Source organism: Nocardia sp. FBN12 (assembly GCF_050320175.1).
Classification (GTDB): Bacteria; Actinomycetota; Actinomycetes; order Mycobacteriales; family Mycobacteriaceae; genus Nocardia.
In genome coordinates this window covers 4,838,347-4,894,242 of the sequence record NZ_CP190048.1, presented here as the reverse complement: position 1 = coordinate 4,894,242, position 55,896 = coordinate 4,838,347, and the positions used below count along the sequence as shown (strand labels likewise).

The following is a 55,896-nucleotide window of genomic DNA, read 5'->3' as shown; positions in this document are numbered from 1 at the left end:
TCGGTGCGAATTTCGTAGAGTGAAGCCGTGATATCGGCGTCTCCCTGGTACCAGGCACAAATCGTCGCGATGTCCTCGGCGTCCTTGTATTCGCCGTTGGCGGATCGATCGCACCATGCCTTCAGCTTCAGCGCGGTGTAGCCCGCTGGCGTCGGAATCCGTACCTGGTAACCGCTCGGAAGTCGCAATTCGATCGAATGTGCGAAGACCTCGCGGAAGCCGAAAACATCAATGGCTTCTTTTCTGCCTGCTAGGGAGGTCGTCCCGACAGGATCTTCGATGTCGCCGAACGGCACCACATCGACCGCCATTCCCGCGATCGAAAACCGGATGTCAGTGGTTCCCGACCTCGGGTGCGCCGCGATGATGCGGCGGTAGGCGGCGTCACCGTCGACGGCGATCGCTACATCGAGGTCGTAGGTGGAGCGAAGTAGGTCGATGCGGCCGAATCCGGTGTGCAGCAAGTCGCGACACTGCGCACCGATGATCATGATCGCCGCGTCGTTGGTCTCGGCGCCCGAGATCAATGCGACCACCACGCTATCGATCAGATCCACTGACCGCTGATCGATCCGGCTGAGGTCAAACAAGATGGTCCTTCCTCAAGCTTTTTGCCACTTCGGATTGCCGCGGCTCCTTCGAAGCCAGGAGATCCGCGTAAACCAACAATGGGGGCGCCGCGGACCTGACGAATTGGCTGTGTTCATCGGACGGAGGAGCCCAGTCAGGTGCTTTCCAGAATTTCTGGCGAACCTCGATGTTCGGATCATCCGACTTCTGCCAGCGGTTGCGGACGGCCTCCGCGAGGTCGAAGTTCTCGGCATAAATTGTGAGTGTCTGTGGCTGCCTGATCATTTCGACAGAAGACTCCCCGCTCACGAGGCATCCTGCGGGCGCACTCCAGCGGTCGATATTTCCGCGAAAGGAGAGGTTCCGGATCTTCGGAAGTAGTGCGCCCCTGAAAGCGGCGGCCCACAGATCGATCAGTTCATCGCGGCGGTGGAGCGATCTGCCGATCAGATAGTCGGCTTCTTTCATGATCTCGAGCGTCGACTGCGTGATCCCTACCGATGTTCCGGCAGCTTCAGCGATTCGCCGGACCGGCATCTCCGCCATGTTCGACCAGGTGAGCAGCACGAAGAGGACCTGCATCCGTCGGCCGCTGAACAGGTTTGCCTCCGCGGCCAGTGGGCTCGATGCCGTGGCGGGACCAGAGCGCCCGCGGATATCGACGAGGACTGGTCCGAAGTTCAGGTGGATATTGCCCGCGTAGTCGATGTAATCGATGTCCGCGGCAACCAGAGCGTCAGCGGTGCGACCGGTGACCCGTGGTCCGGTCACCAGCAGGCGATGCATGTGATCTTGCTGGTCGATTCGTGCCAGCTCGGACAGGGTTGCGCGCGGTAACCAAGCCATCCGATAGGTCGTCTCGAAGCCCTGTCGGCGCACGTCGACAATCGCAGTCTGCTCTGACGTCCAGCGCCGCACGGAGAGGTCGATCGAGTACTCCGCAAGTCTCCGTGCCAGCGATTGTTCGATGTCATCAAGCCGCGTTCGGTCCGACATGTTGTTCATTTTAACTGAACAACATGAAATATTGAACAACGCATCGCTGTAAACCCAAGGAATTCCGAGCCGCTTCCTCTGACCTCTCAGTCCAGCGGTAAGTGACACCTAGGTGGTGTTCTGGGCACCCTCGGGGGTGCGGGCTCAGTACTCGGGGCCCTGATGGTGGGGGGCGGTTCGGCGGAGAGTTGGTGTTGTCACCGCACGCGAACCGGAGGTTCCGATGTCGAACATCAGCACAATCGCCCGCTCGGCCGAGCGTCGTGTTTCGGTGTCGACCGGTGATGGGGTGGAGCTCGCGGTTCGGGAGTACGGCCGGCGAAACGCGGACCTGACGGTTGTTCTCATTCATGGGCATTGCCTGCGGACCGAGTCGTGGACGGATGTGCGGGACGCGCTGTTGCGCGAGCATTCCGGTGCGAAGGTGATCTGCTACGACCATCGCGGGCACGGTGACTCCGCCGCGGCATCGAGGCAGACCTACAACATCGAGCAGCTCGGTCATGATCTGCACGAGGTGCTCGACGTGGTCGCGCCGACCGGGCCGGTCGTGCTGGTCGGGCATTCGATGGGTGGGATGACCGTGCTGACCTACGTCGACCAGTATCGGCACGAGGTCGGGACGCGCATCGTGGGCGTCGGCCTCGTCGCCACCGCCGCGAGCGGGCTCGCCGACGCGGGTTTCGGCCGACTGCTGCACAACCCGATCGTCCCTGTTTTCCAGGCCGCGGTGCGGCGGGCACCGCGCCTGATGCAGCAGGTGAAGGTGCTGGCCTGCAAGGTCTTCGCCCCGGTTGTGCGCGCCGCCGAGTTCGGCGATCGAAAGGTCAGCGCGCGCGTGCTGGCGCTGGCCGAGGCGATGCACAACGCGACCTCGATCGTCACCATGGCCACCTTCCTGAGCGCCTTCAAAACCTTCGACCGCACCGCCGCCCTGGCCACCCTCTCGACCATCCCCACCCTGATCCTGTGCGGCTCCGCCGACCTGATGACACCCCCGTCGCATTCCGTCGCCATGGCCACCGCCGTCGACTACGCCGACCTCGTCCAGATCGACGGCGCGGGCCATTCGGTCATCCTCGAACAGCCCACCCAGGTCGCCGCGGCCATCACCCGCCTGGTCGCCCGCGCAGTTCAGACCGACCGTCCCGTGCGCGCCCAGCTGGCACTCGTCGCCTGAGCAACCAGCGCCTGCTCCAGTACCTCGAGCCCTATGCGGAGGCCGCTCGCACCTGGCTGCACAGCGAGGCCGAGGTTGTCGACACCACCGACCTCACGCCGGCTGAAGCCGCCAAGCGGATCGCGGACGCCGTCATCGGCTGAAGGTCGATCGAACTCACGACTTGGCGACGGCCAGCGCACCGTGCGGGCGGACCTCGCCTGCGGCGGGGTGGTGTAGGCGGGCGAGTTCGATGAAACCGGCCTTGTGGAGGGTTTCGGCGAGGTGGTCGGCGGGCCAGCGGTAGGCGGTGGTCACCTTGTGGGGGAAGGGTTCGACGGTGTCGGCGGACTCGAAGAAGCCGACGACCAGGCGCCCGCCGGGGGTGAGGACGCGGTGGAATTCCGCCAGCACGCTGGGGAGTTCGGTGGGGTCGAGGTGGATCAGGGAGAACCACGCGAGGATGGCGGGGACGGATGCGGTGGGGGCGTCGAGGGTGCGCAGGGAGCCGAGTTCGAAGCCGATGCCGGGGTAGGTGGTTCGGGCGTGGGTGATGAATTCGGGGACGATGTCGATGCCGGTGGCGGGGATGCCGGCGTCGGTTAGGAATTTGGTGAAGTGGCCGGGGCCGCAGCCGAGGTCGAGGACCGGGCCGGGGGCCAGGTGAGTGCGGGCGAAGGCGGTGTCTTCGGGGGGCAGGTCGGTGGGGGAGCCGAAGAGGTCGATGTAGAGGTCGTGGATGGCTGTGTAAGCGGCTTGAACGGTGTTGTCGGGCACCCGGCCGACACTAGCCACTGGACAGGGCATGCCCCGTTTCGTCCATCGTTTGTGTCCGCAAGACCCGGGTAGTCGAATGTAGGGAGCCGTTTTCCCAGTCGTAGACACGAAGGGATCGACGATGCCGATCAAGCCTGTTCGACGCATTGCTCGCGCGCTGCTGGGGACCACATTCGTGGCCGCCGGAGTGAACGGGTTGATGAATCAGAAGCCCCGCGCCGACGCCGCGAACGCGCTGGCCGCGAAGGGCAGGACCGGTCTGCCCGACGCACTGGCCGCGCGGGTGCCCGACGATCCGAGTCAATTCGTGCGAGTCAACTCCGCGGCGCAGGTGGTCGGTGGGTTGTTGCTGGCCAGCGGACGGGCACCGCGGCCCGCGGCACTCGTGCTCGCCGCGACTGTGGTGCCGGGGACCGTCACCGAACAGGACTTCTGGGCCGAGAACGACCCCGACCGCAAAGCAGCGAAGCGGGTGGGTTTCCTGAAGGATCTCGGGTTGCTCGGCGGATTGATGATCGCGGCGGCCGACACCGAGGGCAAGCCGTCGCTGGGCTGGCGGGCACGGCGGGCATTCTCGCGTGAGGAGCCGCGCATCGCGGCCGAGGGCGCTGCCATCGCGGCCGCGGCCAAGGTTCGTGGCGCGCAGCTCGCCGATGTCGCCCACGAGCAGGGCACGCACCTGGCGGAGGTCGCGAACGAGCGCGGTTCGCAGCTGGCCGAGATCGCCCGTGAGCGTGGGCCGCAGCTGGCCGACGCGGTGCGCAATCGCAGTGCACACCTGGTCGAGGTGGCCAAGGACCGTGGCCCCGAGGTGGCCGAAGCCGTACGGACCCGTGGTACCCACCTCGTCGAGGTGGCCAGAGATCGCGGTCCCGAGGTAGCTGAGGCGGCCCGCACCCGCGGTGCCCACATGGCCGAAGTCGCCAAGGAAAAGGGGCCTGAGCTGGCCGAAGCCGCGCGCGAGCGAGGCACCTACCTGGTTGATACGGCCCGCGAACGCGGCTCGGAACTGGCCGCCGCGGCGCGCGAGCGCGAGGAAATCGCAGCGCCTGCCCGTCGGTGGTCGAGGCGATAGGTTCCACCCGGCGAATCCCGTAGGCACTGCGAACTCGGCAGCACCGCCCGCGCGGCCGTCACGGGCGAACCGGCCGGTCAGTACGTGGATGCCCCGACAATCGTGGTCTGGTGCCCCGATGTGGTTGTGGCGCACCATAGATCCGGGGTCGGGCACACCGGCGAACTCACCGCGCAAACCGATAAACCGGGATAATCCGGCGAAACAGGTTTGGCGGTGAGTTCTGGTGTGAATACTGGGCATTCGCAATGCATTTCGACAGAGTGGGATCTATCTGATGTTTTCCGGCCGTGAAACGTCCAAGCCGTACGCCGCTCGGGTCGCAGTGGTGGGAGCGGCGGTGCTGATCGGACTGCTCGGTTCGGCGGGAACCGCTGCGGCACTTCCGGGTTCGGGGTCGGCATCGGGTTCGGCCAGCGGGTCCGCGGACCTGGCATCCGGCTCGGCGTCCGGTTCGGCGGCGGCAGGCCCGGCCGGTGCCTACCTCACCTGGCAGTCGGCGCAGTTCATCCACAACACCTTGCGCATGCTGCTGTCGGTCCCGATGCGCAACGGCTAGTCCCAGGCCTTCTCCCAGCGCTCGGCAGCCCAGTCGCGCACCTCGCCACTGACCAGAATCGCGGGCAGTAGCAGCGCGAAGCCGATCAGCAGGATCGCCAGCCGCACCCAGACGCTGAGTTCGCCGAGGGCGCGGAGCAGCGCGGGCAGGACGCAGAGCGCGGCGAGCGCGACGAGGACGATCGCCGCGAGATTGTATCCGGGGCCGGCGATCAGCGCGGCGCAGGTACCGAAGCAGAGTCCGAGGACAAGACCGCCGACGCCGACGAAGTAGTTGTCCCAGGAAAGCCAGCTCGGGCGGGTAGACCGGTGAGTGACCACGCCGCGCAGCTTAACGCGATCAGCTGTCGCTGTGCGGCGGTCTCGGCCACGGGTTTCGTTCCAGCTGTTCGACCGACTGGTTGAACTTGCGCATCAGTCTGCCGAGTTCGGTGACATCCTCGGCGTCCCAGTCGGCGACGACCTTGCTGAGGTCGCTGCTGCGGTGGCGCCGATCCGCCGCGAGCGCCGCCTTGCCGTCGGCGGTGGCCTCGATCTTGCGCGCGACGCCGCCGTCGGGATCGGGAACTCGTTGTACCAGATCGTGTTTCAGCATCGCGCCGACCTGGCGGTTGATGGTGGAGATGTCGAGCTGGAACGACTCCGACAGCTCGCGCAAGCTCAGTGGTTCGCCGAGATCGAGGCGGGTCAGGATGAGGAACGCCGACCGGTCGAGGAGGAAGCCGGGGCGCCTGCGGGTGGTCGTGGGGAAGTGCCGCGAGATCAGGTTCATCTCGAACACCAGGCGGGTGAACGGGGTGTCGTCGGCGGCGCCGGAATCGGACATGTGCCAACTATGTCGGGTGGGTCACCGCTGAATCAAATTGTGTACTATGCACATGCTGTGTAACGTGCATATTTGTGTCTGTCACCGATGCCGATGTTTCGCCGGCCCCACCCGAAATCCGCCGCCGCCCGGCCCCGGCTGTGCTCATCGCGGTGCTCAGCACGGTCGGCATCGTTGTCTCGCTCATGCAGACGCTGGTCATCCCGATCATCCCGACGCTGCCGACGCTGCTGAACACCTCGGCGTCCAACGCCTCCTGGGTGGTCACCGCCACTTTGCTGGCCGGCGCGGTTTCGACGCCGATCGCCGGACGGCTCGGCGACATGTTCGGCAAGCGGCTGATCCTCGTCAGCAATCTCGGCTTCATGATCGTCGGCTCGGTGATCTGCGCGATGGCGAATTCGCTGCTGCCCGAGGTGGTCGGCCGCTCGCTGCAGGGCATCGCGGTGGGCGCGATCCCGCTGGGTATCAGCATCATGCGCGACGAGCTCCCGCCCGAGAAGGTCGGCGGCGCGATGGCCGTGATGAGCGCGACCCTCGGCGTCGGTGGCGCCGTCGGCCTGCCGTTCGCGGCCCTGATCGCGCAGAACGCGGACTGGCACATGCTGTTCTGGACGGCCGCCGGGATGGGCGTGCTGTGCGCGGTGCTGGTTTTCGTTTTCGTGCCGGAGTCGCCGGTGCGCACGCCGTCGCGCTTCGATTTCGGTGGTGCGATCGGGCTGTCGATCGCCCTGCTCACGCTGCTGATCGGCATCACCAAGGGCGCCGACTGGGGCTGGGGCAGCGGCTCGATCCTCGCGCTGTTCGGTCTGTCGCTGGTGAGTTTCCTCGGCTGGGGCGCCTATGAACTACACCAAGGCGCGCCATTGGTCGACCTGCGCGTGTCGGCCCGTCCGCGCGTGCTGTTCACCAATATGGCGTCGATCGCGGTCGGCTTCGCGCTCTACGGCATGTCGCTGACGTTCCCGCAGCTGCTCATGGCCCCCGAGGCGACCGGCTATGGATTCGGTCTGTCGATGGTGGTCGCGGGCCTGGCGATGGCGCCGACCGGTCTGGTGATGATGCTGCTCTCGCCGGTATCGGCGCGCCTGTCGGCGAAGAAGGGCCCGAAGTTCACGCTGGCGCTCGGCTCGGCCGTGATCGCTGTCGGCTACCTGTGCGCGGTCGTGATGATGGACACCGTGTGGCAGATCGTGCTGTCGGCGGTCATCGTCGCCGGCGGCGTCGGCCTGGCGTACGCGGCCATGCCCGCGCTGATCATGGGTGCGGTGCCGCTGAGCGAGACCGGCGCCGCCAACGGCCTCAATTCGCTGATGCGCTCCATCGGCACCTCGACCTCGGCGGCGGTGATGGGCGTGGTGCTCGCGCACATGACGATGCAACTCGGCCCGCACATGGTGCCGACTCGTTCGGCGTTCCACACCGCGTTCTTCATCTCGATGGCGGGCGCGATCGCCGCGATCGCCTTGACCGTATTCATCCCCATGGGGAAGAAGAAGGTCGGCTGAGTCAGTCCGCGACCGGCGAGTACACCACCAGCGACCAGTCGCGGCGCGGCACCAGGGCGGCGCCGAGGGAGTGCACCGCCATCGCGACCGTCGCACCGGTGTGCGGGTCGCGGAAATGGACTACCGGACCGTCGGGGCCGTGCGCGGTCAGGGGTTCGGTGGTCCAGAACTTCTCCCATTCGGGAGCCCGCGAACACGCTCCGACGATGTCGGCGATCTGCGCCCGCGACGCCAATCCCGGCCCCATGACGCGAAACCCGTAGACGCACATGTGAACCTGGTGTTCCCAATCGACCATGGCGGTCTTGGCGCGAGGGTCGAGCAGCATCCACTCGAGCATCGACACCCCCGCTTCGAGTCCGGGAAAGAGCAGCCGCCACGCGGCATTGGTGGCGAGGACCTCGAAGACCGGATGCAGTTGCAGGCTGGCCGGATGGGTGATCCCGTCGAGCAGCACCTGGTCGGCGGGGCGGACCAGCGACGGTGTCGAGTCGTAGCGCTGAGCGACCGACAGCGCGACGAGGTGGTCGCGAAACATCTCGGGCACCTCGAGCGCGTCGGTGAGCGCGGTGAGCGCCTCCAATGTCGGTGCGCGCGTACCCTGTTCGATCTTCTGGATGAGAGCGGGGGAGATGCCCGCCACCTCGCCGAGTGCCGCCCTGGTCAGGCCCGACGATTCGCGGCGTTCGCGGAGGTATCGCGAGATCGACACGTTCGGGTCTTCCACAATGCGCTCCTGTTTCGGTCACCGGTACAAATTGGGACAGTCGTCTAGCTTGACCGAGGGTAAAGGTTTCGCAAAAATCATGTCAGCCGAGCGGGTGATCGCATGGCTGTCCGGCCGCCGCGCCCAGGCCCATTGTCGGCCTTTGTGCTGGTCGGGCCAGTGTGTTCCGGAGCGGAAAGTGTTCGACACCACCCCCTGCGCGGACGAATGTCGCCGGAGGGGACGGCGTGCGCTCGCTGTGTGCGCGCCGAGAGCGATTGCCGGGTGAAACCCGGGTGGCGCAGGGGTCCATCCGGTGGTCGCCCGTCCGCTTCGGAAAACACGCGTGAGCGGGAACCGAAAGCCCTCGCGATTCGTCCAATAGGGCAGATGGATGAACGAGAGTGGGGGGCGATGACGCAAGTACAGCAACGACCGGGACGCCGCACGTCCTGGATCGCCGGAATCTCCGGCGTGTTGGCGGCGGCGACGGTAGTAGTCGTCGGACTGGTGTGGTGGCAGCACGACTGGGGCGATCAGTTCCCCGCGCTCGACAGTGAGCAGCTCGACGAGCAGCAGATCGTGCTCGTCGACGTCTTGCGTCGTGAGTACGAGCAGCCCGGCGACGGGCCGAAGTACGCCGAGGGTGTCCGCGAGGCCTGGTGCGCCGACTTCGTCAGCTGGACGATGCGCGAGGCGGGCAGGCCGCTGGCGAATCCGAACTCCGGTTCCTGGCGCATTCCCGGCGTGTACACCTTGCAGGAGTACTACCAGCAGGTCGGCCGATTCACCCGCGCCGATGTCGGCTACCGCCCGCGCACCGGTGACGTGGTGCTCTACGGCCCCGGCAGTCCGCTCGGTCAGCACACCAATATCGTGCTGAAGGCCGAGGGCGAGGAGATCACCACCATCGGCGGCAACGAGATGGGCACGGTTCGGGTTCGCACTATCACCCCGTCCGAGACCGCCGATCTGGTCGGTTACGGGCGATTCTGAAATCGATTGGCGCTCAAGACAACTGCGACGATCCTGGACGGCGGTACCACGCTGATACCCGTACCATGGAGCTCGCGGCGCCCGGCAGCGCCGTCGCCAGCTCCTCCGTCCTGCTTCCCCCTCATCGGCAGGACGGGGGAGTTGTGCCACCAGCTGGGGGTTTACCGCCATCCCGTACGGTGTCCGATGTGCGTGTGAAGGTGGACGAAAAGCCACGTCGTGACCCGATGTGGATCGAGTACGCCGATTTCGGCGAACGGTTCGTCACCTACGCGGTGACCGAGGAACGCATCGCCGCCGCGGTATCGGGGATGACCGGGCGCGGCGTGCAGATCGGACCGTTCTCGCTCGGTCCCGCCGGACTTGCCGGTTTCGTGGCCGAGGGCACGCTTGGCACCCCCGTGGTCACCCGCACACCCGGCGACGCGCTGAGCTTCGGCGTGAAAATCCCGCTGACCCTGGCCGTGAAGCTGGTTCTCGGTGGCCGCAAGCTGCGCCTGGCCGCCGTGGTGGAGATCGGGCTCACGCTGCACGCCCGGACTGCCGCTCCGCTGCTGGTCGTGATCGATGTCGCCCCGGTGACCGCCAAGGACGTGAGCTTCACGCTGCGCGCCGAGGCCGTCGACGGCGCCTGGGAGATGCTGCTCGATCCGATCGCGGGCCTGGTGCGCAGCGAGGTCGCCAGCCGGGTCAACGCCATCGTCGGCGACCCGAAGGTCCGCTCGGAACGGGTCTTCGACATCGAGGCGATCCTGGACGGCTACCGCTCACCGCATCGCAACGACACCGTGTTCGACTGGATCGATTACCGCGAATTCGGTCTGCGCTTCTTCACCACCATCGTCACCAGAGACCGCGTGCACGGGGTGGTCGGCCAGATGGCGGGTAGCGAGATCGAGGTGGGGCCGCTGGCCGAGGGCCCGCGCGGCGCGGCCACGGTGACCGTGCGCGGCGCGATCGAGCAGCCGCGGGTGATCGATCGTGGCCTCGGCGAGCCGGGTGACCTGCGAATCTTCGATATGACCCTGCCGGTGGGACTCGACATCACCGTCGACGTCCTCAAAGCCAACCACTACCGCGCCGACCTGGAGATTCCCCTCGTCCTCACGGCACGGGCCGCCGAGCCGCTGCAGATCGTGATCGAGGTGCCGCCGCCCGCGCTCGAGGACATCTCGATGGAATTCAAGGCCAAGGGCCTGCGCGCGGCCACCCTGGCCCGGCTGGCGGGTATCAAGAAGCAGATCGTCGCGCAGGTTGTGGCGGTGGTCAGCACCGAGCTGGCCGATCCGGCCGGCCGCACCATCGACGTGGGCGCGGCGATCGACGGCGCCACCTGAGTCCTGTGACTCGTGGGGCGAATGTTGCCCTTGGTTCTGGCGGTTCCCCTGGGGTTGTGGTGCAATGAGTCGCACGTTTCTAGACTCCCGGCGCGCGATTTTCGGGGAAGGCGCGCCGGGTTCGCTTGCCGGTGAAGGTTGCGCGAAGGAGTCCTGCGATGCGTTCTGTTCCGGTGACCCGGCGGAAGTTCTTCGGCCTCGCCGCCGCCGCTGCCACGATCGGTGCCGGTCTCGCCGCCGCGCCTGCCCGCGCCCAATCCTTCGGCACCATGGTCGATTACGCCGCGGGGGTACCCTCCGCCGCCTCGATCGCGGCCGAGGGTCATATCGGCGTGATCCGATATGTCTCCGAGCGCAGGCCCGGCGCGGAGTGGATGGAAGGTAAACCGCTGCTCGCCGCCGAGGTCGAGGATCTGTGGGCGCACGGCCTGTCGATCGTGTCGAACTACCAGTTCGGCAAGGGCCCGACGGCCGACTGGCGCGGCGGCCTCGAAGCGGGCAAGCAACACGCCGAACGCGGCTGGGCGATCCATACCGCCGCGGGCGGACCGGACACCGCGCCGATCTACGCCTCCATCGACGACAACCCCTCGGAAGAGGAGTTCGACGAGATGATCGCGCCCTACATCGAGGGCTGGCAATCGGTGCTCGGCTCCGAACTCGTCGGCATCTACGCCAACGCCCCGACGATCGACCGCGCGCTCGACGCGGGCCTTGGTTCCTGGTTCTGGCAACACAATTGGGGCACCGAGCGCGGTTTCGTGCACGACGCCGCGCACCTGCACCAATTCGAGATCGACAAGCGCGCGATCGACGGTATCGGCGTCGACCTGAACCGGGTACTGGCCGAGGACTACGGCCAGTGGTGACCTAGGTCTGGCAGTGGCAAGTCGCGCCGCAGCGGATATCGGCCTCGTCGTCGGGCACCACACGCAGCGCTGACCGCATCTCGGGCTCCGCCCACACCCCGCGCCACGACATCAGCGACCACCGCGACAGACCCGACAGCGCCGACCCGATGCTGGCGAACGACAGCGACGAGATCGCGGACCCGAACGACCCGATCGAGCCGATGGACAGCACGGATCCGACACTGCCGATCGAGAGCACCGAATAGGCCGAGCCGATCGACAGGATCGACCCCTCGGATCGGTACGACAGGATCGACCGCTGACTCCGGATCGACCGAACATTCCGGGAAGAACCACGCGTGGTCGCCATCGTCTCGGTCTACCACATCGCGGTGCCCGCGGGAACAGCCCAAAACAACTGAGCCCGATCCGTTCTCGAGGAACGAACCGGGCTCAGTGGCGCTGTCTGCTACACGGTGAAGAAGCCGAGGGTCGGCATGAACGTGCACGTGCGTGGTGCGGCGCCCTCGGCGGCGGTGGTGAGTGACCCCGAGATCACCGCGACGACCCGGCCGTGGCCGGTGTTCGCGACGGCCGACAGGGTGGCCGGACCGCCGGGGTTGATCTTGGCCTCGTCGGTCAGCGTCTGAATCGCGGACTGGCGGGTGTCGAGGTTGAGCCACTGCACCGTCATCGGCGGATTCTGCACGCCGGTCGGCGCCTTGGTGCCGAGCGCGGTGAACACGAAACCGGCCTGACCGGCGGCGGGCCCGGGCGGGGGCAGCTGCGCCGGACCGGCGACCGCGAGCGCGGTGCCGACCGAATCGGCGCCGTCACCGATGCAGCCCTTGCCGATGGTCGGGTACAGGAACTGCGCGATGGCCGGGCCGTCCTGCGGGAGCTCGGGACCGCCGCCGCCACTGCCGTCGAGGAAGGTGATGATCCGCTCGAGGGTGGACTTGATGGCGGGCGGCAGATTCAGCGTGGCCAGCAGTGCGCGCGCCTGATCGAGCAGGGCGGTCTGTGGGCTCGCGACGTCGGCCGGACCGGCGACCAGGCCTGCCACGGCGGGGGCGAAGGCGGCCAGCGCGTCGACCGGCACGCCCTCGGGCACCATCGGGACACTGATCGGCGCCGCCTGGGGGGCGGGCGCTGGTGCGGCAATCGATGCAGGCGCGGCGAGCATGGCGCCTGCCGCGATGGCGAGAGCGGTCGTTGCGATCCGCGATCCTCGGCTACGAAGCACTTGTCTAGCCGTCCTTACCTCGATGGTGCGATGGGCGAGGGTTGTCGAGCCCAACATGTCGGGGGTCACTCTAAGGACAACGCCGCCGTGTTGTACAGCCGCCGGGCCCAAGGTGGCGCACCAGCCGAAACGATGTTCATCGACGCTAGCCCCGCATGGAGTTACACCTGGGGATTTTGATGCAAATGTTACCCATGGTGTCGCCGCGGCTGGTGGACGCGGGGGTCGTTGGGCGCCCGGTTAAAGTAGCTGAGCACCCGCGAAATGGCGCCCGGCGCCACCGATGCCGACCGAAAGCCTGGCCTTGAACAGACACCTCCGATGGGCTCTCGCGCTGCTCGGACTGTCCGTGCTCGCCCGGCTGGCCTGGATGCTCTTCGCCCCGAACGGGCTCAACGTCGTCGATCTGCACGTCTATGTGGACGGCTCGGCCGCGCTGCTCACCGACCGGCTCTACGACTTCACCTACTCGGAGGTGACGCCGGACTTCCCGCTGCCGTTCACCTATCCGCCGTTCGCCGCGCTGGTGTTCTTCCCGCTGCACTATCTGCCGTTCACCCTTGTCGCGGTCGGCTGGATGCTGGCCACGGTCGCCGCCCTCTACGGCGTGATCCGGATCAGTTTCGAACTGCTGCTCGGCGCGGAGCAGGCGAAGCGGACGCCGTGGCTCACCGCGGCCGTCGGCTGGACGGCGCTCGGCGTCTGGCTCGAGCCGGTGCGAACCACGATCGACTACGGCCAGGTCAATGTGTTCCTGGTGTTCGGGGCGATGCTGGCCGTGCGCAGCGCGAGCTGGTGGATCTCGGGCAGCCTCGTCGGCGTGATCGCCGGCATCAAGCTGACCCCGGCCATTACCGGCCTGTACTTCGTGGCGCGGCGGCGCTGGGCGACGGTGCTGTGGTCGGCGGCCGCCTTCGGGCTGACCGTCGCTGTGAGCTTCCTCATCAACGCACACGAGGCGAAGCGCTATTTCGGCACCCTGCTCGGTGACGCCGACCGGATCGGCCCGGTGGGTTCGGTCTGGAACCAGTCGCTGCGCGGCGCGCTGAGCCGCATCCTCGGGCACGACGTGCAGTCGGGGCCGTGGTGGATCGTCGCGGTGCTGATCACCGCCGTGCTGGCGTTGCTCGCCTGGCGCACCCTCGGCGCCGACGATCGGCTCGGCACCCTGGTGCTGGTGCAGTTGTTCGGGCTGATGATCTCGCCGATCTCCTGGTCACACCACTGGGTGTGGCTGATCCCGACCGCGTTGTGGCTGCTCTACGGGCCGTTGCGGAACGAGCGTGTCGCGCGGATCATCGCCGGGTTCTGGGTGCTGACGATGCTGGTCGGCGTGCCGTGGGTGCTCTCGTTCGCGCAGCCGACGATCTGGACGATTCCGCGTCCGTGGGCGCTGGCCTGGCTCGGCGCGGTCGATGTGATCGGCGTGTTCGTCCTGCTCGGCTGGATGATCTGGCACGGCCGCGACACGCTGCGCGGACAACTCCCCGGCCGTCGCACGGCCGAGGTGCCCGCGGGCTGAGGCTCAGCCGACGATGTCGTCGATGGTGTGCGCCATCGCCGTATCGAGCGAGGTGAGACCACCCTCCGAGTGCGTACTCAGCGTGAAACGCAGTGTGCGCCAACGGATATCGATGTCCGGATGGTGGTCGGCCGCCTCGGCCGCGACGGCGACCTTGCGCACCGTCTCGATGCCGGCGAGGAAGCTCGCGGCCTTTACCGTGCGGGTGATCGCGTCACCGTCGCGCGACCATTCCGGCAGGGTGGCCAAGGCGATGGTGAGCTCGGGGTCGGAGAGCAGCGGAGCACCCATACTTCGGTTGTACGCCTCATGGGCGCGCCCGCGCAGCGTTCGGCTACTTGGCGCGCGCCAGCTTCAAGGCCTTTTTGAGATCTTTACCGCACGTTCCGGCAGCCTCGGCCTTCTTCATCCGCATGATGACGACGGGGCATTTGAAGCAGCGCGTCTTCTTCCTGCAGCACTTTTTCTTCGGCTTCAGGCTCGAGACCTTCTTCGCCTTCACCTTGCCCATGGGAGTTAGCCTAGCCTAAGTACAAAGCCTGACACGAGGGTGCCCCCGCGCAACCGGTAAGCTGTAACAGGCCGCGATGCCAGATGAATGCGCGCCAAACACCCCAACAGCAGGAGGATCCAGGCGTGTCGTCTTCACGCGATTTTCGCAACGTCGCCATCGTGGCCCACGTCGACCACGGCAAGACGACGCTGGTTGACGCCATGCTTCGTCAGTCCGGTGCATTCGCCGAGCGAGCCGAACTGGTCGACCGAGTCATGGACTCCGGCGATCTCGAGCGCGAGAAGGGCATCACCATTCTCGCGAAGAACACCGCCGTCCATCGCCACAACCCCGACGGTTCTCTCACCGTCATCAATGTGATCGACACCCCGGGCCACGCCGACTTCGGTGGTGAGGTCGAGCGCGGCCTCTCCATGGTCGACGGTGTCGTGCTGCTCGTCGACGCGTCCGAGGGCCCGCTGCCCCAGACCCGCTTCGTGCTGCGCAAGGCCCTCGCGGCCAAGCTGCCGGTCATCCTGGTCGTGAACAAGACCGACCGCCCCGACGCCCGCATCGCCGAGGTCGTCTCCGAGTCGCACGACTTGCTGCTCGACCTGGCGTCGGACCTCGACGACGAGGCCGCCGAAGCCGCCGAGCTCGCACTCGACCTGCCGGTCCTCTACGCCTCGGGCCGTGAGGGCAAGGCGTCGAAGGTGGAGCCGGAAAACGGTTCCGCGCCCGACGCCGAGAACCTCGACGCCCTGTTCGAGGTGCTGATGGACTACATCCCGGCACCGAAGAGCAACAAGGACGCGCCGCTGCAGGCCCACGTCACCAACCTCGACGCCTCGGCGTTCCTCGGTCGCCTGGCCCTGGTCCGCATCTACGCGGGCGAGCTGCGCAAGGGTCAGAACGTCACCTGGATCAACGCCGACGGCGCCAAGACGGTCAAGATCACCGAGCTGCTGCAGACGATCGGTGTCGAGCGTCAGCCCGGCGAGGTCGCCGAGGCCGGTGACATCGTCGCTATCGCCGGTATCCCCGACATCATGATCGGCGACACCCTCGCCGATCCGGAGAACCCGATCGCGCTGCCGCGCATCACCGTCGACGAGCCCGCCATCTCGGTGGTCATCGGCACCAACACCTCGCCGCTGGTCGGCCGGGTGCAGGGCCACAAGCTCACCGCCCGCATGCTCAAGTCGCGCCTGGATTCCGAGCTCATCGGCAACGTGTCGCTGCGCGTGCTCGACATCGGCCGTCCCGACGCCTGGGAGGTGCAGGGTCGTGGTGAGCTGGCGCTGGCCATCCTGGTCGAGCAGATGCGTCGCGAAGGCTTCGAGCTCACCGTCGGCAAGCCGCAGGTGGTCACCCGGCAGGTCGACGGCAAGACCCACGAGCCGTTCGAAGAGCTGACCATCGACTGCCCCGACGAGTACCTGGGCGCGATCACCCAGCTGCTGGCCGCCCGCAAGGGCAAGATGGTGCAGATGAGCAACCACGCCGCCGGCTGGGTGCGCATGGAGTTCATCGTCCCCTCGCGTGGCCTGATCGGCTTCCGCACCGTGTTCCTCACCGAGACCCGCGGCACCGGCATCGCCAACGCCGTCGCCCACGGTTACGCCCCGTGGGCCGGTGAGATCCGCGCTCGCCACACCGGTTCGCTGGTGTCGGACCGCGCGGGCACCGTCACCCCGTTCGCGATGATCCAGCTGGCCGACCGTGGTCAGTTCTTCGTCGAGCCGGGCGCCGACACCTACGAGGGCATGGTCGTGGGCATCAACCCGCGTGCCGAGGATCTCGACATCAACGTGACCCGCGAGAAGAAGCTGACCAACATGCGCAGCGCCAACGCGGACACCTTCGAGACCATGGCCAAGCCGTTGCAGCTCGACCTCGAGCTGGCGATGGAGTTCTGCACCGAGGACGAGTGCGTGGAGGTCACCCCCGAGGTGGTCCGCGTGCGCAAGCTGGTGCTCGGCGCCAACGAGCGGGCCCGCGACCTGTCGCGTCGCAAGGCTCGCGACAAGGCCGCCGCGAACTGAACCAAGGCGTACCAATGATGGGGCGGTGCTTCGGCGCCGCCTCATTTTTGGTTTCGGCCCGCCTCGGTCCGGCCTGAGTGGAGGGTGCGACGAAGGAGCGCCCGGAGGGAGGGAAGACCGAGGTTACGAGGGCCGAAACCCGCGGCGCCAGCCGCTGTTAGATGGAGGTAGAGTGCGCAAGGTGAGTTCGGGGCGGCGCGCGAGGTGGCGTGCGATGGTGCTGGCGATGATTGCCTCGACGGCGGTCGTGGCCGGTTGCACGGCGAATCCGCCACCGCCGATCGAGTCCTCCGATTCGCCCAAGACCACCCAGGCCAAGCCGGGTAAGAACACCGTGGTCGTCGCGATCGACGACATCGGGATCGGGTTCAACCCGCATCTGCGCTCGGATCAGTCGCCGGTGACCAGCGCGGTGAGCTCGATGGTGCTGCCGAGCCCGTTCCGCGCCGCGCCGAGTCCGGTGCATCCCGGTCTGGTCGACTGGGTGCCCGACAGCTCGCTGATCGTGTCGGCCGATGTGACGGCCCAGGAGCCGTTCACCATCACCTACACCCTGCGTGATCAGGCCAATTGGTCCGATGGCGCCCCGATCGCGGCCGAGGACTTCCGGTTCCTGTGGCAGCAGATGATCAGTCAGCCCGGCGTGGTGGATCCGGCCGGCTATCGGCTGATCTCGGATGTGGCGTCGTCGGCGGGCGGCAAGACGGTCACCGTCACCATGGCCCAGCCGTACCCGGCCTGGCGCGAACTGTTCTCGAATCTGCTGCCCTCGCACCTGGTGAAGGATTCGCCGGGCGGGTTCACCAGTGGTCTTGTCGACAAGATCCCGGTCTCGGGCGGCAATTTCACCATCAAGTCGGTCGATCGCGGGCGCGACGAGATCCTGCTCGAACGCAACGACCGCTTCTGGGGCACCCCCGCCTCCCCGGATCAGGTCCAGTTCCGCCGTGGCGGCACGCCCTCGCAGCTGGCCGAATCGCTGCGCACCGGCGACGCGCAGATGGCGCTCGTGCACGGCGGCGTGGCGACCCAGGCGCAACTGGCCGCGATCCCGTCGGTGCGGACCACGATCATGCCGCAGGCTCGCGAACTGCAACTCGCGCTCAACGGCCGATCCGGCGACCTCGCCGATGTGCGGGTCCGCAAGGCGGTGCTCGCGCTGCTCGACCCCGCGCTGCTGGCGACGGTCGGCGCGCAGACCGGCGGCTGGGTGGAACCCGCACGCGCACAAGTGCTTTCGCCGTCGAGCCCCGGCTATGTGCCCACCGCTCCGCCGCGGATGACCGCCGATGAGGCGTTCGCGCTGCTGGCCGAGGCGGGCTTCGGCCGCGCACCGGAGGCGCAGCAGACCGGTTCGCCCACCTCGCCCGCGCCGCGTCCGCGCTCGGTGGCGCGCAACGGCAAGGGGCTGTCGGTGCGGATCGGCGCCGTCACCGACGACGCGTCGGCGCTGGCCGTGGCCAATACCGCCGCCGACCAATTGCGCAGTGCCGGAATCGATGCCACCGTGCGCGGCCTGGCCGCCGACGAGCTGTACGGCAAGGACCTCACCGAATCCTCGATCGACGCCATCGTCGGTTGGGAGCTGGCAGGTGGCGACCCCGCCACCGCGCTGGCCTCACGCTACGGCTGCGCGCCGGTCGAACCGGTCGGTGCCGAAGGTCCCGCGCTGGCCGCGGCCGAGGCGTATCGCCAGGCGCCGAGCAACATCGGCGGAGTGTGCGATCCGACCCTGCAGCCCTCGATCGACGAAGCCCTGCGAGGGTTCGATGTGCCGCGCATCCTTGCCGAATCCGAGCCCAGGCTCTGGGAATTGGCGACGGTGCTGCCGATCGTGCAGGACAACGTCGTCGCGGCGGCCGGTCCGCGCGTCGACGGTGTGTCGCTGTCGGGCGCCATCCAGGTGGGGATCTTCGGCGATACGGCACAGTGGCGGCGGATCCCGTGATCGACGCCCGTCGGTCGGGTCTCGTTGTGGGACAGGAGAACTGGTGGTGGACCCGATGACCGGAACCGGTGGACTGCTCCTCGTCCATGCGCACCCTGATGACGAAACGCTCACCACGGGTGGCACTATCGCGCACTATCGCCGCCGCGGTGTTCCGGTGACCGTGGTGACCTGCACGCTCGGCGAGGAAGGCGAGGTCATCGGCGAACGGTGGTCGCGCCTGATCGCCGCCGAAGCCGATCAGCTCGGCGGTTACCGGATCGGCGAACTCACCGCCGCACTGTCGGCCCTCGACGCGGGCGAGCCGTGGTTCCTCGGTGGCCCCGGCCGATGGCGCGATTCCGGGATGGCGGGTACGCCGTCGGCGGCGAACCCGCGGGCCTTCGTGAACTCCGGTGCCGCCGCTGTGGACGAGCTCGTCGCGGTGATCCTCGAACTGCGGCCGAAGGTGGTCGTCACCTACGACCCGCGCGGCGGTTACGGTCACCCGGACCACATTCGCGCACACGAGATCACCACCGCGGCCGTCGCGGCCGCCGCCGAGCGGGGCTGGGATGTCCCCAAGTTCTACTGGACCGTCACCGACGGCGACCTGCTGCGTCAGCACACCGCCGCGCTCGCGCGCCGCACTGTCGACGAACTGCCCGGCGCGCTGCCCGCGGGCTGGCGCCTGCCGGTCGAGGCCGAACTGGCCGCCATGTCGACGAGCGGGGTGACCACCGTGGTCGACGTCTCCGATGTGGTCTCGGCCAAGCGCGCCGCCATGCGCGCGCACGCCACCCAGGTCACCGTCGCGCCGAGTGGCCGGGAATTCGCGCTGTCGAACAACATCGCGCTGCCGGTGCTGCCGGAGGAACACTTCACCCTGGTGCGCGGCACGCGGGGAAAGGTCGGTGCCGACGGCTTCGAGCACGACCTGTTCGCCGGTCTCGATTGAGCAGCTGACCACCGGATTGCCACAGCGGCGCCGACCGGTCGCGGATAGGTCGGAGCTTCGTCCTGGCGCGCACGGGCACAGCGGCCTGGCTCGGCCGAATAGACTCACGCCCATGGTGACCGATCACGATCAGCCCACCGCCGTGCTGCGGTCCTCGCGCCTCTCCGGCCTGCCGGATCCGCTGATCTCGGGCCTCATCGTCGTGCTGCTGTGCGTCGACGCGCTGATCACCCTCGCCGTCGAGGTGCTGTTCCTGCCCACGTACCTCGGCTCGGTGCCCTTCCCGGTGGTGGCGCTGCTGGCCGCCCCGATCAACGTGGCGCTGGTCTACGGCATGGAATCGGTGACCGACCGGATCGGCTTCACCTTCGCCCCGATCGTGGTGTGGGTGTTCGGGTTCCTGGTGTGCGCCTCGCGCGGACCCGGCGGCGACGTGATGCTCGGCAGCGACGGCCGCACCCTGCTGCTGTTCGCGTGCGGTGTGCTCGCCCCGGCGGGATACCTGTACTACCGCTCGAATGTCAGCCGGTAGTCCCGCTCGATCGTCACCCGCTCGACGAAGGGCCGTGCGGCATGAGCTTGGTCCGCTGAGCTCACGCAGGTGCCGAATCACCGTTGGCCGAGGCGGCCCGGGGTCACCGCCTCGATGAGTTCGGCGGCCTGGTCGATCGGGATGTCGACTACCAGGTACGCCTTCTTGCCCGCCGCGGTGGCCGCGACGACGGTGGCGAGGCCGGCGCGGCGTTGCCAGAAGGTCTGGCGCACTGTCCATCCGATGATGCCGGGCGCTTCGAGGCAGTCGCGGTTGCGGTCGAGGCTGCCGCGGCGGGTGATGAGCCAGGTCGGGCCGGTGGTGCCGCGCAGCACGCGGTGGCCGAGTCCTCGGTAGCGGTCTTCGGCGAGTGCGGCCATGAGCACGGCGAAGAGCACCGGCAATGTCCAGGTCCAGGTTGGTAGATCACCGCCCGCGAGCACGACGGCGAGCATGGCGACGACAACGCCGCCGACCGGCCACGCGGCGCGGGTATAGCGGCGCCTGCGTGCGGCGGGGCCGTGGCGATGTAGGTCGATGGTGCCGAGAGTGGCGCCGGTGATCGGTTGCAGTGCAGTCGAATTCGAGATTCCTGCGTCTGCGGCTTTGGTGAGCGAGGTCGTCGGCAGCTCGCTGCTGCCGGTATTGCCTGCGGAGGGCGTCGATGCCGATTCATCGTGCGCAACCACTGTTGGGGCGCTCGATTCGCCGCGTCGGGCCCACGTCGAGTCCGGCGCAGGAGCGCTCGATTCCGCGCGCTGATCCCAGACCGATTCCGGCGCCGGGTCGGTCGCCGCATCGGGTCGGCGGCGAGTGCGCAGGAGTTCGTCGAGGGTGCGTTCGACGGCGGTGCGCGGGGCCTGGGGGAGGATCTTCTGGCGGGGGTTCTCGCCGGTCATGATCATCTCCAGTTGTGCGGCGCTGGCGGCGCGCAACAGGAGTGGTTCGTTGAGGGTGGCGCCGCGGAAGCGGGCCAGGTCGAGGGTGATCTGGCGGGTGGTGAACAGGCCGTGGCGCAGGTGCAGGGTGGCGCCGTTGTCGAGCACGCGCAGGCCGTACCAGGTGGCGAGGTACTGGGCGCACGCGGCGAGATTCACCAGCAGCAGCGTCAGCAGGGTCAGGCCGGCGATGACGATCGCGACGATGACCGCGGTGTCGTTGTCGAGATCGCGCACGACTGCACTGTTCGAGAGCACATCGATGAGCCCGTACTGCGCGCCGACTCCCGCGATCGGCGCGACGACGGCCAGTCCGGTCAGCGACAACGGCGCGTACCGCACCCACGCCGCCCGCCAGTGCCCGATCTCCACCCCGGACTCGCCGAGTGCGTCGGGCTGCGAAACATGCGGCACGGCAGCGCTATCGACGTGCGACGGCGTGTGTTGCCCTGTGTGCGAGAGTAATTCGGCCCGCAATGCCGGAATCTGACTCGTATCGAGCGCGTCGAGCTTGAATTCCTCGCCCTTGTCGGTCTGCTTGCCGGTGCCGATCGCCAGCACCGCCAACCCCAGAACCCGGTGCAGCAGATCGGCTTCCACGTCCACCGATCGAATCCGTGGCCGCGGCACCGACAATGTCCGGCGGGCCACGATCCCACTGCGCAACTGCACATGATCGGCATCGATCCGGTACGACGTCGTGAACCACCGCGCGACACCGAACGCCGCGACCAGCGCCACCGGGATCAGGCTCCACAGCGGATTGCCACTGGTCGTGCCGACGATGACCGAACCGAGCAGCACCGGAATGTATTTCATGATCTCGGTGACCGGATACACCAGCAGCATGCGCGGGTCGAGACGCTGCCACTCGACGGGCTGGGTCATGTCGCGTCTCCACGGTGCTGCGCGGCGATCGCGGTCAACCGCAGCACCGTCTCCTCGGCCACCGGCAGGTCGAGCGCACTGATCTTCACCGCCCCCGCCGACGACGCGGTGGTCACCGTGACAGTCGCGAGCCCCAGCATCCGTTCCAGCGGCCCGCGCTCGGTATCCACGGTCTGCACCCGCGAGATCGGCGCCACCCGCGACTCCTGATCCAGCCACCCCACCCGCGTGTACACGGCCTCATCGGTGACCTCCCACCGATGCACCGCGTACCGCCACACCGGAACCACCACGACCGCGAGCGCCGCGAGCACCACGATCGCCAGCCCGGCGAGCACCTGCCACCCACGATGGTCCCCGTCGAGCACCGCCCACACCACGAGCGCGATGATCGACACGACCACCCCGATCGTGTTCTCCAACGCCCACAGCAGCTTGGCCTTGGAACTCGGACGCCAGGCCGGTTCGGCCAGAATGGTGGAGCGCGGCAACGACATGCTGCCCATGGTTCCATGCCCGTCCGACGAGTTCATCCGGTCGGGAATATGCGGGGTCACGCCCGAGGTTGTCGTCGAGCAAGGACGACCTCCCCGCGCCCGCCGCGCGCGGCGTGAGCAGCCGACCACACGTCCGGGAGAGAAGTAGCGCATGATCGACGGGGTGACCGATCTTCCGAAGCCGAGCGTTCCGATGCCGCCGCCGAGTCCCGCCGCGATGCGCCGGGCCCTGCGCCGGGCCCGCGACGGTGTCACGTTGAACGTCGACGAGGCCACCGTCCTGCTGCATGCCACCGGCGACGACCTCGTCGACCTGTGCGCCAGCGCGGCCAGGGTGCGTGATGCCGGACTGGAATCGGCGGGCCGCCCACACACCATCAGCTATTCGCGCAATGTGTTCATCCCGCTCACCAAGCTGTGCCGGGACAAGTGTCACTACTGCACGTTCGTCACGGTGCCGGGCAAGCTGCGCGCCGAGGGCAAGGGCATGTTCCTCGAACCCGACGAGGTCCTGGAAATCGCCCGTCAGGGCGCCGCGCTCGGGTGCAAGGAAGCGCTGTTCACCCTCGGCGATCGGCCGGAGGACCGCTGGCCCGAGGCCGCGCAGTGGCTCGACGAACGCGGCTACGACTCCACCCTCGACTACCTGCGCGCCGTCTCTATCCTCGTGCTGGAGGAGACCGGCCTGCTGCCGCATCTGAACCCCGGCGTGATGAGCTGGAACGAGATCTCCCGCCTCAAGCCGGTCGCCCAATCCATGGGCATGATGCTCGAGACCACCGCCACCAGGCTGTTCACCGACAAGGGTGAATGCCATTACGGCAGCCCGGACAAGGACCCGGCGGTCCGGCTGCGTTCGATCACCGACGCGGGCAGGCTCTCGGTGCCCTACACCACCGGCATCCTGGTCGGCATCGGCGAGAATCTCACCGAGCGCGCCGAGTCGATCATGGCGATTCGCAAGCTGCACCGGGAGTTCGGGCACATCCAGGAAGTGATCGTGCAGAACTTCCGTGCCAAGGACGACACCGCCATGCGCGATGTTCCCGACGCGGGCGTCGCGGAGTTCCTGGCGACCGTCGCGGTGACGAGATTGCTGCTCGGCCCGGATGTTCCGGTGCAGGCGCCGCCGAACCTGGTGTCGCACAGTGATTGCCGGGCGCTGATCGACGCGGGCATCGACGACTGGGGCGGGGTGTCGCCGGTGACGGTCGACCACGTCAACCCCGAACGTCCGTGGCCGAACCTCGATACCCTGCGCGAGATCACCGAGGCGGCCGGGTTCACCCTCGTCGAGCGCACCTCCGCGCACCCGAAATACGTTCGCGCCGGCCATCCGTGGATCGATCCGCGGATCGGCGCGCACGTCGACGCGCTCACCGACCCCGCGACCGGGTTGGCCAGGCCCGATGCCATGCCGGTCGGACTGCCATGGCAGGAGCCCGACGAGTCGTGGGATTCGGTCGGCCGCGTCGACCTGAACACCGCCATCGACACCGAGGGCCGCAACACCGACAGCCGCAGCGATTCCGGGCTCGGCCAGGAGGTCGTCGGCGCGTTCGGTGACTGGGAGACAATCCGCGAACACGCTCGCGACCTGGCCGTCGTCGCACCCGAGCGCCTCGATTCCGAGGTGCTCGACGCCCTGCGCGCCGCCGAGAAGGACCCGGCGGGACTCACCGACGATCAGTATCTGGCCCTGGCCACTGCCGACGGCGCCAACATGGAAGCCGTTGCGGCACTGGCTGACTCATTGCGACGCGAGGTCTCCGGCGACGAGGTCACCTACGTGGTGAACCGCAATATCAACTTCACCAATATCTGCTACACCGGCTGCCGCTTCTGCGCGTTCGCCCAGCGCAAGGGCGACGCCGACGCCTTCACCCTCAGCACCGACGAGGTCGCCGACCGCGCGTGGGAAGCCCACGTGGACGGTGCCACCGAGATCTGCATGCAGGGCGGCATCGACCCCGAGCTGCCCGTCACCGGCTACGCCGACCTGGTCCGTGCCATCAAGGCGCGCGTCCCGTCGATGCACGTGCACGCGTTCAGCCCGATGGAGATCGTCAACGGTGCCTCGCGCGGCGGCCAGAGCATCCATGATTGGCTGTCGGCGCTGAAAGAGGCCGGATTGGGCTCGATCCCCGGAACGGCCGCCGAAATCCTCGACGACGAGGTCCGCTGGGTGCTCACCAAGGGCAAGCTCCCCACTTCGGCCTGGATCGAGGTCATCACGACCGCCCACAAACTGGGCATCCCGTCCAGTTCGACGATGATGTACGGCCATGTGGACAACCCGAAGCACTGGGTCGGCCACCTGCGGGTGCTGCGCGGCATCCAGGACGAGACGGGTGGTTTCACCGAGTTCGTCCCGCTGCCGTTCGTCCACCAGAGCGCGCCGCTCTACCTGGCGGGAGCGGCCCGGCCCGGCCCGACCAACCGTGACAACCGCGCGGTCCACGCCCTGGCCCGGATCATGCTGCACGGTCGCATCCACAACATTCAGACGAGCTGGGTGAAACTGGGTACGCTCGGTACCCAGGCCATGCTCACCGGCGGTGCCAACGACCTCGGTGGCACCCTGATGGAGGAAACCATCTCCCGCATGGCGGGCTCCCAACACGGCTCCGCCAAGACCGTCGCGGAGTTGACCGAGATCGCCGCGGGCATCAACCGCCCGGTCCGCGAACGAACCACCGTCTACGGCTCGGTCGAATCGAAAGCGGTCCCATTACCGTTGTCGATCGGGTGATCGTCACTGTGAGTTAGGGCAGGCTGACCTGGGAGTAATGTGGGCGGTCGGGATAGTGTTTCGTGGGCGGAGTTACCCCGCAGGTGAGGACAGACTAGGAGAACGGCAGTGCCGTACATCATCGCTGAACCGTGCGTTGACGTGAAGGACAAGGCGTGCATCGAGGAATGCCCCGTGGATTGCATCTACGAGGGCGGTCGCATGCTCTACATCCAACCCGACGAGTGCGTGGACTGTGGTGCGTGTGAGCCGGTCTGCCCCGTGGAGGCGATCTTCTACGAGGACGACACTCCGGACCAGTGGAGCGGTTACATCAACGCCAACGTCGACTTCTTCAACGAGCTGGGATCCCCCGGTGGCGCGACCAAGGTCGGTGTGGTCGATTTCGACCCCGCCTTCATCAAGGCGCTGCCCCCGATGGCCGAAGAGTGAGCGCAGGGGTGCCGACCCATGGCCGGGTAGGCCGCGTGAGCAGCCTGCTGCCGGATTTTCCCTGGGACACCATCGCCGCGGTCAAGCAGAAGGCGGCCGCGCATCCCGGCGGCCTCGTCGACCTGTCCGTCGGTACGCCGGTGGATCCGGTCGATCCGCTGATCCAGGCGGCCTTGGGTTCGGTGGCGGCTGTCCCCGGATATCCGACCACGCACGGCACCCCTGAGCTGCGCGCCGCCGTCGTCGCCGCGTTGACGCGCCGGTTCGGCGTCACCGGTGTCGAGTCGACGGCCGTGCTGCCGGTGCTCGGGACCAAAGAGCTCATCGCCGGGCTGCCGCGACTGCTCGGCGTCGGCTCCGACGATCTGGTGGTGATCCCCGAGATCGCCTACCCGACCTACGAGGTCGGCGCGCTGCTGGCGGGCGCGAAGCCGTGGCGCGCAGACGGTCTCACCCAGATCGGCCCGCAGAATCCGGCGCTGATCTTCGTGAACTCGCCCTCGAATCCCACCGGCAAGGTGCTGCCCGTCGAGCACCTGCGCAAGGTGGTGGCGTTCGCGCGCGAGCGCGGCGCGGTGGTCGCCTCCGACGAGTGTTACCTGGGTCTGACCTGGGAGGGCGAGGCCGTCTCTATCCTCGACCCCCGCGTGTGCGACGGTGACCACACCGGCCTGCTGGCCATCCACTCGCTGTCGAAGACCTCGAACCTGGCCAGCTACCGCGCCGGCTTCGTCGCCGGTGATCCGGAACTCGTGGCCGAACTGCTCGAGGTGCGCAAGCACTCCGGCATGATCATGCCGCTCCCGATCCAGGCCGCGATGACCGCCGCGCTCAGCGACGACGTGCACGAGGCGCAGCAGCGCGAGCGTTACCGCGCTCGCCGCGACATCCTCCGTAAAGCCTTGCAACAAGCAGGCTTTCGCATCGACTTCTCCGAAGCCGGTCTGTACCTGTGGGCCACCCGCGGCGAACCGTGCCGCGTCACCCTCGACTGGCTCGCCGAACGCGGAATCCTCGCCGCCCCCGGCGATTTCTACGGTCCCCGCTCGCCCGAACATGTGCGCATCGCCCTCACCGCCGCCGACGAGCGCATCGCCGAAGCTGTCGCACGCCTGTCCTGAACGCGGTTTCCGCACGAACCTCTGGGTAGATCGCGCCCAGCGGTGCGCGCTGTCCAGGTTGAGCGATATCGTGTGGAGCACAAGGGGCGATAGCTGTCCTGCGCTGGACCGGTTGGGGTCCGGCCAGTCGGCGCGGACAGGATCGAGAGGCACAACAGATGCACGGGGTGGAGTTCAGCGCCGGCACGGTCTTCGCTGGGTATCGCATCGACCGACTGCTCGGCCGGGGCGGAATGGGCACCGTGTACCTCGCGGCGCATCCACGCCTACCGCGGCAGGTGGCACTGAAACTGCTCAACCGCGAACTGTATTCCGACGACGAGGTGCGCGGCCGGTTCGAACGTGAAGCCGACGTTTCCGCCCATCTCGATCACCCCGGCATCGTGTCGGTGCTCGACCGTGGCGTCGACAACGGGCTCATGTGGATCTCCATGCAGTACGTCGACGGCACCGACGCCTCCGTCTTCCGCCGTGAGCCGATGGATCCGGCCCGCGCGATCGGCATCATCACCCAAACCGCCGAAGCCCTCGACTACGCCCACGATCGCGGCGTCCTGCACCGAGATGTGAAGCCCGCCAACATCTTGCTGGCGCCAGCCCGCGCCGGCGACCGCGCCCTGCTCACCGACTTCGGTATCGCCCGGCTCCGCGGCGACGCCCGCCAGCTCACCCGCACCGGCGCCTTTCTCGCCACCCTCGCCTACGCGTCCCCCGAACAACTCTCGGGGGCCCCGGTCGACCACCGCTGCGACCAGTACTCCCTGGCCTGCACCTTGTTCACCCTGCTCACCGGCGAAAGCCCGTTCCCCGCAGACAATCCCGGCGCGGTAGTCGCCGCTCACCTGACCAAACCGGTGCCCCGCGCCTCCGCGACGATCGCCGACCTGCCGACCGGAATCGACGCGGTCATCGCGAGGGCGATGGCGAAGGAGCCTGCCGAAAGATTCGCCAGCTGTGCGGAATTCGCGCACGCGGCGGCAGCGGCGCTGAACCGCGCCGACCTCGTATCGCCGGGTGCCGGCGACTTCCGGCCGTCGCTCGCTCGCGAAGCCGACCGCGCGGCAAATGGTTCGGTCACGTCGCCCGCGACCCCGCCTGCTTCCGGCCGAGTGGGGTGGTCGGCGGTTCCCGATGCCGACTCGCTGAACCCGACCCTCGTCAGTTCACCGTCGTCGCACTCCGCCGTGCATGCGGCCACGCGTCGAGTCGGAGGTGGGGAATCGGCTGGAGTCGGGCCTGTTCCGCGTGCCGGATACCTGCCGCGAGGCTCCGATGACAGCGGGCCGAGGAATCCGTCGAACGGCCGTGGCGCGACCCGGCAGGCAGTTTCGTCGCGATGGCGGGTGCTCGCGGTGAGCTTGCTCGTACTCGCGATGGTCGCCGGGGTCGGAGCCGTCGGCGTGGGGGCCGTCTACTGGAAGTTCGTGCGCCCGAATCGAGTTCCGCCGCCGCCCACCTGGGGTGCGCACGCGTCAGTGGCCTCGGGATTCACCGACCTGATCCCGCCGGGACCCTCCGGGCGCGGCTGGCGGGAGGCGAGCTGTTCAGCGACCCCGTCGCTGGTGGTGCTGCCGGGCGACCCGGCGCCGCTACAGCAGATCACCTGCACCGACGCCGACGGGCTCATCGCCTGGTACACCGAGTATCCCGCCGCCGCCGATGTCGATGCCTATCTGCTGCGCCACACCACCCAGGACACCACGCGCGAATTGCACCACACCAGCCTCACCGCCTACCGCCCACGCGACCCCGCCGCGCCGTTCACCCTCGCGGCCAGGGAACGAGGCAATGTGTTCAGCGCGAACTCGGTGGTCGAGGTGTCCTGGCCTGGTCACACTTTCGAGGAGACCCGCGACAACTGGTGGCAGCAAGCCCCCTTCTGATTTGGGAGCGTGACAGATCGGGATCCGCGCACCGGATCAGTACGCTCCGGCCAGGCGCAGGATCAGCGCGGGCAGGGCGTCGAGCACATCCGCGGACTGGTCGGCCGGGGTGCCGTAGGTGTGCGCGGCGACCGAGAAGCTGGGTCCGAAAGACGCGGAAGCCACCTCGGGGACACCGGAATCGGACCATCCCCACTTGCTGCCCTGCACCCCGGGGAGCTGGGCGGTGCCCCAATTCTGGGGAGTGCCGTCGGCGGCGGTATTGCTCGCACCCGCCATCCACTCGAAGATCGGCGAACCGGCATCGGTGCGCTGCTTGGCGGCCAGGAAGTCGGTGATGTCGGCGGTGCTGGTGCGCGACCGGCCCCAGTCGGCGGTGCCGTGGGTCTCGCGCAGCCCGTATTCGCTCGCGGTCGCTTCGATCGCCTGCGGGTATTTGCCTGCCAGTTGGGTGGCGGCGCCGTCGTCGGAGTCCCGGATCATCCGTTCCGAGAGTGCGCGGTCCTCCGGCGAGCCGTCGCCGTGGCGTAGCGCGTAGTCGACGATGTAGAGCTTGGACATCGACAGCGCCGACCGCGATTCGTGCTCATTGGCTGTGCCCCAGGCGAATCCGCCTGGCATCCGCAGTGAAATGGCCGTTCGTGACGGCACCGTCGTCGGGTCCTCGTCGGCGTTGGCGGCAGGCGCGGCCGCTATGAGGCCGACAGCAGCCGCCGCCAGACACCATGTCACTGTTCGAATGCTCACTAGCGTCCTCCGATTACGTGCGCCGGCGTTGGGGTCGTGGGAATGAAACCCGAACGTCGCGGGTCGACGTGTGAGGCGCGCGGTAGCCCCGATCAGATCAGTGGCTTGCCCCGGCGGTGGCGGCGGCGCATGTCGGCGAGGGTGGCGTTGAAGGGGAAATTGCGGATGAGGCGGGGCAGGTGGGCCGTCACCGTGCCGGTGGTGCGCATCAGGCGGTTCAGGCGGCGTTCGTCGGCGGGGGTCCAGGTCATGCCGAGTTCGTCGCGGAGGTGTTGAGGGAGCAGGCCGGTGGTGAACCAGCGGTGGAAGCGGGCGAGGAGCAGGCGCAGGGGCGGGCTGACCATTTTCAGGTCGAGCAGCTTGTCGAAGTAGGCCTTGATGGTCGGGTCGACACTGGTGAGCTGCAGATGTTCGGTCCAGTAGGCGTCGAAGGCGGCGCGGTCGGCGGGCCACATCTCGCGCGGCACCTGGAGCGTGGTGCCGAGGTGGTGGGCGTAGCCGTAGAAGGTGTCGGCGATGCTGTCGTCGACGGGGCCGTAGAGGCGATCCATCACGTCGATCGAGCCCCAGTACAGGCACGCCGCCACCCACAGCTGCAGGTTCTTGTCGAAGGCGTTGTATTGCACGGGGCTGTCCGCGGTGGAGTGCACGTGGCGGTGCGCGCCGTTGACCGCGGCGCGGAAGGCCGCACGGTCGGCGTCGGTGCCCATCAGTGCCACCGACAGGTAGGTGAGCGTGGTGCGGGTGCGTTTGATCGGGTGCACCATGATGCTGCCGCTGTGCACCGTCGATTCCGCGACGCCGTAGCCGACGGGGGCCAGGCTGAGCTGCATGATCACATTGGCGGTCGCGCCGTAGAAGGCAGCGGAGCCGTCGATGTAGTCGCGGATGTCGAATTGTTCCGGTTCGGACCGCGAACGCGAGCGCGACAGGATGGTCATCGTTGACCCCGTTTTCATCGAGAGCGTGAGAGAACTATATGAATAATGTCTCATCATGCCGTCGGGGTGTCAACGGACCGGCGGCGGGCGGTGAACCGCGTCGCGTTAGCGTTGACGAATGCCCTATGGTCCGCCGCTGCTGCTCACTTCGCTGAATCCGGCCGCCGTCGCCGCCGGGGATGACATTCCCGACGCCGTCACCATCGATGATGCCACCATGTCGCGCAGTGATCTGCTGGGTTCGGCGACCTCGGTGGCGGAGCGCATCGCCCGCGCCGACCGCGTCGCGGTGCTGGCCGAACCTACGCTGCGCACCGTGATCGCCGTGGTCGGCTGCCTGATCGCGGGGGTGACCGTGGTCCCGGTGCCGCCGGATTCCGGTGCCGCCGAACTCGCGCACATTCTGCGCGATTCGGGCGCGCAGGCCTGGCTCGGCGCAGCGCCCGACGGCACAGAGCTGCCGGTGGTGCCGGTGCGCCTGCACGCCCGGTCATGGCACACCTATCCCGAACCTGACCCCGCGGCAATCGCTTTCATCCTCTACACCTCGGGAACCACCGGCGCACCGAAGGGCGTGATGCTCAGCCGCGCCGCGATCGCCGCCGGGCTGGACGCGCTCGCCGACGCGTGGGCGTGGACGTGGAAAGACACACTGGTGCACGGCCTTCCGCTGTTCCACGTGCACGGTCTGATCCTCGGTCTACTCGGGCCGTTGCGGGTGGGTAGTCCGCTGATCCACACCGGCAAGCCGACACCCGAGGCGTACGCGGCAGCGGGCGGCAGTCTGTACTTCGGCGTACCGACGGTGTGGTCGCGGGTGGTCGAAAAGCCTGAATTGGCCAAGGAACTGGGAAAGGCGCGACTGCTCGTCTCTGGCAGTGCGCCGCTGCCGGTGCCGGTGTTCGACAAGCTCGCCGAGCTCACCGGGCAGGCGCCGGTGGAGCGGTACGGGATGAGCGAAACCATGATCACCTTGTCCACCCGGGCCGACGGCGAGCGCAGGCCCGGCTGGGTCGGCACGCCGGTGCGCGGGGTGGAAACCAGGCTGCGCGACGACGCGGGCGAGCCCGTCCCGCACGACGGTGCGAGCATCGGTGGCCTGCAGGTTCGCGGACCGATGCTGTTCGGCGGGTATCTGAATCGGCCCGACGCCACCGCACAGGACTGGACCGAAGACGGGTGGTTCCGCACCGGTGACGTGGCCGTCATCGACGCCGACGGGTTCCATCGCATCGTCGGGCGCGAATCGATCGACCTCATCAAATCCGGCGGCTACCGGATCGGCGCGGGGGAGATCGAAACCACGCTGCTCGGGCACCGGGCGGTCGCGGAAGTGGCCGTCGTCGGCCTGCCGGATGACGATCTCGGCCAGCGGATCGTGGCCTTCGTCGTCGCGCGCGAGGCGAACTCGGACGCACTGGGTGCTGAGCTGACCGCCTATGTGGGCGAACAGCTTTCGGCTCACAAACGGCCACGCGAGGTGCGCTTCGTCGATGCGCTGCCCCGCAATGCGATGGGCAAGGTGCAGAAGAAGCTGCTGGCCTGACTCGAGACCGCTGTCGGCAGCCGAGTGAGTCTGCACTCGCTCGATCGCCGAATCAGGCTGTCCAACAGCATGATTCACGCGTGCGGTTCGCTGCTTCCCCGAGCGCTCATTCGTCGGATCGGTCCGATCAAGGTGTGGTAGATCGGGCGCACCACGCGTCCGGGCAGATAGCGATGCCGCTCTTCCTCCCACACGCGCGCTCTGCGGTGCGCCGCGAGCGGTGACCACTTGTCCGGGTCGACGGGCTGCGACGTGTGGAATCCGATGCGGCACAGGTGTTTCGTGTTGACGAATCCGTACTGGCTTGGACTCACCAGCCGCACCGGAGCGCCGTGGTCGCTCGTGAGTGGCTGTCCGTCGAGTCGGTCGGCGATGAGCACGTCATCGGCCAGCGCGTCCTCGAGCAACGCGATGGACTGATACCCGTCGAGTCCTTCGAAGACGACATGGCTGATCGAAACACCCGGCGCGAGAACCGGTTCGACGCGCGCGCGATAGAGCGTGGCGAACGGGACGCCCGCCCACCGCAGGTCGGTGGCCGACCAGCCTGCCACGCAGTGGAAGTCGGCCGTCACCTCCACTCGCGGGAGCTGCGCGAGGTCGGTCATGGTGAGGGTGAACTGTTGCGTCAGCTCCCCGCCGACCTCGATCACCGGGCTCGCGGGAATCGGTGGCGGTGGGTGATGCAGGTGCGTGCCGAACCGGGGGAAGCCGTCGATCGCGCGTTGACCAGGGGGAAGTGTCATGTCGAACCTCCTAGTATACGGTTCCGTATAATTGGAAGCTTAGCGTGCGGGCGGTGCGAGGTCGAGAGACGGCTTGCTTCTCGCGGCTGTGGGCTCGCCCACGTCGTCGGTGGCCAACCGCCTGCGCGCCGACCGGGTTGTCGGCCTCATTCCGGAATCTGGACGGAGCTGAGCTTGTCCGGGTTGCGCACGCAGTACAGCGCGGTGATGACACCATCGGTCACCTCGATGGACGTCACCTGGTCGATCACGCCGTCGACGGTCGCCACGACCGCGGGCATCGCGTTGTAGACGCCGAAGTGCACGCCGATCTCGCCCAATTGTCGACCCTTGGTGAGCAGGCCGATGACCAGTCGCGCGACCTTGTCCTGGCCGAGTACCGGTCGCCGTACCGCGTTCACCACGCCGCCGCCGTCGCCGAGGAACACCACGTCCGGAGCGAGTACGTCCATGAGCGCGGCCACATTGCCGGTGGCGGCGGCGATCGAGAACCGCTCGACCACCGACTGAGCCTGTGCGGGGGTGGCGATCGCGGTGTGCCGGTGCGCGTGCACCCGGTCGCGGGCACGCTGATTCAGCTGGCGCACAGCGGCTTCCGACTTGCCCACCGCGGCCGCGATCTCCGAATACTCGAACGCGAACACCTCACGCAACACGAACACCGCACGCTGCAGCGGCGTCAGCTTCTCGAACACGAGCAGCATCGCGGTGGTCACCGCCTCGCCGGTCAGCACGTGCTCGACCCCGCCCTCGGCCTCGGTGGCCAAGGGCTCGGGCAGCCACGGCCCGATGTACTCCTCACGCCTGCGCGCGGTGGACCGCAGCACGCCAAGTGCCTGCCGCGTGACGATCTGGGCGAGGTAGGCGCGCGGATTGTCGATCAGCGTGCGGTCGACCTCGCGCCAGCGCAGGTAGCTGTCGTGCAGGACGTCCTCGGTGTCGACCACCGAGCCGAGGATCTCGTAGGCGATCGAGAACAGCAGCCGCCGGTTCTCGGTGAAGGTGTTCTCGATCGCCGGTTCGTGCGTCACCGCCGCGGACCCCGCAACCACACGGTGTAGCCGGCGCGGGAGGCGTTGGCGGCGAGGCGGCACACGCGTTCTTTGACGAACGCCGCGATCGGCCCGCGGAGGAACAGTCGATAGGGCACATCCGCGCGGTCGGTGATCTGCTGCAACCCGTCGTGCCTGCCCAGACTCATGCCTTGCCCGGCGTAACCCAGCGAAAAGGGCCGTGGCTCCTGTCCTTTGCTCATCCGCACCAGCGTATCGGCGGCATGCGCGCCCTGGGGTGCGGCAGTGGCGCAGGCCATCCGCATGCCGGGCACCGCCGCACAGTCGCCGACCGCGAAGACCCGGGGGTCGGTCGTGCTTCGCAGGGTGGCGTCGACCAGTGCCCTGCCGTCGGCGTCCACGGCCAGTCCGCTGCGGGCGGCGAGGTCGGGTACCGCGGCGAAGATCGCCCAGAGGGTGAGGTCGGAATCGAGTTCGTCGCCCGAGCGCAGCCGCAGGGTTGTCCCGTCGATCTCGATGACTCGACCGGCCACGATCTCCACGGTCAAGCGGTCGAGTGTGCGGCGCACATGCCGCCGCGCACCGACGGACAGCGAGGCCGCGACGGTATCGCTCACCAGACGTACGCGCAGGTCGGGGCGGGCTTCGGCGACCTCGGCCGCGGTCTCGATCCCGGTGAGACCGCCACCGATCACCGTCACGATCCCGCCCGCGGGCAGCGCCGCGAGCGCGGCCCGCGCCTGCTCGGCCCCTTCCCAGGTACCGACCGGGATCGCGCCGGGAATCGGGTCCGCGATGCTGCCCGTCGCGAGAACCGCGTAGTCGAAGTCCAGGTTGCGACCGCTGTCGAGAGTGACGGTCCCGTCGCCGATCTTGTCCACACTCGCGGTCTCGCACGCGATCCCGTCGGCGAGCATCTCGGTGAGGGGGCGGGCCGCGGTGCCGCTGCCCGCGATCTGCTCGTGCAGCCGCACCCGTTCGATGAAGTCATCGCGCGGGTTGACCACGGTGATGTGCGCGTCAGGGGCCCTCTTACGCAACCGATTCGCCGCCAGCGTCCCGGCGTATCCTGCCCCGATCACCACGATGTCCATCAGTGCCTCCTGCCATGGGGTTGTGCGTTCGACCATGGGATGCGGCTCGGGGCCCTGCTGTGACGGTGATGCGCCTCACAGCGGAAAGGCCCCGTACTCCGCAGAAGTACGAGGCCTTTCCTTATCGCGAGGTCAGATCAGGGCTGACCGGTCGCGAACGCGATCACGGCATCCAGGAATTCCTGGCCGCCCATCACGTAGCCGCCGATGACCATGCCGGCCGGGATGGTGATCAGCCACAGGAACGGGAAGAACGCGCCGATGATGCCACCGATGACGATGCCGGGCATGTTCTTGTTGGCCTGCTCCATGAGCCGGTCGTAGGAGCTGATGTCCTTCAGTTCCGCGACATTGCTCAGCTTCGCGGAATCCTCGGGGGTCATGGTCGAGGTCAGCTTGACGGTGCGGCCGTCTTCGCTGATCTGCTGGCCCACGGCGATCGGCAGGCCGGCGACCTCCGAGCGCAGCGGCGCCTGGTCGACGGTCACGCCGTCGGCGGTCTTCAGCAGCACCGAGGCGCCGTCGGCGGCGAGCTCGAACTTGCCGCTGTCGACCGCCCAGGTGACGGTCTTGTCAGCCGGGGAGACCGTGGTCTGGTAGTTGATGCCGTGCGTCACGCCAGAAGTCACGCCCCCCGAAGCCACTACAGCGGGCTGCTCGGTGGCCACCGCGGGCGCACCGTGCGCGGTGGCAGCGGTAATCCCCACCGCAGCGACCGCCATGAAAACAGCAGTAGTGATCTTTCCGAACTTCATTCTTTTGTATCCCTCCGCTTTTTCGCTGTCCTGATCAGAGCAGCGAAACGAAGGTTAGCGTGCGAAATTGCTTGTCGCACATTCGGGTTCGTCGTCATGAAACCGCAATATTTGCTGAATTGTGACTGCGTAGAGAATTGCCGGGCCGGGCGGCCCGGCAATTCGTGACGATCAATCGTTTGCGTGCAATGCGGCATTGAGTTCGACGCCGGTGCCCTTGCGGGCGACGACCTCGACGGCGCCGGTGGTGGAATTGCGGCGGAACAGCAGGTTGTCCTGACCCGACAGGGTCGCGGCCTTGACGACGGCGCCGTCGGGTCCGGTGACCTTGGTACCCGCGGTGACGTAGAGGCCCGCCTCGATCACGCAGTCGTTGCCGAGCGAGATGCCGAGTCCGGAGTTGGCGCCGAGCAGTGAACGCTCGCCGACCGAGATGACCTGGGTGCCGCCACCGGACAGCGTGCCCATGATGGAGGCGCCGCCGCCCACATCGGAGCCGTCGCCGACCACGACACCGGCCGAGATGCGACCTTCGACCATCGAGTTGCCGAGGGTGCCCGCGTTGAAGTTGACGAAGCCCTCGTGCATCACGGTGGTGCCCGCGGCGAGGTGCGCGCCGAGACGGACCCGGTCGGCGTCACCGATGCGTACGCCGGCGGGGACCACGTAGTCGACCAGGCGAGGGAACTTGTCGACGCTGAGCACCGTCACCGGGCCGCGGGCGCGCAGCTTCAGCCGGGTCTGCTCGAAGCCGTCGACCGCGCACGGGCCGTGGTTGGTCCACACCACGTTGCTGAGCAGGCCGAACTGGCCGTCGAGGCTGAGGCCGTGCGGCTGCACGAGGCGGTGCGAGAGCAGGTGCAGGCGCAGGTAGACCTCGTGCGCGTCGACCGGGGCGGCCGACAGGTCCGCGATGGTGGTGCGCACTGCGATCACCTCGACCCCACGCGCGGCGTCCACCCCGAGGAGTTCAGCGAACTCGGGCACCTCGGCGGCGTCGAGGCGCTTCGAGCCGGTCTCGGTGAACTCACCCAGCTCGGGGCTGGGGTACCAGGTATCGAGGACGGTCCCGTCCGAGGTCACGTTGGCGATTCCGACTGCAGTTGCTCCCTGAATACTCACAGCTCCATCTTGCCGCGCGAGCGTCGATGTGTGTTCCGCGACCCCTGTGCGTCCGGCCACGCCGGTCTCGTCGCCGTGTGGGCGGTGTCGGACCCCACCGCCGTACTACTGTCGAGATGTGACTCTCGATTTGCGTGCCGATCCCATCCAGCTGACCGCCGCCCTCGTCGACGTGCCGAGTGTTTCGCGCGACGAGGCCAAGATCGCGGACCTGGTCGAGCAGGCGTTGCGGGAGCAGACCACCGGGTTCGAAGTGCTGCGGCACGGCAACGTCGTGCTGGCGCGGACGCAGCGCGGCCTGCCGACGCGAGTGATTCTGGCGGGCCACCTGGATACCGTGCCGATCGCCGAAAATGTGCCGAGCCGACCCGCTGAAGTCGATGGTGAAGCGGTGCTGTTCGGTTGTGGCACAGTCGATATGAAGTCCGGCGATGCGGTATTCCTGCACCTGGCCGCGACGATCGCCGATCCGGCCCACGATTTGACACTGATCTTCTACGACGGCGAGGAGATCGCCGCGGAGTTCAACGGACTCGGGCATATCGAGCGTGAATTGCCGGAATGGCTCGAAGGCGATCTGGCCATTCTCGGTGAACCCTCCGCGGGTTGGATCGAGGCGGGCTGCCAGGGTACTTTGCGGGTGCGATTGACCACCTCCGGCTTGCGGGCGCATTCGGCACGAGCATGGTTGGGGGAGAACGCGATTCATGGTCTCGCCCCATTGCTGACGCGGCTGTCGGCGTATGTGGCGCGCGAGGTCGATATCGACGGTTGTGTGTATCGCGAGGGTCTGTCCGCCGTGCGTGTCTCGGGTGGGGTCGCGGGCAATGTGGTGCCCGATGTCGCCGAGGTGGATGTGAACTTCCGTTTCGCGCCCGATCGCAGTGTCGAGCAGGCCATCGCGCATGTCCGCGAGGTTGTCGACGGACTCGACGTCGCCTTCGAAGTCACCGACTCCTCACCGGGTGCCCTGCCGGGCCTCACCGCCCCCGCCGCCCGCACCCTGATCGACTCGGTCAACGCCCACGGCGGCGGTGGCGTGCGTGCCAAGTACGGCTGGACCGACGTCTCCCGCTTCGCCGCCCGCGGCATCCCCGCCGTCAACTTCGGCCCCGGCGACCCCAACCTCGCCCACAAACGCGACGAGCACGTCCCGATCAGCCAGATCACCGCCGTCACCGCCATGCTGCGGACCTACCTGACGAAGCCGTAGCTCCCGCCCGTCCCCTTGATCCGACACAGTAGGTTGGGAGCATGTCTACCGATTCCGCTGATGAACAGGTTGGGAAGGCCAAACCGAAGTTCCGTGGGCCGGTGATGTTCCGCCGGGATCGCAAGCCCGGTGCGCGGACCGCCGACCGGAACCTGCTCGATACGCGGCAGGACAGCGAGTGGGTACACACCGATCCGTGGCGGGTGCTGCGGATCCAGGCCGAGTTCGTCGAGGGTTTCGGCGCGCTCGCGGAAATCCCGCCCGCGGTGACGGTGTTCGGATCGGCGCGCACCGGGCCCGACCACCCCGAGTACGTGGCGGGCGAGGCGATCGGCAGCGCGCTCGCCCAGGCCGGTTTCGCGGTGATCACCGGCGGTGGGCCCGGCGCGATGGAAGCGGCCAACCGTGGGTGCTCGGAGGCCGACGGTTACTCGATCGGGCTCGGGATCGAGCTGCCGTTCGAGCAGGGGCTCAACGAGTGGGTCGATCTGGGGATCAACTTCCGGTACTTCTTCGTCCGCAAGACGATGTTCGTGAAGTACTCGCAGGCCTTCGTCTGCCTGCCCGGCGGCTTCGGCACCCTCGACGAACTGTTCGAGGCGCTCACCCTGGTGCAGACCCGCAAGATCACCCGTTTCCCGATCATCCTGTTCGGCACCGAATACTGGTCGGGTCTGGTCGAGTGGATGCGCAGCTCCCTGGCGGGCTCCGGCAAGATCTCGCCCGGGGATCTCGACCTGATCCAGATCACCGACAGTGTCGACGAGGTCGTGCGGATCATCCAGGGTGAAACCGGCGGACACGCCGATATCGAGCGTCTGGGCACCGAGGATCAATGGTGAGCTACTCCGTCTGTGTCTACTGCTCCGCCAGCACCACCGATCCCGATCTGATCAGCCTCGCCGCGCGCGTCGGCACCGAAATCGCCCGGCGCGGTTGGCAATTGGTCTCCGGTGGTGGCCACGTGTCGATGATGGGCGCGGTCGCCACCGCGGCGAGGGCGGGTGGCGCGCACACCATCGGCGTGATCCCGAAACACCTGGTGCACAAGGAAGTCGCCGATGTCGACGCCGACGAACTGCTCGTCACCGACACCATGCGCCAGCGCAAACAGCTGATGGAAGCGCGCGCCGACGCGTTCCTCACCCTGCCGGGCGGCATCGGCACACTCGAGGAACTGTTCGAGACGTGGACCGGCGGCTACCTCGGCGAACACGCCAAACCCGTTGTGCTGCTGAATGCCAACGGCTTCTACGACGGCCTGTTCCACTGGATCGATGAACTGTCCGAGCGCACCATTGTGCCGAGGCGGGCACGCGAGCGCCTCATCGTGGCCGCCGACCTGCCCGCCGCGTTCGCCGCGCTCGCACCGGCCGCACAGTAGGAGATCGACGTGAGCAATGACGCACGCGACACGGTAAGCGTGTTCGACCTGGCCAAAGCCCTACCGGGAATGGCGCTCGACGCACCCGGCATGCTGCGCAACGCGCGCGGAATGCTGGTGGGGCCCAAGGACAAAGCCTCCATCGGCCGGTATTTCCAGCGGGTCGCGCATCGCAGGCCCGACCGGGTGTTCCTGCGTTTCGAGGGTCGGTCCTATACCTACCGCGCCGCCAACAGCGAGGTGAACCGTTACGCCGCGGTGCTTTCCGCGCGCGGGGTGACTCGTGGTGATGTGGTCGGCGTGCTGATGACCAACCGGCCCGAGACCCTGTTCACGGTGCTGGCGGTGCTCAAGCTCGGCGCCACGGTGGGTCTGCTCAACTACAACCAGCGCGATCAGGTGCTCGCCCACAGCATCGGCCTGCTCGGCAGCGTGCTCACTGTCGTCGGCGAGGAGTGCGCGGAGGCGATCGACTCGCTGCCCGAGCCCGCGCAGAACGTGCTCGCGGCCGAGGAGCTGGCCGAATCCGCCCGCACCGCGGCCGATTCCGACCCCGCCGTATGCGAGCAGGTGCGGGCCGGGGAGCGGGCGTTCCTGATCTTCACCTCCGGCACCACCGGCCTGCCGAAGGCCAGTGTGATGACCCATCAACGCTGGACCAAGAGCATGTCGGGGCTCGCCGGGCTCGGCATCCGGTTGCGGGCCGACGATGCCCTGTACTGCTGCCTGCCGCTCTATCACAACAACGCGCTCACGGTCGCGCTGTCGGCGGTGCTCGCGGGCGAATCGACCTATGTGCTCAGCCGCAAGTTCTCGGCCTCCGGCTTCTGGGACGAGATCGCGCGCGAGCGGGCCACGGCGTTCATCTACATCGGCGAGTTGTGCCGGTATCTGGTCAACCAGCCGGTGCGTGCGGCCGAGAAGGGCAACCGGATTCGGCTTGTGGTCGGCAACGGGCTGCGGCCCGAATTGTGGGACGAGTTCCGGCGCCGGTTCGGGATCGCCAGGGTGGTCGAGTTCTACGGGTCGAGCGAGGCGCCGCTGGCGTTCGTCAACGCGTTCGGCGTCGACCGGACCGCGGGTCTGTGCCCGCTGCCGTACGCGGTCGTCGAGTACGACGACGAGACCGGCCACGCCGCGCGCGGTCGCGACGGGAAGCTGCGCCGGGTGCGTTCGGGCGGGGTCGGGCTGCTGCTGGCGAAGGTGAACGACCGTCAGCCGTTCGACGGGTACACCGACAAGAAGGCGTCGGAGTCCAAACTGGTGCGCGACGGCTTCAAGAAGGGCGACTGCTGGTTCGACACCGGCGACCTCGTCCGCGATCAGCACCTCTGGCACATCGCGTTCGTCGACCGCCTCGGCGACACCTTCCGCTGGAAGGGCGAGAACGTGGCCACCACGGAGGTCGAGGGCGCGCTGGGGCACGACGCGAGTGTCGAGCAGGCCGTTGTCTACGGTGTCGATATTCCCGGCACCGACGGAAAGGCGGGCATGGCGGCGATCACCCTGGCCGCCGGCGCCACGTTCGACGGAAAGGCACTGGCCGCGACCGTCTACGGGCGTCTTCCGCTGTACGCGCTTCCGCTCTATGTGCGCGTGGTCGAGGAGCTGGAACAGACTTCGACGTTCAAGAGCCGAAAAGTGGAATTGCGTCAGCTCGGCTACGCACCCGATCCGGACAGTCAGCTGTATGTCCTGTCCGGCCCGACCGATGGCTACATCCCCGCTTACGCCGAATACGCGGCCGACGTTGCCGCCGGTAAGGCGCCGAGGTAGCACCCGTAATGTCGGAATTCGTATGAGTACCTTCTGTGGGCGCGATGTGGCGACGGATCGCGCGTTGGTGATGGCGATCGTGAATCGCACGCCGGACTCGTTCTATGACCGTGGTGCCACGTTCAGCGACGGTGCCGCGATGGAACGTGTGTCGCGTGCGGTCGACGAAGGTGCCGATCTGGTCGACATCGGTGGGGTGAAAGCAGGGCCGGGTGTCACGGTCGACGCGGCCGAGGAAACGCAGCGGGTGGTGCCGTTCGTCGCGGCGATCCGGGCGAAGTATCCGGACCTGTTGATCAGTGTGGATACCTGGCGCGGTGCTGTCGCGCGGGCGGCCGTCGCCGTGGGTGCCGACCTGATCAACGACACCTGGGCCGGGGCCGACCCCGACCTCGTGCACGTCGCCGCCGAGACGGGGGCGGGCATCGTCTGCAGCCACACCGGCGGTGCCGTGCCGCGCACCCGTCCGCACCGGGTTCGGTATGCCGATGTGGTGGCCGAGGTGACCGCCACCGTCGTCGCCGCGGCCGAACATGCCGCCGCCGCGGGGGTGCGCGCCGATGGCATCGTGATCGATCCCACCCATGATTTCGGAAAAAACACCTATCACGGGCTCGAGTTGTTGCGCGGAATCGACGGTCTTGTAAAAACCGGATGGCCAGTACTGATGGCACTGAGTAACAAGGATTTTATCGGGGAGACTCTAGGGGTAGGTCTTACCGAAAGGGTCGAGGGCACACTGGCGGCAACCGCATGGTCGGCAGCCAGAGGCGCTCGGATCTTCCGGGTTCACGAAGTCGCCGAAACCCGGCGGGTCGTGGACATGATCGCCGCGATCCAGGGCATCCGGCCCCCCGCACGAACTCTGCGAGGTCTGGCATGAAAATCCAACACCGCGAGCCCGCCTGGGCCACTACCCACACCTGGGACACCCCTGACTGGACGGTCGGCGAACTCGTCGCCGCCAAGGCAGGCCGCACCGTTTCGGTGGTGCTGCCCGCGCTGAACGAACAGGACACCGTCGCCGACGTCGTGGCCAGTATCCGGCCGCTGCTCGGCACCCTGGTCGACGAACTGATCGTGCTGGACTCCGGGTCCACCGACGCCACCGCCGAACGCGCACGCGCGGCAGGCGCCGAGGTGGTCTCCCGCGAGGAAGCCGTCCCCGAACTCGAGCCGGTCCCCGGCAAGGGCGAGGTGCTGTGGCGTTCGCTGGCGTGCACGACGGGCGACCTGATCGCCTTCGTCGACTCCGACCTGATCGACCCCGACCCCGACTTCGTACCCAAGCTCCTCGGCCCGCTGCTGATGATGGCGGGCACCCACCTGTCCAAGGCCTACTACCGCCGCCCCCTCCGTCAGGGCGAGTCGGTGGACGCCAACGGCGGCGGCCGAGTCACCGAACTCGTCGCCCGCCCCCTGCTGGCCGCCCTTCGCCCGGAACTGGCCCAGGTCCTCCAGCCGCTCGGCGGCGAATACGCGGGCACAAGGGAACTGCTAACCTCGGTCCCCTTCGCCCCCGGCTACGGTGTCGAGATCGGCCTGCTCCTCGACACCTACGACACGATGGGCCTCGACGCCATCACCCAGGTCAACCTCGGCGTCCGCACCCACCGCAACCGCCCCCTCTCCGACCTGGGCGTCATGAGCCGCCAGATCCTCGGCACCGCCCTGCGCCGCACCGGCGTCCCCGACTCCGGCGCCCCCCTCACCCAATTCCCACTGATAGAAGGCGAATTCATCGCCCACACCACCACGGTCTCGTTGGAAGACCGCCCCCCGATGAAAACCCTTCGCCCAGAACAAGTCGCGGCATAGCCGTCCCCTCGGAGCGCCGCTTCGGTCCGAAGCGGCGCCCCTGGCTGATCTCGTTGTGGGCGGCGACCGCCCGTCCATACTTTCGGAGGTGCGTCTAGTTCGGTCGGCGGTGGATGGGGCCGTCTAGGTTCGCCAGGGGTTGGGCTGTGGCGTTCGCTCGGTCGGCGAGGATCTGGGCGAGGACGGAGATGGCTGTTTCCTCGGGGGTGATGGCGGCGAGGTCGAGGCCGAGAGGGCTTCGGACGCGGGCTGTTTCGGCGTCGGTGAGGCCCGCATCGCGTAGGCGGGTGGTGCGGTCGGCGTGGGCTCGGCGGGAACCGAGGGCGCCGATGAAGGCGACGGCCGGCAGGCGCAGGGCCGAAGCCAGCAGGGGGACATCGAATTTGGGGTCGTGGGTGAGGACACAGACGACGGTGCGGGCGTCGATGCGGCCAGCGGCCTGTTCGGCTTCCAGATACCGGTGTGGCCAGTCGACCACCACCTCGTCGGCCGCGGGGAAACGGGCTGGGGTGGTGAAGGTTTCGCGAGCGTCGACGACGGTGACGTGGTAGCCCAGGGTCGCGGCGGTGACCGCGAGCGCGCGGGTGTAGTCGTTGGCGCCGGCCAGGATCATCCGGGCGGGGGTGCGGAAGACCTGGACGAAGGTGCGGGGGCGGTCGGCTTGCGCGGGGGTGCAGTCCTGGGCGCCGATGAGACCGTTGTGGCCTGCGGTCAGCAGCGCTGCGGCGTCGTGGTCGAGGCCGCGCCACGGGTGGGAGTCGCCGGGGTGCAGGAGTCTCCTGTCGGGGGTCGACTCGAGGGTGGTGGCGTAGGCGACCGGACGGTGGGCTTCGAGGGCGCTGTGGAGCGCGCGCAAGGTGGGGACATCCGTGTTGTCGAGGCGTTCGACGAAGACTTCGATCTCGCCACCGCACGGGAGGCCGACGGTGATCTCATCGGCGGCGGCGAAACGCTCGAGACTTGCCCGGCCGTCGAGCAGAACCTGGTGGGCGGTGTGCAGAACAGCCGATTCGATACAGCCGCCGGACAGTGAACCGAGCACCTGCCCGTCGCCGGTCACCACCATCGCGGCGCCGGTCTCGCGCGGCCCCGCACCGGTCCGATCGATGATCCTGGCCAGCGCCACGGCCTGGTCGGGGAGCAGTTCGAGTGTTGTCCCGAGCAGTTCGCGCATCCCGCACCGGCCTTTCCGCGGTCACCGCCGAAAGGCTTGTGACTGTCTGACCAGCCTAGCTATCTTCGAGCATTCTCGCGCGCCGAGCATGCGGCATCGCCGACTCCCGCGCAGCAGGTGAATCGACCGAGCCGGGCGGCTTCGCGCAGGTCAGTCCAGGATCTCGCGCCGCTGCAACCCGATCGGCACCACACCGCTGCGGAAGAAGTCGCGGAAGATCTCCACCGCGCTGTCGGCGGTGAACACCTCTTCGGGGTAGACGTAGGTGTCCTCGTTGCCGTGCGGGAGGTACACCGTCGGTAGGCCGAGCCGGCCGCCGGGTAGTCCGAGGGTGAAGCGCCGGGTGACGTGATCGACCGTCGTGCGCAGCTGCAGCGTCATCGCGTCCGCCGAACCGGCGCAGCCGAGTGCGAGATCGCCGCGCGCCGAACTCACCGTGGTGGTGACCTCGGTGGCGGGCACCGGTTCGGGCAGCACGGTCAGATCGAGCGCGTAGCGCTGATGGCCGTCCATCCGGCGCATCGGGCGCAGAAAGCTGTCCACGTCCTCGTGGGGGCCGATGAAGACCTTCAGGCGGTCGCTGTAGGTCACGCGATGGGTGGTGACGATGACATCGCCGATGGTCGACTCGGCGTCGACAGGCGAAACGGGCCTGGGGTGCCCTGCTGCGTGCACGGGCAGAACCCGGCATGCGCTGGCCTCAGGAGACGAGAACATGTGATGCTCACCTACTCACACTCGGTTACTCGCTAGCAATCTAACCACCGCGGACGACTTGTGATCCATAACAGTACAGTGATGCAGATCACTAAGCGCAACGAGTTTAGATCACGTCACGGACGAACCCGGGTCGTAACCAACTTGGGGTCTGTTTCATGGCGGTATACCGGGGTGAGAAGATCCGCATCAACGGGTTCACCGGTTGCGCGGTCGTACCGTACTGCGATCAGGACCGAGAACAAATGCGTGCTCGCACGTTCGTGCAGGGTCGCCAATCGGGTCGCCAGCAATCGGATCGCACCCAATGAGCCGGGCGGGTGCAGACCGTCGATCAGCATGATGCTGCCACGGCGGTCGGGCCGGGGCAGCCGGGCCAGGTAGGCGATGTCGTGCGGTTCGGTGCCGCCGGGCCGATAGACGCGGCGCGCGGCCCTGTCCTCGATGCCGCGCCGGGTATCGCCCGCCCTGGTGACGGTCCGGCGCAGGCGGGGATCGGCCACGACCAGCTGCCGCAGGCTTGGCGAGAGTTCGGGCCCGCCGAGAATCACCAGCCCGTCTCGATTGAGGTCGATCGGCCTGCCTGGCATGAACGTCTCGACGTTCGCGGCGAAGCCGAGTTGCCGCAGTAGCTCGGCCAGCCGTTGGGCGGCCTGGGGATCGGGCGCGCCGAGTAGCCTGCCGGAGCGGACCTCGGGGGCGAGCACGGTCAGTGTGCCGTGGCCGAAGAACAGTCCTTCGGGAACGGGACCCTGGGTGCTCACCTGGTGGATGCGCGCACGCGACAATCCGGCGGCGGCACCGATCCGGGCGAACGTCCAGCCGTCGGCATGGAGTTCTCGGATCACGGCTCGCCGGATCCTCGTTAGTTCGTTGATGGTCTGCTGTGCAGCCGCCACCCCGTCGGTGGCTGCTTTGAGTCTCTCGACCTTGTCCTCGATCGCGAAAACTCGTGCCACGTCATCGGCCGACATGTGCGAAGTCTAGACAGCTCGACAGCGTTGTGTGTCTATAACTGTTGACATCGAACTGTCTTGGGAGACAACGGCCTCGGAACGGGAATGTCGGCAAATCGCGGACATGCGAGGTCGCCGCCCGCGATGATCGGCCGGCGCGATCTCGTAGCAAATGCCGACCGTGCGGTGTGTTTCCTGGTCTAGGTCGCGTCGTAGTCGACCGGAGGGCGCTCGTTGTGCTCCAGCGACTTCTGCGGCGCGGGGGTCGACGAGGTGCCCGGCATGCCGCTGCTGGTGCCGAACAGCTGCTTCTTGTCGGGCACCGCGCCCTCCAGATCGCGCAGCACCGAATCGTCACCGCCGAGCAGGTGCTTGGTGACCACGGCCCGCGGGCTCATGCCGCGCAGCTCGTTGAGCTCGGCGAGCGGCTTGCGCAGGTCGTCGAACTCCGGTCCGAGCTCCTGCTTCAGCTGGGTGGTGGCGCCGCTGGCGTAGTCGCGCGCCTGCCGGAGCGCACCGGTGGTCCAGCGGACGGCGCCGGGCAGACGCTCCGGACCGAGGATCACGAGGGCGGCGACGAGCAGGATCATCATCTCGCTCCACCCGATGTTGCTGAACACGAATCCAGGTTACCCGGCGCGCACGGTCCCAGCTCAGTCGGATTCGAGGGTGACCGGCACGTCCACCTGCCTGCCATCGCGGATCAACTGCACGTTCACCGTGTCGCCGATCTTGTGCTGCTGCACGGCGACCACCAGTTCGTCGGGCCCGGTGACCTCACGGTCGCCGATGCGCACCACCACGTCGCCCTCGACGATGCCTGCCTTGTCGGCGGGGCTGCCGGGCGCCACGTCGGCGACGGCGGCACCGCTCATCACCTCGTTGGCGACAGTCTTGGTGCGCGCGCTCAGGCCGATCACCGGGTGGTGCATCTGGCCGTCGCGGATCAGCGTCTGGGTGACCGTGGTCATCACGTCGACCGGGATGGCGAAGCCGAGGCCCACCGAACCGCCGGTCTCGCTGCGGATGGCGGTGTTGATGCCGACCACGCGACCTTCCATGTCGACCAGCGCGCCACCGGAGTTACCCGGGTTGATCGCGGCGTCGGTCTGCACGGCGTCGATCACCGCGTTGGTGTCGCTACCCTCGCCCGCCAGCTTCACGGGCCGGTGCAGGGCGCTGACGATGCCGGAGGTGACGGTCTTGCTCAGGCCGAGCGGCGAACCGACGGCCAGGACGTCGTCGCCGACCTGCACATCGGCGGACTTGCCGAGATTGGCGACGGTCAGGTTCTTCGCCTCGACCTTGAGCACCGCGAGGTCGGTCTTGGGATCGCGCCCGACGATCTGCGCGGGCACCCTGGTGCCGTCGGAGAACTGCACCTGGATGGCGGCCCGGTTGGACTTGTCGGTCGCGGCCATCGAGATCACGTGATTGTTGGTGACGACGTAACCGCCGCCGTCGATCACCACGCCGGAACCGGTGGCGCCGTTGTCGCCGACGGTGACCCGGATCGAGACCACCGAGGGCAGAACGGCATTGGCGACCGCGGCGATCTGGCTGTGTGGTGTCTCGGTGCCCGCGCTCTGATCGAGGGTCACCTTGCGCGAGGTGAGGGTGGACGCGGTCTCGGCGGTGACCCGGCCGACCAGCCCGCCGACGACGGCGATACCGAGGGCGAGGACGGCCAGCAGCGCGAGGGCCTTCGGCGCGACGCGCGAACCGAACAACACCTCGCGGGCGCTCAGCTTGGTCGCGACCGGCAGCCGGGCAGGCGGGGGAGTGTCGACGGCCGGTGCGCCGAGCCGGGCGGCGGCGTCGGGATCGCGCCACGGATCCACCGGACCCGCGACGACCGTCTTCGGTTCGCCGGCGCCGGGCTCGCGCTGCAGCAGCTCCGACGAGCCTTCCGGCCGGGCGAACGCCTCGGCGAGCACACCGTCCGGCGGGCGCTGGACGAGTCCTTCGTCGGCGCCGTTGTTCGTGGCGCGCTGTGGGTCGTGCGGGGCGAACGAACCGGCCTGGCCGTTCGGGCGACGGAAGGCACGCGCGGTGTGGCTGTCGATGTGCGGCCGGTAGACCGGGCGCGGACCGAGACTCGGCGCGTCGGACGGGCGCAGCGTGCCCCGCGCGTCATTCGTTGATTCTGCCCCCGAACCCGAGTGCTCGGCCGATCCGGAATTCGTCGATTCGCCAGTCACGTCCGAGACTCTACTTGCGCCGCCACGTTGTCCACCGGGTCGCGGTGAAGGAATCTGTGATGAATCCGAGAAATGCCTCGTTACGGCGCTGCGGTTCGGGTGCGTTGCCGGGCAGATCGGCCAGCGGGATGCGCGAGAGGCTGTCGTGCAGGCTGCGCGGAATCGCGACCTCGGCGGCCCGGCGCAGCGCGATCCGCGCCTGCTGCTGCGCGTCGACCTCGGCCGCGCATTCGGGGCAGACCGAAAGATGCTGGGCGGCACGCAGATAGGCGTTCATCCGCAGCTCGCCGTCGACGAAGGCCGCGACGGCCTCACTGGCCAAATGCTCGGTGGGCTGAAAGCGCGGTGGGCGACCTGCGGCATTGGGGTCCACACTCATGCGGATTTCTTCCTTCCGACCGACATCACCTGAGCCACCAGGCGACGTCGAAACACCCGTCACGCTGTGTGGGCTTCAGCGGAGTACCGCTGCTCACTTCCATTATGCGCAAGGTACTCGCGCAGTGCCTGACGTCCGCGGTGGATCCGGCTTCGCACGGTGCCCAGCTTCACGCCGAGCGTGGCGCCGATCTCCTCGTAGGACAGACCCTCGATGTCACAGAGCACGACCGCGGCGCGGAATTCCGGCGCCAGCGAATCGAGTGCTTTCTGCAGGTCGGGGTCGAGGCGGGAATCGTGGTAGGCGTCTTCGGGGGTGGGGCCTTCGGCGGGCACCCGGTCGTAGTCCTCGGGCAGCGCCTCCATGCGGATGCGGTTGCGGCGGCGGACCATGTCGAGGAACAGGTTGGTGGTGATGCGGTGCAGCCAGCCCTCGAAGGTGCCGGGTTGGTAGTTCTGCAACGAGCGGAAGACCCGGATGAACGTGTCCTGGGTGAGGTCTTCGGCGTCCTGGGCGTCGCCGGACAGGCGGTAGGCCAGGCGGTATACCCGGTCGGCGTGTTCGCGGACCAGTTCGTCCCAGGAGGGCATGGCGGCGCGATCGCCCGTCGCGTCGAAGGCGGCGGTGCCGGTGAGTTCGGCGTCTTCGGCTGCTGCCGCCAGGAGATCAGCGGGCAGAGTCTGGTCGGTGGCGTCTTGACGTGCCGTGTCTACCATCGGGATGGGACACCTCCTACTCGGGACCGCTGGCACGAAACCTGGCTGGTCCGGGTCAGCGAACCTTGCTTATCGACAATCAACCAGCAACTGTGTGCGGTTGTTCCCGAGTCTCGTGCCCGCCGCGATCGGCTGGCCTTGCGTAGGGCAACTATTTCCTGCCCTGATATGGGTCAGGTGTGGAGATCCTGAGTGTGACCTGAGAATTCTGGTCGGACTAGAGCCTAGTCCGGTCGGCAACGGAGAACCAGCAGTTCGGGGCGGGTTGTGACCTATCCGCAAACTTCCGGCAATTGGTCGGGATCTGTGCGACACAGTGCCGGATCGGTCCCTTTGCTGAATACACAGACCCCTTCTGTGACATAGCCTCATAACCGTGGCATCGAACGTGGAGCGGAACCTGGCGTATGTGGAGGAGTCCGTCGTCGAGGACGAGGTCCTGCTGGAAGCGCGCGAGCGGGCCACCGAATTGGGCGCGGCGCCGGTGCCCGCGGCGGTCGGTGCGCTGCTGAGCATGTACGCGCAGATGCTGGGCGCGCGCTCGGTGGTCGAGGTGGGTACGGGGGCGGGCGTCAGCGGGCTGTGGCTGCTCGACGGCATGCGTGAGGACGGGACGCTGACGACGATCGACTCCGAACCCGAGCATCAGCGCGCGGCCAAGGAAGCGTTCCGGACCGCGGAGATCGCGCCGTCACGCACGCGCCTGATCAACGGGCGCGCGCTGGACGTGTTGCCCCGGCTGGCCGATGGGTCCTACGACCTGGTCTTCATCGACGCGGCGCCGATGGAACATCCGAATTACGTCGAACAGGGTGTGCGGTTGCTGCGTGCGGGTGGCGCGTTCATCCTCAACAACGCGCTGCTCGGTGGGCGGGTTCCTGATCAGGCGCAGCGCGACCCTGCCACGCAGGCGGTGCGGGCGGCTACTCGCGCGATCGCGGAGAACCCCGAGCTCACGAGCGTGCTGATTCCCATCGGTGACGGGTTGCTCTGCGCGTCGCGGGGTTGATCCCTGTTCTCGGCGCGCCTCCGCCGATGGACTGACCGAAGGGTGCGACGAAGAAGTGCCCGTAGCGAGGGAAGAGGTGGAGTCGAGCGCCGAGAACCGCGGCGCCGGCCGCCAATGTTTCAGCCGACCCAGATGCCCTTGCCGACGGTGACGACCCCGCCGTTGCTGACAGCGAAACGTTCCCGGTCACGGTCGAGATCGAGGCCGATGATCTCGCCCTCGCCGACCACCACGTTCTTGTCGAGGATCGCGTGGCGCACGACAGCGCCACGCCCGATCCGCACACCGGGCATCAACACACTGCCCTCGACCGTGGCGCCGTCCTCGATCACCACGTTCGAGCTCAGCACCGAGTTGCGGACCGTGGCCGCCGACAGGATCGAGCCCGCCCCGACGATCGACTCCTGGGCGAGCCCGCCCTGGGCGAATTTCGCGGGCGGCAGGTTCTCGGCGGCGCCGCGGATCGGCCAGTGCTTGTTGTAGAGATTGAACACGGGGTGCACCGAGACCAGGTCCATGTGCGCCTCGTAGAAGGCGTCGATGGTGCCGACGTCGCGCCAGTAGCCGCGATCGCGTTCGGTGGCGCCGGGGACGTCGTTGTCGGCGAAGTCGTAGACGGCGGCCTTGCCGTCGGCGACCAGCTTCGGGATGATGTCGCCGCCCATATCGTGGTCGGAGTCGGAGTTCTCCGCGTCGGCGCGGATGGCGTCGACGAGCACGCGGGTGGTGAACACGTAGTTGCCCATCGACGCGAACGTCACGTTCGGGTCGTCGGGGGTGCCCGGTGGGTGCGCGGGCTTCTCCAGGAACTGGGTGATCTTGCCCGACTCGTCGGAGTCGATGCAGCCGAACGCGCTCGCCTCCGCCCTCGGCACCCGGATGCCCGCCACGGTGACGCCGGCGCCCGAGGCGATATGGCTGGCCACCATCTGCTCCGGGTCCATCCGGTACACGTGGTCGGCGCCGAACACCACGATGTAATCGGGGTCCTCGTCGTAGATCAGGTTGAGCGACTGCATGATCGCGTCGGCGCTGCCGGTGTACCAGCGCGGCCCGAGCCGCTGCTGCGCCGGCACCGGAGTGATGTACTCACCGGTGAATCCGGACAGGCGCCAGGTCTGGGAGATATGGCGATCGAGCGAATGCGACTTGTACTGGGTGAGCACGCACAGGCGCAGGTATCCCGCGTTCACGAGGTTGCTCAACACGAAGTCGATCAGCCGGTACGCGCCACCGAACGGAACGGCGGGCTTGGCCCGGTCGGCCGTGAGCGGAAACAGTCGTTTGCCCTCGCCACCGGCGAGCACGATCCCGAGTACGTGCGGCTGGCTCCTCACCCTGCTCAAAGTACAGTGCCAGCGCGGCTACGGTGGCCCATGTCGACCCGAGGGTCTAATTTGAGGCTGTGAGTGATGGTGGCGCTGGCGAGCGGACGCAGGCGGAATCGCTGCGGGTCGCCATGCTGACCCGCGAGTATCCGCCCGAGGTGTACGGCGGTGCGGGAGTTCATGTCACCGAACTCACTTCCCGGTTGCGTGAGCTCTGCGACGTCACCGTGCACTGCATGGGCGCGCCGCGCAACAGTGCCGTGGTGCACCGCCCCGACCCCGAGTTGTATGCCGCCAACGCCGCGTTGCAGATGATGTCGGCGCAGTTGCGGATGGCCGATGCGGCGGGCGGTGTGGACGTGGTGCACTCGCATACCTGGTACGCGGGGTTGGCCGGTCACCTGGCCGCCATGCTGTACGGGATTCCGCATGTGCTCACGGCGCATTCGCTGGAACCGCGCAGGCCGTGGAAGGCCGAGCAGCTCGGCGGGGGGTACCGGCTGTCGTCGTGGTCGGAACGCACGGCGATGGAGCATGCCGATGCGGTGATCGCGGTGAGCGAGGGCATGCGTCACGACGTGCTCGACGCGTACCCCGCGATCGACCCCGATCGAGTCCATGTGGTGCACAACGGGATCGACGCTCAGGTGTGGCATCCCGGCCCGCCGGCCGGGGAGCGGCCGGTGCTCGAACGGCTCGGGGTACGCGCCGATCTGCCGATCGTGTCGTTCGTCGGGCGGATCACGCGACAGAAGGGCGTCGGGCATCTGCTCGCCGCGGCCGCCGCGTTCGACCCGGATATCCAGTTGGTGCTGTGCGCGGGTGCGGCCGATACCAAGGAACTCGAGGTGGAGGTCGCCGAGGCCGTCGACGGATTGCAGCGGCAGCGCGGCAACGTCTTCTGGGTGAAGGAGATGCTGCCCGCCGAACAGGTCCGCCAGATCCTGTCCGCCTCTACGGTCTTCGTGTGCCCGTCGGTCTACGAACCGCTCGGCATCGTGAATCTGGAGGCGATGGCGTGCGCGACCGCGGTCGTGGCTTCCGATGTGGGCGGGATTCCCGAGGTGGTCGACGACGGGGTCACCGGTCGGTTGGTGCACTACGACCCCGAAGCGACGGGCGAGTACGAGCTGGGGCTCGCGGCTGCTGTGAACGAGGTCGCGGGTGATCCGGCGCTGTCGGTGCGCTACGGCGAGGCCGGGCGGGCACGCGCGATCGCGGAGTTCGATTGGGCGCGAATCGCCGAGCGCACGCTCGAGGTGTATCGGAGCGTGCTGCGCTAGTGCTCGGTGCGTACCCGGGGCTGTGTGTGTGGGGTCCTCGCGCGTGCGTCGTCGGGTGCGGTGCTGTCGGCGGGGAAGGATCGCGGGCTGATCGGTGCGAATGCGGTCAGCGGTTCGGCGAGTAGGTCGACACCGTCACCGAGGCCGTTACTTCGGTGATGTCGGGTAGCGCCGCGATGCGCGGGTCGTCGGCGGGGGTGCCGTGGAAGGCCGACGGGCCCATCGCGACGACGTTGGTGATGTCGGTGCGGGACAGCTTCATCGGGAACTCGACGGGGGTGTGGGTGGTACGGGTGAAGGTGTCGGCCAGTGCGTCGGCCAGGCGGCGGTCCTTGTCGGGGTCGACGCGCACCATGCCGAGGGGGCCGATCAGCTCGCCCAGGTGACGAGCGGTGGGCGTGACGACGACGAAGCGTCCGCCGGGTGCGAGGACGCGGGCGACTTCGGCGGGGTTGCGCGGGGCGAAGACGGAGAGGACTCCGGTGAGGGTGCCGTCGCGCAGGGGTAGGCCGCGCCAGGCGTCGGCCAGTACGGACGCCGCTCGGGGGTGTGCGCGGGCGGCTCGGCGGGCGGCGGGCTTGGCCACGTCCAAGGCGATGCCGAAGCGGCTGGGGTACGCGTCGAGGACGTCGGCGAGGTAGTAGCCCGTGCCCGCGCCGATCTCGAGCACCGCGTCGGCGTCGGTAGGCGCATCGAAGGCGTGCGCTATCGCCGCGGCGATCGGGGCGAAATGGCCCGCGCCCTGGAAAGCGGCGCGGGCGTCGAGCATGTCGGCGGTGTCGCCGGTCATTTTCGTCGATGCGCCGGTCAGCAGTCCGACATAACCCTGGCGGGCGATGTCGAAGCTGTGACCGGTACCGCATCGCAGCGCACGATCGTGCGGATGCAGTTCGTCGCCGCACTCCGGACAGGCCAGAAGTGCGGCGACCTCGGTCAGCGCACTCAGCTGGTGACGCTCTTCAGTTCGTCACCGAGCGCCGCAGCCTCGTCCGGTGTGAGTTCGACGACCAGACGCCCGCCACCCTCGAGTGGAACCCGCATGACGATTCCACGACCTTCCTTGGTTGCTTCGAGGGGACCGTCCCCGGTACGGGGCTTCATGGCCGCCATCCTCTGCTCCCTCCAGATCTGCGCGGTGGTTCTGCGCACTGTTTCTCGTCTGCCGGTTGTCGCCAACCAGCGGGCTCGCCGGGTGTTCGGCGGGCCACACCGGTCCTATTCTTCCCTATTGCCGCCGCGGGCGGACACCTGAGTACGAAATGTGACTGCTGAGTCGGTTCCGTTCGGTACCGCTCTCACCCAGCAAACATCCAGGTGATCGTCCACCATGCCGGTTGCCTGCATGAGGGCATACGCCGTCGTCGGGCCCACGAAAGCGAACCCGCGACGCTTCAATTCCTTTGCCAGAGCAATGGATTCGGGTGTGGTGGCGGGCACATTCGCGATCGAGGTCGGCCGTGGGCGTGGCGCGGGTGCGAACGACCACACCAGCTCGTCGAGGCTCACCGGCAGGTCGCGAGCAACCCGGGCGTTGTTGATCACCGCGTCGATCTTGGCGCGGTTACGCACGATGCCCGCGTCGGCCAGCAGCCGCGCGCGGTCGTGATCGTCGAACTCGGCGACCTTCGCGATCTCGAATCCGGCGAACGCGGTGCGAAAGGCGGGCCGCTTGCGAAGGACGGTGATCCACGCCAGGCCGGACTGGAATGCCTCGAGGCAGAGCCGTTCGAACATGGCGTCGTCGCCGTGCAGGGGCTGCCCCCACTCGGTGTCGTGGTAATCGCGGTAGAGCTGGGAGCCGGTCGACCAGTCGCAGCGAACCAGTCCGTCGTCGGCGAGCTCGCTCACCCGCGCTCCTGGCCCGCCGTCGCCTGGGCCTGCCAGTGCCGGGCCTGCGCTAACTCGAACTCCAGCTCATCGATCCGCTCGGCCAGCCTGCCCAGCGCCCAGTCGACCTCGCCGGCCTTGTACCCGCGCACCACCTGCTGGAACCGCAACGCCCGCACATCGGCCCCCGAGACCCCGTCGGCGGGCAGCACGGTAGCGGTGGTCCCCTCGGGCAGCGGCCCGAGTTCCTCGCCCCGCCCGAACACCGCACTCGCGACGAGGAACAGCATCGCCGCGACCAACCCGACGATGAGCACGTAAAGAAGCAGCGTCAGCATCTTCCCAGCCTAGGCAAAGCCACCGACAACCCCCGAATCAGAGATGGCGGGTGGTGTCGATTCCCAGCGACATGCCCGCGAGGCCGCGCTTGCGGACGGCGAGTTTGTCGGCGATGTCGAGCAGGGCGACCGCGGCCGGGCTGGTCGGGTCGGACAGGACGATCGGTGTGCCTTCGTCGCCGCCTTCGCGCAGCGCCTGTTCCAGGGGGACCTGGCCGAGAAGCGGTACGTTCGCGCCGACCGCGCGGGTGAGCCGGTCCGCGACCTCTTGACCGCCTCCGGAGCCGAAGAACTCCATCCGGGAACCGTCAGGTAGGGCGAGCCAGGACATGTTCTCGACTACGCCCGCGATGCGCTGGCGGGTCTGCAGGGCGATCGCGCCCGCACGCTCGGCCACTTCGGCGGCAGCAGGCTGCGGGGTGGTGACGACCAGGATCTCGGCGCCGGGGATGAGCTGGGCGATGGAGATCGCGACGTCGCCGGTGCCGGGTGGCAGGTCGAGCAGCAGCACGTCCAGGTCGCCCCAGAACACGTCGGCGAGGAACTGCTGCAGCGCGCGGTGCAGCATCGGCCCACGCCACACCACGGGGGTGTTGCCCTGGGTGAACTGCGCGATCGAGATCATCTTCACGTCGTGCGCGACCGGCGGCATGATCATCCGCTCGACCTGGGTCGGCTTGGCGTCGGAGCCGAGCATGCGCGGGATGGAGTGGCCGTAGATATCGGCGTCGAGCACGCCGACCGACAGCCCGCGCTGCGCCAACGCGACGGCGAGGTTGGCGGTGACGCTGGACTTGCCGACGCCACCCTTACCGGAAGCCACCGCGTAGACGCGGGTCAGCGAGCCCGGCTGGGCGAACGGAATGATCGGCTCGGCCGAATCCCCACGCAGCGACTTGCGTAGCTCGGTGCGCTGCTCATCGCTCATCACATCGAGATCGACGGTCACCGCCCCCGCACCGTTGACGTCCGCGACGGCCTTGGTGACCCGCTGAATGATCTCGGTCCGCAACGGGCACCCGGAGGTGGTCAGGTAGATCTCGATGTGCACATCACCGCTGTCGGCGATGGCGATGGACTTGACCATCCCCAACTCGGTGATCGGTTTGCGGATCTCCGGGTCGTCGACCTTCGCGAGCGCCGCCCGCACATCCGCTTCCGTAATCACTGACATACCCCGATGTTATGCGTCGACGGCCACCTAGTGGATCTGGGGGAGG

The 55,896-nt window shown here is 67.9% G+C and carries 58 protein-coding genes (2 of these 58 cut by a window edge); 25 read left to right on the top strand and 33 right to left on the bottom strand.

The window, feature by feature from the left end; all coding sequences use genetic code 11:
* Together ACQHI0_RS23200 and ACQHI0_RS23195 are read right to left on the bottom strand one after the other, a co-directional pair.
* Positions 1-557, bottom strand: the 5' portion of a protein-coding gene (locus ACQHI0_RS23200; RefSeq protein WP_427903935.1) for a hypothetical protein. 232 nt of this gene lie to the left of the window's left edge; 557 of the gene's 789 nt are visible here — the first part of the coding sequence; it begins with the start codon at positions 555-557; the stop codon falls past the left edge of the window.
* 25 nt (positions 558-582) lie between these two features.
* A complete protein-coding gene (locus ACQHI0_RS23195; protein ID WP_427903934.1) occupies positions 583-1,566 on the bottom strand; it encodes a type IV toxin-antitoxin system AbiEi family antitoxin in 984 nt (327 codons plus the stop codon).
* A gap of 223 nt (positions 1,567-1,789) precedes the next feature.
* Between ACQHI0_RS23195 and ACQHI0_RS23190 the strand changes: the two genes are divergently transcribed.
* Positions 1,790-2,746, top strand: coding sequence for an alpha/beta fold hydrolase (locus tag ACQHI0_RS23190; RefSeq protein ID WP_427903933.1), 957 nt, complete (start codon positions 1,790-1,792; stop codon positions 2,744-2,746).
* 156 nt (positions 2,747-2,902) lie between these two features.
* Here ACQHI0_RS23190 and ACQHI0_RS23185 read toward each other — a convergent pair whose 3' ends face one another.
* Positions 2,903-3,502 carry a class I SAM-dependent methyltransferase gene (locus tag ACQHI0_RS23185; protein WP_427903932.1) on the bottom strand — a complete coding sequence of 200 codons (600 nt, stop codon included), beginning with the start codon at positions 3,500-3,502 and terminating at the stop codon, positions 2,903-2,905.
* A gap of 121 nt (positions 3,503-3,623) precedes the next feature.
* On the opposite strand from ACQHI0_RS23185, the gene ACQHI0_RS23180 reads away from it, so the two are divergent.
* Together ACQHI0_RS23180 and ACQHI0_RS23175 are read left to right on the top strand one after the other, a co-directional pair.
* On the top strand, positions 3,624-4,577 hold the full coding sequence (locus ACQHI0_RS23180) for a DoxX family protein (protein WP_427903931.1): 954 nt from the start codon (positions 3,624-3,626) through the stop codon (positions 4,575-4,577).
* Positions 4,578-4,854: 277 nt separating this feature from the next.
* Positions 4,855-5,136 carry a hypothetical protein gene (locus ACQHI0_RS23175; protein WP_427903930.1) on the top strand — a complete coding sequence of 94 codons (282 nt, stop codon included), beginning with the start codon at positions 4,855-4,857 and terminating at the stop codon, positions 5,134-5,136.
* On the opposite strand, the gene ACQHI0_RS23170 is transcribed toward ACQHI0_RS23175, so the two are convergent.
* The gene (locus tag ACQHI0_RS23170; protein ID WP_427903929.1) at positions 5,133-5,456 is read right to left on the bottom strand and encodes a hypothetical protein; all 324 of its coding nucleotides are present in this window, start codon (positions 5,454-5,456) and stop codon (positions 5,133-5,135) included. The two genes, ACQHI0_RS23175 and ACQHI0_RS23170, sit on opposite strands and share 4 nt — an antisense overlap.
* 19 nt (positions 5,457-5,475) lie before the next feature.
* Positions 5,476-5,961, bottom strand: a complete 486-nt coding sequence (locus ACQHI0_RS23165) for a MarR family winged helix-turn-helix transcriptional regulator (protein WP_427903928.1) — start codon at positions 5,959-5,961, stop codon at positions 5,476-5,478.
* Positions 5,962-6,101: 140 nt separating this feature from the next.
* On the opposite strand from ACQHI0_RS23165, the gene ACQHI0_RS23160 reads away from it, so the two are divergent.
* The gene (locus ACQHI0_RS23160; protein ID WP_427909273.1) at positions 6,102-7,469 is read left to right on the top strand and encodes an MFS transporter; all 1,368 of its coding nucleotides are present in this window, start codon (positions 6,102-6,104) and stop codon (positions 7,467-7,469) included.
* Position 7,470: 1 nt separating this feature from the next.
* Here the strand turns inward: ACQHI0_RS23160 and ACQHI0_RS23155 are convergent, their stop codons facing one another.
* A complete protein-coding gene (locus ACQHI0_RS23155; RefSeq protein ID WP_427903927.1) occupies positions 7,471-8,196 on the bottom strand; it encodes a helix-turn-helix domain-containing protein in 726 nt (241 codons plus the stop codon).
* Positions 8,197-8,589: 393 nt separating this feature from the next.
* Between ACQHI0_RS23155 and ACQHI0_RS23150 the strand changes: the two genes are divergently transcribed.
* The 3 genes from ACQHI0_RS23150 to ACQHI0_RS23140 all read left to right on the top strand — a co-directional run bounded on the left by ACQHI0_RS23150 (position 8,590) and on the right by ACQHI0_RS23140 (position 11,377).
* Positions 8,590-9,171, top strand: coding sequence for a CHAP domain-containing protein (locus ACQHI0_RS23150; protein ID WP_427903926.1), 582 nt, complete (start codon positions 8,590-8,592; stop codon positions 9,169-9,171).
* A gap of 188 nt (positions 9,172-9,359) precedes the next feature.
* Complete coding sequence (locus ACQHI0_RS23145) at positions 9,360-10,508, top strand: hypothetical protein (protein ID WP_427903925.1); 1,149 nt, start codon at positions 9,360-9,362, stop codon at positions 10,506-10,508.
* A 158-nt stretch (positions 10,509-10,666) separates the two neighbouring features.
* A complete protein-coding gene (locus ACQHI0_RS23140; protein WP_427903924.1) occupies positions 10,667-11,377 on the top strand; it encodes a DUF1906 domain-containing protein in 711 nt (236 codons plus the stop codon).
* Between the two features lies 1 nt (position 11,378).
* Here ACQHI0_RS23140 and ACQHI0_RS23135 read toward each other — a convergent pair whose 3' ends face one another.
* Together ACQHI0_RS23135 and ACQHI0_RS23130 are read right to left on the bottom strand one after the other, a co-directional pair.
* Complete coding sequence (locus tag ACQHI0_RS23135; protein WP_427903923.1) at positions 11,379-11,729, bottom strand: hypothetical protein; 351 nt, start codon at positions 11,727-11,729, stop codon at positions 11,379-11,381.
* 99 nt (positions 11,730-11,828) lie between these two features.
* Complete coding sequence (locus ACQHI0_RS23130) at positions 11,829-12,605, bottom strand: hypothetical protein (RefSeq protein WP_427903922.1); 777 nt, start codon at positions 12,603-12,605, stop codon at positions 11,829-11,831.
* A 283-nt stretch (positions 12,606-12,888) separates the two neighbouring features.
* On the opposite strand from ACQHI0_RS23130, the gene ACQHI0_RS23125 reads away from it, so the two are divergent.
* Positions 12,889-14,127, top strand: coding sequence for a mannosyltransferase (locus ACQHI0_RS23125; RefSeq protein WP_427903921.1), 1,239 nt, complete (start codon positions 12,889-12,891; stop codon positions 14,125-14,127).
* A gap of 3 nt (positions 14,128-14,130) precedes the next feature.
* On the opposite strand, the gene ACQHI0_RS23120 is transcribed toward ACQHI0_RS23125, so the two are convergent.
* The gene (locus ACQHI0_RS23120) at positions 14,131-14,418 is read right to left on the bottom strand and encodes a 4a-hydroxytetrahydrobiopterin dehydratase (RefSeq protein WP_427903920.1); all 288 of its coding nucleotides are present in this window, start codon (positions 14,416-14,418) and stop codon (positions 14,131-14,133) included.
* A gap of 43 nt (positions 14,419-14,461) precedes the next feature.
* Positions 14,462-14,638, bottom strand: coding sequence for a hypothetical protein (locus ACQHI0_RS23115; protein WP_194826542.1), 177 nt, complete (start codon positions 14,636-14,638; stop codon positions 14,462-14,464).
* A gap of 125 nt (positions 14,639-14,763) precedes the next feature.
* Here ACQHI0_RS23115 and typA point away from each other — a divergent pair, with 125 nt between their 5' ends.
* The 4 genes from typA (at position 14,764) to ACQHI0_RS23095 (ending at position 20,082) form a co-directional block, all read left to right on the top strand.
* Positions 14,764-16,665, top strand: coding sequence for a translational GTPase TypA (gene typA, locus ACQHI0_RS23110; RefSeq protein WP_427903919.1), 1,902 nt, complete (start codon positions 14,764-14,766; stop codon positions 16,663-16,665).
* A gap of 214 nt (positions 16,666-16,879) precedes the next feature.
* The gene (locus ACQHI0_RS23105) at positions 16,880-18,613 is read left to right on the top strand and encodes an ABC transporter family substrate-binding protein (RefSeq protein WP_427909272.1); all 1,734 of its coding nucleotides are present in this window, start codon (positions 16,880-16,882) and stop codon (positions 18,611-18,613) included.
* 55 nt (positions 18,614-18,668) lie between these two features.
* Positions 18,669-19,550, top strand: a complete 882-nt coding sequence (gene mshB, locus ACQHI0_RS23100; RefSeq protein WP_427903918.1) for an N-acetyl-1-D-myo-inositol-2-amino-2-deoxy-alpha-D-glucopyranoside deacetylase — start codon at positions 18,669-18,671, stop codon at positions 19,548-19,550.
* 112 nt (positions 19,551-19,662) lie between these two features.
* Positions 19,663-20,082, top strand: a complete 420-nt coding sequence (locus ACQHI0_RS23095) for a hypothetical protein (protein WP_427903917.1) — start codon at positions 19,663-19,665, stop codon at positions 20,080-20,082.
* A gap of 77 nt (positions 20,083-20,159) precedes the next feature.
* Here the strand turns inward: ACQHI0_RS23095 and ACQHI0_RS23090 are convergent, their stop codons facing one another.
* Both ACQHI0_RS23090 and ACQHI0_RS23085 read right to left on the bottom strand, forming a co-directional pair.
* Positions 20,160-21,908, bottom strand: coding sequence for a PH domain-containing protein (locus ACQHI0_RS23090; RefSeq protein ID WP_427903916.1), 1,749 nt, complete (start codon positions 21,906-21,908; stop codon positions 20,160-20,162).
* Entirely contained in the window at positions 21,905-22,405 is a 501-nt protein-coding gene (locus ACQHI0_RS23085; protein WP_427909271.1) for a PH domain-containing protein, read from the bottom strand. Before ACQHI0_RS23085 ends, ACQHI0_RS23090 begins: the two co-directional genes overlap by 4 nt.
* Before the next feature lie 151 nt (positions 22,406-22,556).
* Here ACQHI0_RS23085 and ACQHI0_RS23080 point away from each other — a divergent pair, with 151 nt between their 5' ends.
* The 4 genes from ACQHI0_RS23080 (at position 22,557) to ACQHI0_RS23065 (ending at position 28,593) form a co-directional block, all read left to right on the top strand.
* Positions 22,557-25,157 carry a bifunctional FO biosynthesis protein CofGH gene (locus ACQHI0_RS23080; protein ID WP_427903915.1) on the top strand — a complete coding sequence of 867 codons (2,601 nt, stop codon included), beginning with the start codon at positions 22,557-22,559 and terminating at the stop codon, positions 25,155-25,157.
* A 108-nt stretch (positions 25,158-25,265) separates the two neighbouring features.
* Positions 25,266-25,589: a ferredoxin gene (fdxA, locus tag ACQHI0_RS23075; protein WP_056813450.1), complete on the top strand. Its 324-nt coding sequence runs from the start codon at positions 25,266-25,268 to the stop codon at positions 25,587-25,589.
* A 35-nt stretch (positions 25,590-25,624) separates the two neighbouring features.
* Complete coding sequence (gene dapC, locus ACQHI0_RS23070; protein ID WP_427903914.1) at positions 25,625-26,710, top strand: succinyldiaminopimelate transaminase; 1,086 nt, start codon at positions 25,625-25,627, stop codon at positions 26,708-26,710.
* Between the two features lie 167 nt (positions 26,711-26,877).
* On the top strand, positions 26,878-28,593 hold the full coding sequence (locus ACQHI0_RS23065; RefSeq protein WP_427903913.1) for a protein kinase domain-containing protein: 1,716 nt from the start codon (positions 26,878-26,880) through the stop codon (positions 28,591-28,593).
* Between the two features lie 36 nt (positions 28,594-28,629).
* On the opposite strand, the gene ACQHI0_RS23060 is transcribed toward ACQHI0_RS23065, so the two are convergent.
* Positions 28,630-29,325 carry a hypothetical protein gene (locus ACQHI0_RS23060; protein WP_427903912.1) on the bottom strand — a complete coding sequence of 232 codons (696 nt, stop codon included), beginning with the start codon at positions 29,323-29,325 and terminating at the stop codon, positions 28,630-28,632.
* Positions 29,326-29,432: 107 nt separating this feature from the next.
* On the bottom strand, positions 29,433-30,281 hold the full coding sequence (locus ACQHI0_RS23055; protein WP_427903911.1) for an oxygenase MpaB family protein: 849 nt from the start codon (positions 30,279-30,281) through the stop codon (positions 29,433-29,435).
* Between the two features lie 118 nt (positions 30,282-30,399).
* Here ACQHI0_RS23055 and ACQHI0_RS23050 point away from each other — a divergent pair, with 118 nt between their 5' ends.
* A complete protein-coding gene (locus ACQHI0_RS23050; protein WP_427903910.1) occupies positions 30,400-31,827 on the top strand; it encodes an acyl-CoA synthetase in 1,428 nt (475 codons plus the stop codon).
* A gap of 74 nt (positions 31,828-31,901) precedes the next feature.
* Here the strand turns inward: ACQHI0_RS23050 and ACQHI0_RS23045 are convergent, their stop codons facing one another.
* The 5 genes from ACQHI0_RS23045 to dapD form a co-directional block, all read right to left on the bottom strand.
* Positions 31,902-32,573: a molybdopterin-dependent oxidoreductase gene (locus tag ACQHI0_RS23045; RefSeq protein WP_427903909.1), complete on the bottom strand. Its 672-nt coding sequence runs from the start codon at positions 32,571-32,573 to the stop codon at positions 31,902-31,904.
* Between the two features lie 146 nt (positions 32,574-32,719).
* The gene (locus ACQHI0_RS23040) at positions 32,720-33,604 is read right to left on the bottom strand and encodes an RNA polymerase sigma-70 factor (RefSeq protein ID WP_427903908.1); all 885 of its coding nucleotides are present in this window, start codon (positions 33,602-33,604) and stop codon (positions 32,720-32,722) included.
* Positions 33,601-34,716: an NAD(P)/FAD-dependent oxidoreductase gene (locus tag ACQHI0_RS23035; protein ID WP_427903907.1), complete on the bottom strand. Its 1,116-nt coding sequence runs from the start codon at positions 34,714-34,716 to the stop codon at positions 33,601-33,603. Before ACQHI0_RS23035 ends, ACQHI0_RS23040 begins: the two co-directional genes overlap by 4 nt.
* A 101-nt stretch (positions 34,717-34,817) precedes the next feature.
* The gene (locus ACQHI0_RS23030) at positions 34,818-35,435 is read right to left on the bottom strand and encodes a hypothetical protein (protein WP_427903906.1); all 618 of its coding nucleotides are present in this window, start codon (positions 35,433-35,435) and stop codon (positions 34,818-34,820) included.
* 171 nt (positions 35,436-35,606) lie between these two features.
* Positions 35,607-36,557, bottom strand: a complete 951-nt coding sequence (gene dapD / locus ACQHI0_RS23025; RefSeq protein ID WP_427903905.1) for a 2,3,4,5-tetrahydropyridine-2,6-dicarboxylate N-succinyltransferase — start codon at positions 36,555-36,557, stop codon at positions 35,607-35,609.
* A 118-nt stretch (positions 36,558-36,675) separates the two neighbouring features.
* On the opposite strand from dapD, the gene dapE reads away from it, so the two are divergent.
* Genes dapE through ACQHI0_RS22995 form a run of 6 tightly spaced genes read left to right on the top strand, consistent with a single transcriptional unit; the run spans position 36,676 to position 42,748 of the window.
* Positions 36,676-37,770, top strand: a complete 1,095-nt coding sequence (dapE, locus tag ACQHI0_RS23020; RefSeq protein WP_427903904.1) for a succinyl-diaminopimelate desuccinylase — start codon at positions 36,676-36,678, stop codon at positions 37,768-37,770.
* Between the two features lie 41 nt (positions 37,771-37,811).
* The gene (locus tag ACQHI0_RS23015; protein WP_427903903.1) at positions 37,812-38,612 is read left to right on the top strand and encodes a TIGR00730 family Rossman fold protein; all 801 of its coding nucleotides are present in this window, start codon (positions 37,812-37,814) and stop codon (positions 38,610-38,612) included.
* Positions 38,609-39,154 carry a TIGR00730 family Rossman fold protein gene (locus ACQHI0_RS23010; RefSeq protein ID WP_427903902.1) on the top strand — a complete coding sequence of 182 codons (546 nt, stop codon included), beginning with the start codon at positions 38,609-38,611 and terminating at the stop codon, positions 39,152-39,154. The genes ACQHI0_RS23015 and ACQHI0_RS23010 overlap by 4 nt, the downstream gene beginning before the upstream one ends.
* Positions 39,155-39,163: 9 nt before the next feature.
* Positions 39,164-40,930: a long-chain-acyl-CoA synthetase gene (locus ACQHI0_RS23005; RefSeq protein ID WP_427903901.1), complete on the top strand. Its 1,767-nt coding sequence runs from the start codon at positions 39,164-39,166 to the stop codon at positions 40,928-40,930.
* Complete coding sequence (gene folP / locus ACQHI0_RS23000; protein ID WP_427903900.1) at positions 40,866-41,813, top strand: dihydropteroate synthase; 948 nt, start codon at positions 40,866-40,868, stop codon at positions 41,811-41,813. Before ACQHI0_RS23005 ends, folP begins: the two co-directional genes overlap by 65 nt.
* Complete coding sequence (locus ACQHI0_RS22995; protein WP_427903899.1) at positions 41,810-42,748, top strand: glucosyl-3-phosphoglycerate synthase; 939 nt, start codon at positions 41,810-41,812, stop codon at positions 42,746-42,748. Before folP ends, ACQHI0_RS22995 begins: the two co-directional genes overlap by 4 nt.
* A 94-nt stretch (positions 42,749-42,842) precedes the next feature.
* On the opposite strand, the gene ACQHI0_RS22990 is transcribed toward ACQHI0_RS22995, so the two are convergent.
* From ACQHI0_RS22990 to sigE, 7 genes are all read right to left on the bottom strand, one after another.
* Positions 42,843-43,922 (bottom strand): XdhC family protein, encoded by a 1,080-nt coding sequence (locus ACQHI0_RS22990; protein WP_427903898.1) that lies wholly within the window; start codon positions 43,920-43,922, stop codon positions 42,843-42,845.
* A gap of 150 nt (positions 43,923-44,072) precedes the next feature.
* Positions 44,073-44,639, bottom strand: a complete 567-nt coding sequence (locus tag ACQHI0_RS22985; RefSeq protein ID WP_427903897.1) for a hypothetical protein — start codon at positions 44,637-44,639, stop codon at positions 44,073-44,075.
* Positions 44,640-44,755: 116 nt separating this feature from the next.
* A complete protein-coding gene (locus ACQHI0_RS22980) occupies positions 44,756-45,613 on the bottom strand; it encodes a hypothetical protein (protein ID WP_427903896.1) in 858 nt (285 codons plus the stop codon).
* A 182-nt stretch (positions 45,614-45,795) separates the two neighbouring features.
* The gene (gene tatB, locus ACQHI0_RS22975) at positions 45,796-46,215 is read right to left on the bottom strand and encodes a Sec-independent protein translocase protein TatB (RefSeq protein WP_427903895.1); all 420 of its coding nucleotides are present in this window, start codon (positions 46,213-46,215) and stop codon (positions 45,796-45,798) included.
* Positions 46,216-46,248: 33 nt separating this feature from the next.
* On the bottom strand, positions 46,249-47,796 hold the full coding sequence (locus ACQHI0_RS22970) for a S1C family serine protease (protein WP_427903894.1): 1,548 nt from the start codon (positions 47,794-47,796) through the stop codon (positions 46,249-46,251).
* A gap of 10 nt (positions 47,797-47,806) precedes the next feature.
* Positions 47,807-48,175: a hypothetical protein gene (locus ACQHI0_RS22965; protein WP_427903893.1), complete on the bottom strand. Its 369-nt coding sequence runs from the start codon at positions 48,173-48,175 to the stop codon at positions 47,807-47,809.
* A gap of 59 nt (positions 48,176-48,234) precedes the next feature.
* Complete coding sequence (sigE, locus tag ACQHI0_RS22960) at positions 48,235-48,891, bottom strand: RNA polymerase sigma factor SigE (RefSeq protein ID WP_427903892.1); 657 nt, start codon at positions 48,889-48,891, stop codon at positions 48,235-48,237.
* A gap of 376 nt (positions 48,892-49,267) precedes the next feature.
* Here sigE and ACQHI0_RS22955 point away from each other — a divergent pair, with 376 nt between their 5' ends.
* Positions 49,268-49,900 (top strand): O-methyltransferase, encoded by a 633-nt coding sequence (locus ACQHI0_RS22955; protein ID WP_427903891.1) that lies wholly within the window; start codon positions 49,268-49,270, stop codon positions 49,898-49,900.
* A 119-nt stretch (positions 49,901-50,019) separates the two neighbouring features.
* On the opposite strand, the gene glgC is transcribed toward ACQHI0_RS22955, so the two are convergent.
* The gene (glgC, locus tag ACQHI0_RS22950; protein ID WP_378993377.1) at positions 50,020-51,237 is read right to left on the bottom strand and encodes a glucose-1-phosphate adenylyltransferase; all 1,218 of its coding nucleotides are present in this window, start codon (positions 51,235-51,237) and stop codon (positions 50,020-50,022) included.
* A gap of 110 nt (positions 51,238-51,347) precedes the next feature.
* Between glgC and glgA the strand changes: the two genes are divergently transcribed.
* Positions 51,348-52,511, top strand: a complete 1,164-nt coding sequence (gene glgA / locus ACQHI0_RS22945; protein ID WP_427909270.1) for a glycogen synthase — start codon at positions 51,348-51,350, stop codon at positions 52,509-52,511.
* A gap of 106 nt (positions 52,512-52,617) precedes the next feature.
* On the opposite strand, the gene ACQHI0_RS22940 is transcribed toward glgA, so the two are convergent.
* From ACQHI0_RS22940 to ACQHI0_RS22915, 6 genes are all read right to left on the bottom strand, one after another.
* A complete protein-coding gene (locus tag ACQHI0_RS22940) occupies positions 52,618-53,457 on the bottom strand; it encodes a putative RNA methyltransferase (protein WP_427909269.1) in 840 nt (279 codons plus the stop codon).
* Positions 53,454-53,621 carry a DUF3117 domain-containing protein gene (locus ACQHI0_RS22935; RefSeq protein ID WP_011211259.1) on the bottom strand — a complete coding sequence of 56 codons (168 nt, stop codon included), beginning with the start codon at positions 53,619-53,621 and terminating at the stop codon, positions 53,454-53,456. The genes ACQHI0_RS22940 and ACQHI0_RS22935 overlap by 4 nt, the downstream gene beginning before the upstream one ends.
* Positions 53,622-53,726: 105 nt before the next feature.
* On the bottom strand, positions 53,727-54,359 hold the full coding sequence (locus ACQHI0_RS22930; protein ID WP_427903890.1) for a DNA-3-methyladenine glycosylase I: 633 nt from the start codon (positions 54,357-54,359) through the stop codon (positions 53,727-53,729).
* Positions 54,356-54,676, bottom strand: coding sequence for a DivIVA domain-containing protein (locus ACQHI0_RS22925; RefSeq protein ID WP_427903889.1), 321 nt, complete (start codon positions 54,674-54,676; stop codon positions 54,356-54,358). Before ACQHI0_RS22925 ends, ACQHI0_RS22930 begins: the two co-directional genes overlap by 4 nt.
* Positions 54,677-54,713: 37 nt before the next feature.
* Complete coding sequence (locus ACQHI0_RS22920) at positions 54,714-55,850, bottom strand: Mrp/NBP35 family ATP-binding protein (protein WP_427903888.1); 1,137 nt, start codon at positions 55,848-55,850, stop codon at positions 54,714-54,716.
* A 27-nt stretch (positions 55,851-55,877) separates the two neighbouring features.
* A protein-coding gene (locus ACQHI0_RS22915) for a lytic transglycosylase domain-containing protein (RefSeq protein ID WP_427903887.1) crosses the window boundary here: on the bottom strand, positions 55,878-55,896 show its 3' end. Its footprint extends 845 nt past the window's final position; the window shows 19 of its 864 coding nt (coding positions 846-864); its start codon lies beyond the right edge, outside the window — the gene reads right to left on this strand; it ends in the stop codon at positions 55,878-55,880.

What these genes read in the sequence shown, in the direction of transcription:
- ACQHI0_RS23195 (WP_427903934.1), bottom strand. Translation starts at nt 1,566, where the DNA reads ATGTCGGACCGAACGCGGCTTGATGACATCGAACAATCGCTGGCACGG.
- ACQHI0_RS23190 (WP_427903933.1), top strand. Translation starts at nt 1,790, where the DNA reads ATGTCGAACATCAGCACAATCGCCCGCTCGGCCGAGCGTCGTGTTTCG.
- ACQHI0_RS23180 (WP_427903931.1), top strand. Translation starts at nt 3,624, where the DNA reads ATGCCGATCAAGCCTGTTCGACGCATTGCTCGCGCGCTGCTGGGGACC.
- ACQHI0_RS23175 (WP_427903930.1), top strand. Translation starts at nt 4,855, where the DNA reads ATGTTTTCCGGCCGTGAAACGTCCAAGCCGTACGCCGCTCGGGTCGCA.
- ACQHI0_RS23165 (WP_427903928.1), bottom strand. Translation starts at nt 5,961, where the DNA reads ATGTCCGATTCCGGCGCCGCCGACGACACCCCGTTCACCCGCCTGGTG.
- ACQHI0_RS23150 (WP_427903926.1), top strand. Translation starts at nt 8,590, where the DNA reads ATGACGCAAGTACAGCAACGACCGGGACGCCGCACGTCCTGGATCGCC.
- ACQHI0_RS23140 (WP_427903924.1), top strand. Translation starts at nt 10,667, where the DNA reads ATGCGTTCTGTTCCGGTGACCCGGCGGAAGTTCTTCGGCCTCGCCGCC.
- ACQHI0_RS23135 (WP_427903923.1), bottom strand. Translation starts at nt 11,729, where the DNA reads ATGGCGACCACGCGTGGTTCTTCCCGGAATGTTCGGTCGATCCGGAGT.
- ACQHI0_RS23125 (WP_427903921.1), top strand. Translation starts at nt 12,889, where the DNA reads ATGCCGACCGAAAGCCTGGCCTTGAACAGACACCTCCGATGGGCTCTC.
- ACQHI0_RS23120 (WP_427903920.1), bottom strand. Translation starts at nt 14,418, where the DNA reads ATGGGTGCTCCGCTGCTCTCCGACCCCGAGCTCACCATCGCCTTGGCC.
- ACQHI0_RS23115 (WP_194826542.1), bottom strand. Translation starts at nt 14,638, where the DNA reads ATGGGCAAGGTGAAGGCGAAGAAGGTCTCGAGCCTGAAGCCGAAGAAA.
- ACQHI0_RS23105 (WP_427909272.1), top strand. Translation starts at nt 16,880, where the DNA reads ATGGTGCTGGCGATGATTGCCTCGACGGCGGTCGTGGCCGGTTGCACG.
- mshB (WP_427903918.1), top strand. Translation starts at nt 18,669, where the DNA reads ATGACCGGAACCGGTGGACTGCTCCTCGTCCATGCGCACCCTGATGAC.
- ACQHI0_RS23095 (WP_427903917.1), top strand. Translation starts at nt 19,663, where the DNA reads ATGGTGACCGATCACGATCAGCCCACCGCCGTGCTGCGGTCCTCGCGC.
- ACQHI0_RS23090 (WP_427903916.1), bottom strand. Translation starts at nt 21,908, where the DNA reads ATGACCCAGCCCGTCGAGTGGCAGCGTCTCGACCCGCGCATGCTGCTG.
- ACQHI0_RS23085 (WP_427909271.1), bottom strand. Translation starts at nt 22,405, where the DNA reads ATGTCGTTGCCGCGCTCCACCATTCTGGCCGAACCGGCCTGGCGTCCG.
- ACQHI0_RS23080 (WP_427903915.1), top strand. Translation starts at nt 22,557, where the DNA reads ATGATCGACGGGGTGACCGATCTTCCGAAGCCGAGCGTTCCGATGCCG.
- ACQHI0_RS23055 (WP_427903911.1), bottom strand. Translation starts at nt 30,281, where the DNA reads ATGACCATCCTGTCGCGCTCGCGTTCGCGGTCCGAACCGGAACAATTC.
- ACQHI0_RS23050 (WP_427903910.1), top strand. Translation starts at nt 30,400, where the DNA reads ATGCCCTATGGTCCGCCGCTGCTGCTCACTTCGCTGAATCCGGCCGCC.
- ACQHI0_RS23045 (WP_427903909.1), bottom strand. Translation starts at nt 32,573, where the DNA reads ATGACACTTCCCCCTGGTCAACGCGCGATCGACGGCTTCCCCCGGTTC.
- ACQHI0_RS23035 (WP_427903907.1), bottom strand. Translation starts at nt 34,716, where the DNA reads ATGGTCGAACGCACAACCCCATGGCAGGAGGCACTGATGGACATCGTG.
- ACQHI0_RS23030 (WP_427903906.1), bottom strand. Translation starts at nt 35,435, where the DNA reads ATGAAGTTCGGAAAGATCACTACTGCTGTTTTCATGGCGGTCGCTGCG.
- ACQHI0_RS23015 (WP_427903903.1), top strand. Translation starts at nt 37,812, where the DNA reads ATGTCTACCGATTCCGCTGATGAACAGGTTGGGAAGGCCAAACCGAAG.
- folP (WP_427903900.1), top strand. Translation starts at nt 40,866, where the DNA reads ATGGCTACATCCCCGCTTACGCCGAATACGCGGCCGACGTTGCCGCCG.
- ACQHI0_RS22995 (WP_427903899.1), top strand. Translation starts at nt 41,810, where the DNA reads ATGAAAATCCAACACCGCGAGCCCGCCTGGGCCACTACCCACACCTGG.
- ACQHI0_RS22990 (WP_427903898.1), bottom strand. Translation starts at nt 43,922, where the DNA reads ATGCGCGAACTGCTCGGGACAACACTCGAACTGCTCCCCGACCAGGCC.
- ACQHI0_RS22985 (WP_427903897.1), bottom strand. Translation starts at nt 44,639, where the DNA reads ATGTTCTCGTCTCCTGAGGCCAGCGCATGCCGGGTTCTGCCCGTGCAC.
- ACQHI0_RS22980 (WP_427903896.1), bottom strand. Translation starts at nt 45,613, where the DNA reads ATGTCGGCCGATGACGTGGCACGAGTTTTCGCGATCGAGGACAAGGTC.
- ACQHI0_RS22965 (WP_427903893.1), bottom strand. Translation starts at nt 48,175, where the DNA reads ATGAGTGTGGACCCCAATGCCGCAGGTCGCCCACCGCGCTTTCAGCCC.
- sigE (WP_427903892.1), bottom strand. Translation starts at nt 48,891, where the DNA reads ATGGTAGACACGGCACGTCAAGACGCCACCGACCAGACTCTGCCCGCT.
- ACQHI0_RS22935 (WP_011211259.1), bottom strand. Translation starts at nt 53,621, where the DNA reads ATGGCGGCCATGAAGCCCCGTACCGGGGACGGTCCCCTCGAAGCAACC.
- ACQHI0_RS22925 (WP_427903889.1), bottom strand. Translation starts at nt 54,676, where the DNA reads ATGCTGACGCTGCTTCTTTACGTGCTCATCGTCGGGTTGGTCGCGGCG.
- ACQHI0_RS22920 (WP_427903888.1), bottom strand. Translation starts at nt 55,850, where the DNA reads ATGTCAGTGATTACGGAAGCGGATGTGCGGGCGGCGCTCGCGAAGGTC.